At 46.8% G+C, this 57671-nt stretch carries 57 protein-coding genes (2 of these 57 running past the window's edge); 35 read left to right on the top strand and 22 right to left on the bottom strand.

Features of this window, described 5'->3' with window-relative positions:
* Nucleotides 1-126, bottom strand: the 5' portion of a protein-coding gene (gene folP, locus QZT80_RS15755; RefSeq protein ID WP_295123905.1) for a dihydropteroate synthase. It extends 735 nt beyond the left edge of the window; the window shows 126 of its 861 coding nt (coding positions 1-126); it begins with the start codon at nt 124-126; its stop codon lies beyond the left edge, outside the window.
* 181 nt (nt 127-307) lie between these two features.
* On the opposite strand from folP, the gene QZT80_RS15750 reads away from it, so the two are divergent.
* From QZT80_RS15750 to QZT80_RS15725, 6 genes are all read left to right on the top strand, one after another.
* Nucleotides 308-874 carry a DUF1599 domain-containing protein gene (locus QZT80_RS15750; protein ID WP_295123902.1) on the top strand — a complete coding sequence of 189 codons (567 nt, stop codon included), beginning with the start codon at nt 308-310 and terminating at the stop codon, nt 872-874.
* Between the two features lie 27 nt (nt 875-901).
* Nucleotides 902-1981, top strand: a complete 1080-nt coding sequence (locus tag QZT80_RS15745; RefSeq protein WP_295123899.1) for a BT_3928 family protein — start codon at nt 902-904, stop codon at nt 1979-1981.
* Between the two features lie 7 nt (nt 1982-1988).
* Nucleotides 1989-3044 (top strand): ABC transporter permease, encoded by a 1056-nt coding sequence (locus QZT80_RS15740; protein WP_295123896.1) that lies wholly within the window; start codon nt 1989-1991, stop codon nt 3042-3044.
* A 3-nt stretch (nt 3045-3047) separates the two neighbouring features.
* Nucleotides 3048-3716: an FAD-binding oxidoreductase gene (locus QZT80_RS15735; RefSeq protein WP_295123893.1), complete on the top strand. Its 669-nt coding sequence runs from the start codon at nt 3048-3050 to the stop codon at nt 3714-3716.
* A 181-nt stretch (nt 3717-3897) separates the two neighbouring features.
* Nucleotides 3898-4803 carry an AraC family transcriptional regulator gene (locus QZT80_RS15730; RefSeq protein WP_295123890.1) on the top strand — a complete coding sequence of 302 codons (906 nt, stop codon included), beginning with the start codon at nt 3898-3900 and terminating at the stop codon, nt 4801-4803.
* Nucleotides 4804-4873: 70 nt separating this feature from the next.
* Nucleotides 4874-5653 (top strand): SDR family NAD(P)-dependent oxidoreductase, encoded by a 780-nt coding sequence (locus tag QZT80_RS15725; protein WP_295123887.1) that lies wholly within the window; start codon nt 4874-4876, stop codon nt 5651-5653.
* A 56-nt stretch (nt 5654-5709) separates the two neighbouring features.
* Here QZT80_RS15725 and QZT80_RS15720 read toward each other — a convergent pair whose 3' ends face one another.
* The gene (locus QZT80_RS15720) at nt 5710-6402 is read right to left on the bottom strand and encodes a type 1 glutamine amidotransferase domain-containing protein (protein WP_295123884.1); all 693 of its coding nucleotides are present in this window, start codon (nt 6400-6402) and stop codon (nt 5710-5712) included.
* A gap of 175 nt (nt 6403-6577) precedes the next feature.
* Here QZT80_RS15720 and QZT80_RS15715 point away from each other — a divergent pair, with 175 nt between their 5' ends.
* The 5 genes from QZT80_RS15715 to QZT80_RS15695 all read left to right on the top strand — a co-directional run bounded on the left by QZT80_RS15715 (nt 6578) and on the right by QZT80_RS15695 (nt 9496).
* Nucleotides 6578-7141 (top strand): Crp/Fnr family transcriptional regulator, encoded by a 564-nt coding sequence (locus tag QZT80_RS15715; RefSeq protein WP_295123881.1) that lies wholly within the window; start codon nt 6578-6580, stop codon nt 7139-7141.
* 203 nt (nt 7142-7344) lie between these two features.
* Nucleotides 7345-7830, top strand: coding sequence for a sigma-70 family RNA polymerase sigma factor (locus QZT80_RS15710; protein WP_295123878.1), 486 nt, complete (start codon nt 7345-7347; stop codon nt 7828-7830).
* Nucleotides 7817-8323 (top strand): hypothetical protein, encoded by a 507-nt coding sequence (locus QZT80_RS15705; protein WP_295123875.1) that lies wholly within the window; start codon nt 7817-7819, stop codon nt 8321-8323. Before QZT80_RS15710 ends, QZT80_RS15705 begins: the two co-directional genes overlap by 14 nt.
* A gap of 60 nt (nt 8324-8383) precedes the next feature.
* Nucleotides 8384-8911: a DUF4252 domain-containing protein gene (locus QZT80_RS15700; RefSeq protein WP_295123872.1), complete on the top strand. Its 528-nt coding sequence runs from the start codon at nt 8384-8386 to the stop codon at nt 8909-8911.
* Nucleotides 8912-8983: 72 nt separating this feature from the next.
* Complete coding sequence (locus QZT80_RS15695) at nt 8984-9496, top strand: DUF4252 domain-containing protein (RefSeq protein WP_295123870.1); 513 nt, start codon at nt 8984-8986, stop codon at nt 9494-9496.
* Nucleotides 9497-9554: 58 nt separating this feature from the next.
* Here the strand turns inward: QZT80_RS15695 and QZT80_RS15690 are convergent, their stop codons facing one another.
* Nucleotides 9555-9842, bottom strand: coding sequence for a DUF721 domain-containing protein (locus QZT80_RS15690; RefSeq protein ID WP_295123868.1), 288 nt, complete (start codon nt 9840-9842; stop codon nt 9555-9557).
* A gap of 19 nt (nt 9843-9861) precedes the next feature.
* Complete coding sequence (locus tag QZT80_RS15685) at nt 9862-10950, bottom strand: DNA replication/repair protein RecF (protein WP_295123866.1); 1089 nt, start codon at nt 10948-10950, stop codon at nt 9862-9864.
* 148 nt (nt 10951-11098) lie between these two features.
* Between QZT80_RS15685 and pdhA the strand changes: the two genes are divergently transcribed.
* From pdhA to QZT80_RS15655, 6 genes are all read left to right on the top strand, one after another.
* The gene (pdhA, locus tag QZT80_RS15680; protein ID WP_295123863.1) at nt 11099-12091 is read left to right on the top strand and encodes a pyruvate dehydrogenase (acetyl-transferring) E1 component subunit alpha; all 993 of its coding nucleotides are present in this window, start codon (nt 11099-11101) and stop codon (nt 12089-12091) included.
* Nucleotides 12092-12192: 101 nt separating this feature from the next.
* Nucleotides 12193-12909, top strand: a complete 717-nt coding sequence (locus tag QZT80_RS15675) for a tetratricopeptide repeat protein (RefSeq protein WP_295123860.1) — start codon at nt 12193-12195, stop codon at nt 12907-12909.
* A 33-nt stretch (nt 12910-12942) separates the two neighbouring features.
* Nucleotides 12943-13446, top strand: a complete 504-nt coding sequence (ribH, locus tag QZT80_RS15670) for a 6,7-dimethyl-8-ribityllumazine synthase (RefSeq protein WP_295123857.1) — start codon at nt 12943-12945, stop codon at nt 13444-13446.
* 75 nt (nt 13447-13521) lie between these two features.
* Complete coding sequence (locus QZT80_RS15665) at nt 13522-14241, top strand: (Fe-S)-binding protein (protein ID WP_295123854.1); 720 nt, start codon at nt 13522-13524, stop codon at nt 14239-14241.
* A gap of 27 nt (nt 14242-14268) precedes the next feature.
* A complete protein-coding gene (locus QZT80_RS15660; RefSeq protein ID WP_295123852.1) occupies nt 14269-14679 on the top strand; it encodes an EVE domain-containing protein in 411 nt (136 codons plus the stop codon).
* Nucleotides 14680-14997: 318 nt separating this feature from the next.
* Nucleotides 14998-15684 (top strand): NAD-dependent deacylase, encoded by a 687-nt coding sequence (locus tag QZT80_RS15655; protein ID WP_295123850.1) that lies wholly within the window; start codon nt 14998-15000, stop codon nt 15682-15684.
* A gap of 83 nt (nt 15685-15767) precedes the next feature.
* On the opposite strand, the gene QZT80_RS15650 is transcribed toward QZT80_RS15655, so the two are convergent.
* Nucleotides 15768-17093 carry a saccharopine dehydrogenase C-terminal domain-containing protein gene (locus QZT80_RS15650; protein ID WP_295123848.1) on the bottom strand — a complete coding sequence of 442 codons (1326 nt, stop codon included), beginning with the start codon at nt 17091-17093 and terminating at the stop codon, nt 15768-15770.
* A gap of 381 nt (nt 17094-17474) precedes the next feature.
* Between QZT80_RS15650 and gyrA the strand changes: the two genes are divergently transcribed.
* From gyrA to QZT80_RS15630, 4 genes are all read left to right on the top strand, one after another.
* A complete protein-coding gene (gene gyrA / locus QZT80_RS15645; RefSeq protein WP_295123845.1) occupies nt 17475-20075 on the top strand; it encodes a DNA gyrase subunit A in 2601 nt (866 codons plus the stop codon).
* Nucleotides 20076-20131: 56 nt separating this feature from the next.
* Nucleotides 20132-21382: a hypothetical protein gene (locus QZT80_RS15640; protein ID WP_295123842.1), complete on the top strand. Its 1251-nt coding sequence runs from the start codon at nt 20132-20134 to the stop codon at nt 21380-21382.
* 328 nt (nt 21383-21710) lie between these two features.
* Nucleotides 21711-22187, top strand: coding sequence for a hypothetical protein (locus tag QZT80_RS15635; protein WP_295123839.1), 477 nt, complete (start codon nt 21711-21713; stop codon nt 22185-22187).
* 128 nt (nt 22188-22315) lie between these two features.
* Nucleotides 22316-23266 carry an NADP-dependent oxidoreductase gene (locus QZT80_RS15630; protein WP_295123836.1) on the top strand — a complete coding sequence of 317 codons (951 nt, stop codon included), beginning with the start codon at nt 22316-22318 and terminating at the stop codon, nt 23264-23266.
* 40 nt (nt 23267-23306) lie between these two features.
* Here QZT80_RS15630 and QZT80_RS15625 read toward each other — a convergent pair whose 3' ends face one another.
* Nucleotides 23307-24266 carry an aldo/keto reductase gene (locus QZT80_RS15625; protein WP_295123833.1) on the bottom strand — a complete coding sequence of 320 codons (960 nt, stop codon included), beginning with the start codon at nt 24264-24266 and terminating at the stop codon, nt 23307-23309.
* A gap of 144 nt (nt 24267-24410) precedes the next feature.
* On the opposite strand from QZT80_RS15625, the gene QZT80_RS15620 reads away from it, so the two are divergent.
* The 7 genes from QZT80_RS15620 to QZT80_RS15590 all read left to right on the top strand — a co-directional run bounded on the left by QZT80_RS15620 (nt 24411) and on the right by QZT80_RS15590 (nt 31283).
* Entirely contained in the window at nt 24411-24824 is a 414-nt protein-coding gene (locus tag QZT80_RS15620; RefSeq protein ID WP_295123830.1) for an Rrf2 family transcriptional regulator, read from the top strand.
* 73 nt (nt 24825-24897) lie between these two features.
* Nucleotides 24898-25545: an NAD(P)-dependent oxidoreductase gene (locus QZT80_RS15615; protein ID WP_295123827.1), complete on the top strand. Its 648-nt coding sequence runs from the start codon at nt 24898-24900 to the stop codon at nt 25543-25545.
* A gap of 71 nt (nt 25546-25616) precedes the next feature.
* On the top strand, nt 25617-26450 hold the full coding sequence (gene ygiD / locus QZT80_RS15610) for a 4,5-DOPA dioxygenase extradiol (protein ID WP_295123823.1): 834 nt from the start codon (nt 25617-25619) through the stop codon (nt 26448-26450).
* 10 nt (nt 26451-26460) lie between these two features.
* The gene (locus tag QZT80_RS15605) at nt 26461-27042 is read left to right on the top strand and encodes a DUF1543 domain-containing protein (protein WP_295123821.1); all 582 of its coding nucleotides are present in this window, start codon (nt 26461-26463) and stop codon (nt 27040-27042) included.
* A gap of 93 nt (nt 27043-27135) precedes the next feature.
* The gene (locus QZT80_RS15600) at nt 27136-27657 is read left to right on the top strand and encodes a sigma-70 family RNA polymerase sigma factor (protein WP_295123818.1); all 522 of its coding nucleotides are present in this window, start codon (nt 27136-27138) and stop codon (nt 27655-27657) included.
* 103 nt (nt 27658-27760) lie between these two features.
* On the top strand, nt 27761-28702 hold the full coding sequence (locus QZT80_RS15595) for a FecR family protein (protein WP_295123815.1): 942 nt from the start codon (nt 27761-27763) through the stop codon (nt 28700-28702).
* 85 nt (nt 28703-28787) lie between these two features.
* On the top strand, nt 28788-31283 hold the full coding sequence (locus tag QZT80_RS15590; RefSeq protein ID WP_295123812.1) for a TonB-dependent receptor: 2496 nt from the start codon (nt 28788-28790) through the stop codon (nt 31281-31283).
* 228 nt (nt 31284-31511) lie between these two features.
* Here QZT80_RS15590 and QZT80_RS15585 read toward each other — a convergent pair whose 3' ends face one another.
* From QZT80_RS15585 to QZT80_RS15545, 9 genes are all read right to left on the bottom strand, one after another.
* On the bottom strand, nt 31512-31898 hold the full coding sequence (locus tag QZT80_RS15585; RefSeq protein ID WP_295123809.1) for a VOC family protein: 387 nt from the start codon (nt 31896-31898) through the stop codon (nt 31512-31514).
* Nucleotides 31899-31969: 71 nt separating this feature from the next.
* On the bottom strand, nt 31970-32743 hold the full coding sequence (locus QZT80_RS15580) for a zinc-dependent peptidase (RefSeq protein ID WP_295123806.1): 774 nt from the start codon (nt 32741-32743) through the stop codon (nt 31970-31972).
* Between the two features lie 5 nt (nt 32744-32748).
* Entirely contained in the window at nt 32749-33342 is a 594-nt protein-coding gene (locus tag QZT80_RS15575) for a hypothetical protein (protein WP_295123804.1), read from the bottom strand.
* Between the two features lie 4 nt (nt 33343-33346).
* The gene (locus QZT80_RS15570; protein ID WP_295123802.1) at nt 33347-33634 is read right to left on the bottom strand and encodes a SelT/SelW/SelH family protein; all 288 of its coding nucleotides are present in this window, start codon (nt 33632-33634) and stop codon (nt 33347-33349) included.
* Between the two features lie 111 nt (nt 33635-33745).
* Nucleotides 33746-33907, bottom strand: a complete 162-nt coding sequence (locus tag QZT80_RS15565; RefSeq protein ID WP_295123773.1) for a DUF1328 domain-containing protein — start codon at nt 33905-33907, stop codon at nt 33746-33748.
* A 307-nt stretch (nt 33908-34214) separates the two neighbouring features.
* Complete coding sequence (locus QZT80_RS15560; RefSeq protein WP_295123771.1) at nt 34215-40055, bottom strand: PKD domain-containing protein; 5841 nt, start codon at nt 40053-40055, stop codon at nt 34215-34217.
* Nucleotides 40056-40355: 300 nt separating this feature from the next.
* Nucleotides 40356-41387 carry a polysaccharide deacetylase family protein gene (locus QZT80_RS15555; protein WP_295123768.1) on the bottom strand — a complete coding sequence of 344 codons (1032 nt, stop codon included), beginning with the start codon at nt 41385-41387 and terminating at the stop codon, nt 40356-40358.
* A gap of 105 nt (nt 41388-41492) precedes the next feature.
* Nucleotides 41493-42152 (bottom strand): fatty acid desaturase, encoded by a 660-nt coding sequence (locus tag QZT80_RS15550; protein WP_295123765.1) that lies wholly within the window; start codon nt 42150-42152, stop codon nt 41493-41495.
* Between the two features lie 223 nt (nt 42153-42375).
* A complete protein-coding gene (locus tag QZT80_RS15545) occupies nt 42376-44004 on the bottom strand; it encodes an ABC transporter substrate-binding protein (RefSeq protein ID WP_295123761.1) in 1629 nt (542 codons plus the stop codon).
* Nucleotides 44005-44047: 43 nt separating this feature from the next.
* On the opposite strand from QZT80_RS15545, the gene QZT80_RS15540 reads away from it, so the two are divergent.
* Complete coding sequence (locus QZT80_RS15540) at nt 44048-45685, top strand: M1 family metallopeptidase (RefSeq protein WP_295123758.1); 1638 nt, start codon at nt 44048-44050, stop codon at nt 45683-45685.
* A 27-nt stretch (nt 45686-45712) separates the two neighbouring features.
* Here the strand turns inward: QZT80_RS15540 and QZT80_RS15535 are convergent, their stop codons facing one another.
* Together QZT80_RS15535 and QZT80_RS15530 are read right to left on the bottom strand one after the other, a co-directional pair.
* A complete protein-coding gene (locus QZT80_RS15535) occupies nt 45713-46369 on the bottom strand; it encodes an NAD(P)-binding domain-containing protein (RefSeq protein WP_295123755.1) in 657 nt (218 codons plus the stop codon).
* 87 nt (nt 46370-46456) lie between these two features.
* Nucleotides 46457-47194, bottom strand: a complete 738-nt coding sequence (locus QZT80_RS15530; RefSeq protein WP_295123751.1) for a menaquinone biosynthetic enzyme MqnA/MqnD family protein — start codon at nt 47192-47194, stop codon at nt 46457-46459.
* Nucleotides 47195-47300: 106 nt separating this feature from the next.
* On the opposite strand from QZT80_RS15530, the gene purB reads away from it, so the two are divergent.
* Complete coding sequence (purB, locus tag QZT80_RS15525) at nt 47301-48638, top strand: adenylosuccinate lyase (protein WP_295123748.1); 1338 nt, start codon at nt 47301-47303, stop codon at nt 48636-48638.
* Between the two features lie 823 nt (nt 48639-49461).
* On the opposite strand, the gene QZT80_RS15520 is transcribed toward purB, so the two are convergent.
* Together QZT80_RS15520 and QZT80_RS15515 are read right to left on the bottom strand one after the other, a co-directional pair.
* Nucleotides 49462-49803: a hypothetical protein gene (locus tag QZT80_RS15520; RefSeq protein ID WP_295123746.1), complete on the bottom strand. Its 342-nt coding sequence runs from the start codon at nt 49801-49803 to the stop codon at nt 49462-49464.
* Nucleotides 49804-49988: 185 nt separating this feature from the next.
* Nucleotides 49989-50348: a YraN family protein gene (locus tag QZT80_RS15515; protein WP_295123743.1), complete on the bottom strand. Its 360-nt coding sequence runs from the start codon at nt 50346-50348 to the stop codon at nt 49989-49991.
* 50 nt (nt 50349-50398) lie between these two features.
* On the opposite strand from QZT80_RS15515, the gene manA reads away from it, so the two are divergent.
* Entirely contained in the window at nt 50399-51610 is a 1212-nt protein-coding gene (manA, locus tag QZT80_RS15510) for a mannose-6-phosphate isomerase, class I (RefSeq protein WP_295123739.1), read from the top strand.
* Between the two features lie 40 nt (nt 51611-51650).
* Nucleotides 51651-52241 carry a DUF6580 family putative transport protein gene (locus tag QZT80_RS15505; RefSeq protein ID WP_295123736.1) on the top strand — a complete coding sequence of 197 codons (591 nt, stop codon included), beginning with the start codon at nt 51651-51653 and terminating at the stop codon, nt 52239-52241.
* A 550-nt stretch (nt 52242-52791) separates the two neighbouring features.
* Here QZT80_RS15505 and QZT80_RS15500 read toward each other — a convergent pair.
* Nucleotides 52792-53439: a diphthine--ammonia ligase gene (locus QZT80_RS15500; protein ID WP_295123733.1), complete on the bottom strand. Its 648-nt coding sequence runs from the start codon at nt 53437-53439 to the stop codon at nt 52792-52794.
* A 26-nt stretch (nt 53440-53465) separates the two neighbouring features.
* Nucleotides 53466-55253, bottom strand: a complete 1788-nt coding sequence (gene lepA, locus QZT80_RS15495) for a translation elongation factor 4 (protein WP_295123730.1) — start codon at nt 55251-55253, stop codon at nt 53466-53468.
* A 156-nt stretch (nt 55254-55409) separates the two neighbouring features.
* Here lepA and QZT80_RS15490 point away from each other — a divergent pair, with 156 nt between their 5' ends.
* Genes QZT80_RS15490 through QZT80_RS15480 form a run of 3 tightly spaced genes read left to right on the top strand, consistent with a single transcriptional unit; the run spans nt 55410 to nt 57595 of the window.
* Complete coding sequence (locus QZT80_RS15490; protein ID WP_295123727.1) at nt 55410-55673, top strand: acyl-CoA-binding protein; 264 nt, start codon at nt 55410-55412, stop codon at nt 55671-55673.
* A gap of 31 nt (nt 55674-55704) precedes the next feature.
* The gene (rocD, locus tag QZT80_RS15485; RefSeq protein ID WP_295123724.1) at nt 55705-56940 is read left to right on the top strand and encodes an ornithine--oxo-acid transaminase; all 1236 of its coding nucleotides are present in this window, start codon (nt 55705-55707) and stop codon (nt 56938-56940) included.
* A 4-nt stretch (nt 56941-56944) separates the two neighbouring features.
* A complete protein-coding gene (locus QZT80_RS15480) occupies nt 56945-57595 on the top strand; it encodes a VIT1/CCC1 transporter family protein (protein ID WP_295123721.1) in 651 nt (216 codons plus the stop codon).
* Here the strand turns inward: QZT80_RS15480 and QZT80_RS15475 are convergent.
* Nucleotides 57592-57671, bottom strand: partial view of a hypothetical protein gene (locus tag QZT80_RS15475; RefSeq protein WP_295123719.1) — the final stretch only. 310 nt of this gene lie beyond the right edge of the window; the window shows 80 of its 390 coding nt (coding positions 311-390); the start codon falls outside the window, past its right edge; the stop codon is at nt 57592-57594. The two genes, QZT80_RS15480 and QZT80_RS15475, sit on opposite strands and share 4 nt — an antisense overlap.

The following is a 57671-nucleotide window of genomic DNA, read 5'->3' as shown; positions in this document are numbered from 1 at the left end:
GTGACTACGGCTGCCCGCGTAAAAAGAGTCTTCGTTGATATTAATAATGCCCATGACCACCGGGGAAGACAAATCCAGCAGTTTACCACGGCAGTTGATGGTGTATTTACTTTCCACCTGTTCCATATAAGGTTTTCTTTGTACGCTTATCACAATAATACAGAGAACAGTCAATATTTGTCATCTAATGACGTATTTTTGAAACTCGTTCCCCTGAAAGGCTGTTTAAACTGCATCAAAAATAATTGATTCACAATAAATTCAGCCATATTAACGGCACGAATACTTAATTAAACTAAAGAAAGCATTGACGACGACGATCCGTAACACAGCAGCCCAATATACACAGGTGATAACTGCCTGTAAAGATACTTTCGTAAAAAAGGCCCGCGACTATGGCACTTCCTGGCGTGTATTACGCCCCATTTCCATCGTGGACCAGATCTTCATTAAAGCCCAGCGCATCCGCACCATCCAGGAACTGGGCGGCAAACAAAAGGTGGAAGACCGTATAGACGGTGAATTTGCCGCTATTGTGAATTATGGCGTAATTGCCCTGCTGCAGATGGAGTTGCCCAACGACCCGTACACGGACATTCCTGCGGACGAAGTGGCGGTACTGTACGACAACAAGATCAACTTTATAAGAGGGGTGATGGAAGATAAGAACCACGACTACGGAGAGGCCTGGAGAGATATGAGCCAGGAATCGTTCGTAGACCTGATACTTACCAAACTGCTGCGCATTAAACAAATACTGCGCAACGACGGTAAAACGATCATCTCCGAAGGTATGGACGCCAACTTCGTAGACATCGTCAACTACGCCATCTTCGCCCTTATCAAGATAGACGAGGCAAACAGCAAATCTTAACGTTATCTAAAACACATATATCCAACCATGAAGCTTATCCTAAACCTGTTCAGAATCATTGTAGGCGTACTATTCATCTTTTCGGGCCTTATTAAGGCTAACGACCCGCTGGGACTCAGTTACAAGATGGATGAATTTTTTGAGGTACTGCATATGTACTGGATGGTACCCTTTTCGCTCGGCCTTTCCATCGCGATGAACGCCTTTGAGATCGTTGCCGGTGTAGCCGTATTGCTCGGTTACCGCATGCGCATCTTCTCTCTTTTATTATTGATACTGATCATCTTCTTCACCTTCCTGACTGCCTTTGCGAACTTCAGCGGCCTTATTAAAGAATGCGGCTGTTTCGGCGACTGTATTAAACTGGAAGCCAACGAGAGCTTCTGGAAGGATGTGATATTACTGGTGATGATCGTTGTAATATTCATTTACCGCAACCGCATACAACCACTGTTTGCCGGTAAAGCTGCGCACATTGTAATGGCGCTGGCCGTGGTGTTCTCTGTCTGCATACAGTGGTACACGCTGAACCACCTGCCTATCGTGGATTGCCTGCCTTACAAAGTGGGCAACAACATCCCCGAAAAAATGAAACTGCCGCCCGGCGCTAAACCAGACGTATACAAAACCGTGCTGATTTACGAGAAAGACGGCAAGCAGGAAGAGTTCAACGAAGAAAACTATCCATGGCAGGACACTACCTGGAAGTATGTAGACCGTACCGATAAACTGATCTCCAAAGGCAACGCCGAACCCGCTATCAAAGACTTCTCCCTGAAAGATTTCGACGGTGCAGATCTTACCTCCGGCATCCTGAGCGAGCCATCTACCATTTACCTGTTTTTGGTAAAGAGTACAGACGAAGCAGGATCAGGCTGGGAAGCGAAAATGCAGGCGCTGGAGAAACAGCAGGGCATTTATATTTACGGCGTTACTTCCTCCAACAAAGAGCAGGTAGAAGCCTTTAAGAAAGCCCGTGGTATTAACTTCCCGTTTGTACAGATGGACGGCACCGCGATTAAAACCGCCGGCCGCGCTAATGTTTGTTTAATCAAACTGGAAAAAGGCACCATCACTGGCAAATGGCATTATAACGATATTCCTTAAACGTAATATGGCTCGTTTCATACTCAGGAAATTATGGTATGGGATACTGGTGTTGTTGGGTGTGGTGATGGTAGTATTCTTCCTTTTCAATGTATTGCCCGGCGACCCGGCCCGCCTGACCCTTGGTCAGCGTGCAGACGTGGCCTCGCTGGAAAACGTGCGCCGGGAGCTGCATTTAGACAAGCCGCTCCCGGTGCAGTTCCTGATGTATGTAAATGACCTGTCGCCACTGGCCGTACACAACAAGCCGGAGGCCGACGCAAATATGAACTACGTACAACTGCTGCCGCTTGGCGGCGATCGGATGTTCGTATTAAAAACCCCGTACCTGCGCCGTTCTTATCAGGGCAAAAAAGATGTTTGGGAGATACTGACCGAAGCCTTACCCGGCACCCTCGTACTGGCCCTCGCCGCTATGGCCTTCGCCACCGTTATCGGTATCGTACTCGGCATCATATCGGCCGTAAAACAAAACACCTGGATGGATACCAGCGCGGTATTCGCCAGTGTAATCGGCATTTCCGCCCCGTCATTCTTCACCGGTATTGTACTGGCTTATGTTTTCGGTTTCGTATTTACCGAATATACCGGCCTGCATATGACTGGCAGCCTGTACGACATCGATCCCTTTGCGGGCAGGGTGCTTAACCTCCGCAACCTCATATTACCCGCTGTCACATTAGGTATCAGGCCACTGGCCATCATCGTGCAACTGACCCGTAGCGCCATGCTCGATGTATTAAGCCAGGACTACATCCGCACTGCCCGGGCCAAAGGCCTGCGCACCAATGTGATCCTGTACAAACACGCATTACGTAACGCCCTCAACCCGGTAATAACCGCCATCACCGGCTGGTTCGCCGAACTGCTGGCAGGCGCTTTCTTCGTAGAGTACATCTTCGGATGGAAAGGCATCGGTAAGGTTACTGTAGATGCGCTGGAGAAGTTCGACTTCCCCGTGGTAATGGGCGCAGTACTGTTTACGGCAGGCATTTTCGTGATCATCAACCTGCTGGCAGATATATTGTATAGTATCGTAGATCCCCGCATCAAAATGGCTTAAAATATGGAACAACACATCGTTAAACTCCAATCTGTTACGCCCGTTACCCACGACGTAAAACGCTTCCGTTTTGATAAGCCCGAAGGCTACAGGTTTTCACCCGGTCAGGCCACAGAGATCGCCATCAATTTACCCGGCTGGGAAAACGAAAGGCGCCCTTTCACCTTTACCAGTCTTAACGACGACCCGTTCCTTGAGTTTACCATTAAAGGTTACCACGCCCATAACGGTGTAACGCACCAGCTACACCAGTTAAAAGAAGGAGATGAGCTGATCATCCATGACGTATGGGGTGCTATCGAATATAAAGGCCCCGGTTACTTCATCGCCGGTGGAGCAGGCATAACCCCGTTCCTCGCCATCTTAAGGCAGTTGAAAAAGGACGGCATCATCGCCGGCAGTGCGTTGTTCTTTTCCAATAAAAAAGCAGAAGATATTATTTACGAGGATGAGCTCCGCGACATCTTAGGTCAGGACGCCCATTTCATCCTCACCCGGGAAGAGAAACCCGGCTACGGTTATGCGCGTATCGATGAAACCTTCCTGAAGCAGCATGTTTCCGACTTTGATCAGTACTTCTATGTATGCGGCCCCGACCCGATGATTGCGGAGGTGAATGGGGTGCTGGAGAAGTTGGGAGCGAAGGCGGAGGTGTTGGTGTTTGAGAAGTAAGTCCCCCCACGATATATTAGTCAATAATTACTTGCTATCTGCATTGAATACGCACGGCCGCCCGGTGTGCAATCTTCTAGTCCCCATTCCTTCACACTTCTTTAACTTTTTACCCTGAACAAGATGCTCAGGCAGGCGTTTTATTGTACGGAAATCTATTTGAATTTCATAACTTCATACTATGAAATCAAAAGAAACAGTGGCCGAATTCTTCGACTTTCATGGGCAACAACAACCCATGGGGCAGTTTAATGTGTACAGCATCGAGGAGTTTGGCTGCCGCAATGTATTTCTGCCAGCCACCCGTCGTGATTTTTATAAGATTTCACTAATGACGAAAGGAGAAGGCACGATCGCTTATGCAGATAAACAGATCACCGCTCCTGCGCCCGCCTTATCTTTCCTGAACCCCATGGTCCCTTACTCATGGGAGTCGCGGCCCGAAGTGCCGCAGGCCGGTTACTTCTGCCTGTTTACCGAAGATTTTATAGACGCGCACCTGCGTAGTGGCGGTCTGTCGCAATCACCTTTGTTTAAAATCGGCGGCAACCATATATTTTTCCCGGACGAACAACAAACCGCCTTCCTGGCTAACATATTTGGCAACATGCTTTGCGAGGTGAGCGGGGGCTATGCGCATAAGTACGACCTACTGAAAAGCTATGTGCAAATCGTGATGCACGAGGCCATGAAAATGCAGCCTGCAGACAATTACGTACAAACCGGTAATGCATCAAAACGCATCAGCGACCTGTTTATCGAACTGCTCGAACGGCAATTCCCCATCAATCCGCCTAACCAGGTAATTAAGCTGAAAAACGCCAATGAATTTGCCGAACAACTCTCTATTCACACCAACCATTTGAATCGTGCGTTGAAAGAAACAACGGGCAAAACCACCTCAGAATGGATTGCAGGAGAAATGGTCCGCGAGGCGAAAGCACTCTTGCGCCACAGCAGTGCCGACGTTGCCGAAATCGGTTACTGCCTGGGCTTCGAGCATCCATCCAACTTCAACATCTTCTTTAAAAAACAAACCGGGCAAACACCGAAACAGTTCCGGAACTCCGTTCTTTCCATTTCATAACTTGCTGTTTGATTCGCATAATTCCTCTTGTTACAGGTGCACCTACCTTTGACTCACAAACAATAACAATATGAGCCAGTTTAAAGGAAAAGTAGCATTGGTAACCGGGGGCGCCACCGGTATAGGTTTAGCAGCAGCCAGGTTGTTCCTGCAGCGCGGGGCCAAAGTTGTAATTGCCGGTCGCCGCGAAAGCGAGGGACAGAAAGCGGTACAGCAGTTAAAGGAAGTAAGTGCGGACGTAGTGTTCGTACAAGCAGACGTATCTAAAAATGAAGAGGTGGTCAAACTCATCTCCGAAACCGTGAAACACTTCGGTCAGCTGGACATTGCCTTTAACAATGCAGGCATCGAAGGAAAGTTCGGCCCCATTACAAACGCCACGGAAGATGACTTCGACAGCGTGATCGACATTAACCTGAAAGGGGTGTGGTTATGCTGCCAACATGAAATTGCACAGTTCAGGAAACAGGGTACAGGCGGAGCGATCGTTAACACCTCATCATGGCTGGCCAGGGGAGCAGCGGCCGGTTCCGCTATCTACTCCGCCAGCAAAGCAGGTGTGGACGGCATGGTACGCGCACTGGCACTGGAAATAGCGGCAGACAACATTCGTATTAACAACGTACAACCCGGCTATATATACACCCCTATGTTCGAACGTTTCTTCCCTGAAGAAGGGCTGGAGCAGGCACTCGAAGTATTCCGCAAACATGCACCGGTGGGCCGTTTTGCCAAACCTGAAGAGGTAGCGGAACTGGCGGTGTGGCTGGGCAGCCCCGAAGCATCGTTCGTTACGGGCGAAAGCATCCTGGTAGACGGAGGGATGGCGATAGGCGGGCAACGTATGTAGATACAAAGGGGCTACCGTAATACGATAGCCCCTTTATGTATTTTATATAACCCGGATTATTTAGCCTCCAAAGCCGCCACGATCTTCTCAACCACCACCTTAGCCGAAGCCGGGTTCTGCCCGGTAATCAGGTGTCCATCCGCTACTGCGAACGGCGCCCAGTCGTTACCGCGCACATATTCCGCGCCCTTCTCTTTCAACATATCCTCCAGCATAAAAGGCACTTCCGCCGTACTTTGACCAGCTATTTCTTCACTATTGGTAAAGCCGGATATCTTTTTGCCTTTGATCAACGGTTCGCCATTCTTCCCTTTCACGTTCTGCAAAGCAGCAGGAGCGTGGCATACGAGTGCTACCGGCTTACCGGCATCGTAAAATGCATTAATAAGACCGATGGAAGTTTCGTTCTGTGGCAAATCCCACATAGGGCCATGGCCGCCGGGATAAAAGATGGCCACATAGTCAGCCGCCTTTACATCTGTGATTTTTACGGTGTTTGCCAATAGCTGCTGAGCAGTGACATCGTCAGCAAAACGTTTCACATCGGCAGTGGCGAAGTCGCCTTTCTCACTTTTTGGGTCGATAGGGGATTTGCCGCCTTCCGGAGAAGCAAGTACCACCTCATAACCTTTACTGGTAAGGTAATAATACGGGGTAGCCAGTTCCTCCGCCCATATACCTGTTTTATGACCGGTAGACTTAATTTCGCCATAAGAGGTAACTACGAATAATACTTTTTTGGGTGCCATGATTGTTGATTTTTTTGTTTGGCTGTAAGCCCCCAGGGCCAGCAGCACCAATAAAACTGAAAATAAAGATTTCATATCGTTCCTAACTTTTCACAAAGCTACGGCGCGGACCAGCTGTCTTGTAAGGAGCTAAATCACTATTTTTGTGTGAGCCACATCACATCCATCAATAATCATGCAGCAACAGTTACGGCAACACATAGAAGAAATAGTCAGTTTAACAGATGAAGAGTTCGAACAGATCTTTGCCTATTTTTCCTCCTATCAACTTAAAAAACACCAGTTTTTAGTCCAGGAAGGCCAGGACGTACACCATGAATACTTTGTCGTAAACGGTTTGCTTAAGTCCGTTTTCACGAACGAGGAAGGGAAGGAACACATCGTGCAGTTTGCTATGGAAAACTGGTGGATCACCGACTACCAGGCTTATTTCAAACGCGGCAAAGCTACGTTGAACATAGATTGTATAGAGCCGGTGCAGTTGCTGGGACTGTCACACGAAAACAAACAGAAGCTTTGCGCGAGTTCACATAAAATGGAGCATTTTTTTATGGTAAAAGTTACGTCCGGCTTTGTGGCATTGCAACAGCGGGTGCTGACGCTGTTGAACAGTAATGCACAGGCGCGGTACGAGCAGTTGATCAACCAATACCCGTTGCTCGCACAGCGTGTGCCCAAGGCAGTGATGGCGGCATATCTTGGCGTTTCGAGGGAAACGTTGAGCAGGCTGAATAGTTAGTGAATGAGGGCGGTGTTAGAAAAGAGAAAGTATACCAAATTGCCATCCCCCCGTTAAAAAACCATCTCCCGTCTCCTCCTTATCTCCTTCATTATCAATCAAAATAAAAAAATCTTCAAAAAAACTTACTACTTTTTGTAACAAACGATTTAAGCAGTCGTCTTCCTAATACTATGTCACACGATCTATTTATTTCTCAGGTAATGCCAGTAAAGCCAAAGCTGCTCCGCTTTGCTTACCGACTGCTGGGCAATGAGGAAGACGCGAAGGACATCATCCAGGATGCGTTACTGAAAGTGTGGCACCATAAAGAAAGGATGAATGATCTGCAGAACCTCGAAGCCTGGTGCATGCGCATCACCCGAAACCTGGCATTGGACCGGTTAAAATCCAAGAAATTCCGCCAGGCCGACGAACTGGATAACGTTCGCGAACTGCCTTCGGCCACCAGGAACCCGCACGCCACGATGGAGCAGAGCGATACGATGAAGAAAGTTCATCAGGTAATACAGGCGCTGCCGGAAAAATACCGCACCATTATCCAGCTTCGCGATATGGACGGTTATACTTACCAGGAAATAGCAGACATACTGGAAGTGGAGATGAGCGAAGTAAAAGTGAATTTGCACCGGGCACGGAAGACGGTGCGGGAACAGTTACAAAATATGCATGTGTATGGATTACAATAAAGTTAGAGCCCTCGTAGCTAAATACTGGGCCTGCGAAACAACGGAAGAAGAAGAAGCGGAATTACGCCAGTTCTTTGCATCTCACACTGAGGTGCTACCTGAAGACCTGCGCGAAGCCGCCCCTATGTTCCAGTACTTTCATGCCGCTGCATCTTTAGAACTGGACTTCCCCGAACTGGACGTAAACATTTTCGCCCAACAGGAGATCGTTAAACCTGCCGCCAAAATCATCAGGCCGTTCTGGCACGACTGGATGAAAGTAGCCGCCATATTAGTAATGGCCTTCGGGGTAGGGTATTCTATCCACCAGTTCGAAGAAAAAAGAAATATGCCCATCGCGATGAGTAAGGACACATTCGACGATCCTGAAAAGGCTTTTGAGGAAACACAAAGAGCCCTCGCCATTATCGCCAAAAACATGGACAAGGGTACCAAACAAATGGAAAAGCTATCGTACTTCAATGATGCGGTAAACAAAGTAAGTTCAAATTAACACGGCCGTTCTAGAACCAATTATATCACCAATTAAAGCACTCTTTCTAAAATCAATAACATGAAAAAGATAATATTCCTGCTTGCATTTACCCTCTCCTCAGCATCGCTGTGGGCGCAAGGCAGCTTCGATAAGTTTTTTGCAAAATACGCCGATGCCGATGGCTTCACTGTCATCAATATCACACCCAAGATGTTCAGTATGTTCTCTAAGGTAGATGTAAATGATCCGGAAGGGCAAAAGGTAATGCAGGTGGCCAAGAAGTTAACCGGCCTGCGCATCATTACCGCAGAAGATGCTGATGCCGCCGCCAGTAAGAAGTTATACCGCGAGGCCGCCAGTTATCTTACCAAAGATTTCCAGGAACTGATGAGCATCAAAAACGAGGATACCGATCTGAAGTTCATGGTGCGCGAAAACGCTAAGGGCAATATCGCCGAACTGGTAATGCTTGTGGGAGGCGACGAATTCGTAGCCATCACCGTAAATGGCGACTTCAGCCTGGCCGACCTCTCAGGCATTTCTGATAACGTAAAAATTACCGGATTCGATAAACTCGGTAACCTGGGAAACAAAAAGAAACCTTAACCCTACGCGCCGCAGCCCTTTGTTTTACCGCCATTCTTCAGAGGGCTGCGGCGCTTACCAAATCTACCTTATATGCTTAAACAATTATCATCTTTCGCCATCATCCTCTTTGCAGGATTATTACTCTCTTCTTCCGCCAACGCTCAGAAAAAAACGCTCCGCGACTTCCGTAAATCTTATTGGGGCAAAGGCGAAACCTTCACTATCGGACTGGGTTTTGTTCCGTTGAGGCTCGCCGGTATGTTCATTACTAAAAATTCGTTTGATGGCGAAGGCCGCGAAGCCAAACGCCTGTTACGAAAAATCAAAAAGATAAGAATTCACACCATCGAAGATGCGCAGATAGAAAATGCTGAGGTAAGCAAACTGAAATCTGATCTTCAGAAAGCACGTTTCGAACCATTAATGGAAGTAAAATCTGACGGTAGCCGGATTGAGATCATGAGCCGTGGAACGGAAAAGAAACTGGGAAGGGTAGTGATGTTAGTGCAGGATGACTCAGAGATGGTGATGGTGGCGCTGAACACGAAAATCAGCATGAACGACCTCGCTAAAGCGGCGAAGTACTTCAAAGACATGGATTAGCACTGTTTTTCAATCATGATAATCTATACAGGCCTGGTGTTTACACATCAGGCTCTTTTTATTTGATGATCACCTCGCGAATGGCTGGTTCGCCCAGCATTTCATTCACCAGTTTAACGATCTTGTCTTTAGAGTAGGAAAGTTCCTGTTTGAGGGGACCTACGGCTGTAGTGATAATCAGTTTGCCGTCGATCAATGCGATGCTTTCGGTGTAACGGGAGATGGTTTTGCCCATCAGCATTTCCCAGTTCTCCTGCACTTTAATCTCCAGCAACCTTGGTTTAAGGCGGCTTTTGTTGAGATATTCCTGGAGGGCGTCGCCCATACTTGTAATACCGTATCGCATAATACGAAGGTACGCAAATTTACATGTGGATAAGCTGTATAATATCCCCATCCCCGTCGAACGCCTGTAACAGCCGGTCAGCATGGGTATCAGTAATAAATACCTGCCCGTAATCATCGCTCCGTACCAATTTAATTAACCGGGCCACCCTTTCCTGGTCGAGTTTTTCAAACACATCGTCCAGTAAAAGCAGGGGAGGGAACTGTTTGTGCAGGCTGATCACCTCGTACTGCGCCAGTTTAAGGGCGAACAGGAAGCTTTTCCGTTGCCCCTGAGAGGCGCTCGACTTCATCGGGTGATCGTCGAGCAGGAACTGCAGATCGTCGCGGTGGATGCCCGCCGACGTACGTTGTAATGTTTTATCTTTTAACTGATTGGTGATGAGCAGTTTACTAAAATCCATTTCCAGCAGGGGGCTTTGGTACTTAATGTCCACCACCTCGTGTTTACCCGCCAGGTAATCGTATAAAGCCTGCACCCGGGGAATAAATGGCTCCAGGAAGTTGCGGCGGGCTTCGAACACCGGGATACCGTGCGCTACCAACTGATCGTCGAATATCTCCAGCAGCGCGTCCTGGTTCTGCCCGGTTTCAGCAATCGTTTTAAGCAACCCGTTACGCTGTAGCAGGATTTTCTGGTAAGCGATCAGGTGGTCCAGATAGCCGGCAGACAACTGGGACAGGAGCGCGTCGAGCCAGCGGCGACGTTCCTCGCTGCCTCCCAGGATGATCTCGGCATCGTCCGGCGCGATCATAACAGCCGGAAAGTGCCCGATATGGCGGGAGAACTTGTCGTAGCTGTCATCGTTAAGGGCCACGTCTTTTTTGCCCTCCTTGAGCGTGCAAACCACCTTATCCGCCTTTCCCGACCGCTCCATAATACCCTCCAGGCGAAAGCCGGAAGTATTATAATGAACGTTTTGGGCTTCGGTGCTGGTAAAGTAGCTTTTGGTAAAGCAGAGGTAGTAAATGGCGTCGAGCAGGTTGGTTTTTCCCGAACCGTTGCGCCCGGTAATGCCCACAATACGCTTCTCGAACCCGAAAACGCGTTGCGGGTAATTCTTAAACTGAACGAGTGATATTTTCTTAACCAGGAGCAAAATCTGCACTACAATTATGAACGATATGCAAAAGTGCTTGAATTTGACGAATTTGCATAATTTGACATGAATAGTAATTCGTATTACGTTTTTACGATTTTCCTGTTATATTTGCGGACAAATTTAGAAACTAGTGCAAACTAAAAAGGTTAAGGACGTGAAGACGAAATTCACCAAGGAAACATACCTCTACTGGTACGAACTGATGCTGTTGCTGCGCAAGTTCGAGGAAAAAGCAGGCCAATTATATGGAATGCAGAAGATACGCGGTTTCTGTCACCTTTACATAGGTCAGGAAGCCATTGCAGCAGGTGCGATGACAGCTACACGCCCGGAAGATAAATATATCACTGCTTACCGCGACCACGCGCTGGCGATCGCAAAGGGTATATCTGCCAAGGCATGTATGGCTGAACTGTACGGTAAAGCGACAGGTTGTTCGAAAGGTAAAGGTGGTAGTATGCACTTCTTCTCCCTGGAGCACAACTTCTTCGGCGGCCACGGTATCGTAGGAGCTCAAATTGGTACAGGTGCAGGTCTGGCCTTTGCTGAGCAGTACAAAGGCACCGACAACGTTGCCCTTTGTTTCTTCGGCGATGGCGCTGCCCGTCAGGGTATGCTGCACGAGACCTTCAACATGGCTATGACCTGGAAGCTCCCGGTGATCTTTATTTGCGAAAACAACATGTACGCCATGGGTACTTCAGTAGAACGTACCTCTAACGTACTGGACATCTATAAACTGGCCGACGCTTACGAAATGCCTGCCGATTCTATCGACGGTATGAGCTGCGAAGCCGTTCACGAAGGTGTTGACAGGGCCGTTAAACGTGCCCGTGAAGGCGGCGGACCAACCCTGCTGGAAATCAAAACTTACCGTTACCGCGGCCACTCTATGAGTGACCCTGCTAAATACCGTACCAAGGAAGAAGTAGAAGAGTATCGTGAGAAAGATCCTATCAACCAGGTGTTGAAAGTAATTACCGACAACAAATGGGCGACAGACCAGGAAATCGAAGCGATCAACGAACGCGTGAAAACGGAAGTGGAAGACTCCGTAACTTTTGCGGAAGAATCACCTTGGCCTTCTGATGATGAGTTGCTGAAAGACGTGTATACACAGGAAGATTATCCTTTTATTGTTGATTAATACCATAAAAGCGGGGTTAACGGTTGATCTGTGAGGATCAGGTCGTTAACCTTCTTTTTATTTATAACAAATCCTAACGGACATAATAACACATCTACACAATGGTAGAGAACAAAACAGATATTCAACAACAAGGTGCCGGCCACAGTCCTAAAAAATCTCAGGACTTTGACCTGGAAAATTCCATGCACAAAGCTGAAGACTTCTATCAAAAGAACAAGAACATCATCAATTATGGCCTGATTGCCGTAGTGGTGGTGGTAGGCGGTTTCTTCGCCTATAACCGTTTCGTAAAAGCTCCCAACGAACAGAAAGCGCAGGAAGCAGCGTTCACAGCGCAGCATTACTTTGCGGTAGATTCTTTCAAACTGGCGCTGAACGGCGACGGCAACAACTATGGTTTCCTGGAAGTGATCAACAAATATGGTGGCACTAAAGCAGGTAACCTGGCAAAATACCAGGCTGGCGTTTCCTATGTAAAAATGGGCGATTTCCAGAAAGGTATCGACTTACTGAAAGATTTCAGTGCCAACGACCTGGTAGTACAGGCAATGGCTTATGGCATTACCGCCGACGCTTACATGGAGCTGGGTAAAGATGCCGAAGCGATTGAGTTCTACAAAAAAGCAGGCGCTTACAACGAGAACGATCTTACTTCTCCGCTGTACCTGATGCGCGCTGGTTTAGCACTTGAAAAAAACAGCAAAAACGACGAAGCCATCCAGATCTATAAATCGATCAAGGAGAAATACCCAACCTCTCCGGAAGGAAGAGATATCGACAAATACCTGGCTCGCCTGGGTGTTGTGAAGGATTAAGAGATTAGGTTTTAGTGAAAAGAAATTTCGGGTATGTCTATACATAATCAAAGCGTACTGAATGATGCTGGCATTCTCCAACTGGAGAGTGCCAGTGTTGTTATGATCTATACGGAATGGAACGATTTCGTAACGAACGAACTGGTTGCAGGCTGCGAGCGCACGCTGGCCCAGTACAACATTAAGAACACTTCCAAATACCTGGTGCCTGGCGCTTTCGAGCTGCCATTTGCCTGCAGGCAACTCTGGGAAAACACAAAAGGCACCGGCGAACAGCCTTCTGCCATTATCGCTTTCGGTTGCGTGATCCGCGGAGCAACACCCCATTTCGATTATGTTTGCAAAGCAGTAACCGATGGCATACTTCAACTGAACCTTGAACTGCCCGTGCCCGTTATTTTCGGTGTACTTACCGTAGATAATGTAGAACAGGCGCAGGAAAGACTGGGTGGAGCGCACGGCCACAAAGGCGATGAAGCCGCCCTTACAGCCTTAAAAATGATCAGCTTCCAACGACAGTTAGCGACCAAACGTTAGTTTTTTTTACACCAGGACAGTAAACCAACTCGACCCGGCCCCAAAGCCGGTACAAGTTAATTGAACATATCACCCATGAACGTACAGCTATTCATACCATGCTTCGTGGACCAGCTTTTCCCCGAAACCGCCTTTAATATGGTGAAGGTGCTGGAGAAACTGGGATGTAACGTAAACTACAACCCCGAGCAAACCTGCTGTGGCCAGCCTGCTTATAATGCAGGTTACCGCGACGAATGCCGTTCGGTGGCTACCAAATTTGTAAAAGATTTTCGCACATACGACTACATTGTGGCGCCCAGCGGTTCCTGCACCGGTTTTGTACGCAATTACTATAGTAAATTGTTCGACAACTCCGCCACACACAACGATGTAAAACTGCTGAAAAAGAACCTATTCGAATTCACCGAGTTCCTGACCGAAAAGTTAGGTGTTACCAACCTGGGCGCTACGCTTAACGGTGTGGGCACTTACCACGACGCCTGCGGTGCCCTGCGCGAATGCGGCATCAAAGAAGCCCCGCGTAAACTGCTCGAAAACGTAAAAGGACTGGAACTCAGGGAAATGACTGACTGCGAAACCTGCTGCGGTTTTGGCGGCACCTTCTCCGTTAAATTCGAACCTATTTCGGTTGGAATGGGTGAACAAAAAGTGCTGAACGCGATAGACGCCGGCGCCGATTACCTGATCAGCACCGACCTTTCGTGCCTGATGCACCTCGACGGTTATATCCGTAAGCACGGCCATTCGATTAAAACTATGCACATTGCAGATGTGCTGGCCAGCGGATGGTAAAATCTAAAAAAAGAAATTAAAACTGATATGAACTACTGGCTTGTTAAATCAGAACCTTTTAAATATTCCTGGGACCAGTTTGTAAAAGATGGTGTTACCTTTTGGGACGGCGTACGCAACTACCAGGCCCGCAACAACCTGAAGGGCATGAAAAAGGGCGACGAAGTATTGTTTTATCACAGCAACGAAGGGCTGGCCGTAGTGGGCATTGCCAAAGTAGCGAAAGAACATTACCAGGACCCCACCACCGATGATGCTAACTGGGTAGTGGTAGACCTGAAACCTGTAAAGGCTTTTAAAACACCGGTTACCCTGGCACAAATGAAGATCGAAAAGCGACTGGCAAACCTGTCGCTGATCAGGCAGGGCAGGCTGTCGGTGTGTAATGTTACGGAAGATGAATTTAAAACGATACTGGAAATGGGAGGGATGAAGTAACCCTTTCTTCCACAATGAATATGTACCCGGAGCCTGATGGCTTCGGGTATTTTTTTGCCACCTTCTCCAACACGCATAAACAGTCGCCCGGAGCTTTTTCCGTTTAGTCATTGCATTGACCGTTGGACGAAACAGCGTTTTGTCGTTTACGTTAGACAAGGCTTCGGTACGACTGGTTTTATCATTGACCGTTGTCTTCCCTTCCTGCTGCGGCATGTTTACGCAGAAGACTGCACCAACCGGTAAGCCAGCCGCAGGCATCCTGACTTCTTGCATATTGTGTGTGCTTGTTTCATGTTTTCCATTTAAATTACAGCTATGAAACCCGTACTCGTTGTTTTAACAGGCGCTGGTATTAGCGCAGAAAGCGGCCTTCGCACCTTCCGCGACAGCGATGGCCTGTGGGAAGGATATGATATTTACGAAGTGGCGTCGCCAATAGGCTGGAACAAAAATCCGCAACTGGTGCTTGACTTTTACAATATGCGCCGCAAAGATGTGTGCAATGCCGAGCCGAATGCCGCCCATTTCGGTTTGGCGAAACTGGAGGAAAAGTTCGACGTACGCATTATTACCCAGAACATCGACGACCTGCACGAGCGTGCCGGATCTACTTCAGTATTACACCTGCATGGCGAGATCTGTAAAATGCGTAGTATACATGACGAAGAAACCGTTTTTCCTTACACTGACGATATTAAACTTGGCGACCTGGCACCCGATGGTGGCCAGTACCGCCCGCATATCGTGTGGTTCGGAGAAGCCGTGCCGATGATAGAAATAGCCGCACAGGTGGTAGCCACAGCCGATGTGTTCGTGGTGATAGGCACTTCGCTGAACGTGTACCCGGCCGCCGGACTCGTAGATTTCGTGGGCGATCAAACGCCCAAGATCGTGATCGATAAGCGCATTCCGGAGGTGAGCCATCTGCCTAATCTTCATACGATTGAGAAACCGGCTACAGAAGGGGTGGAGGAACTGATAAAGTTATTGAACGAACAATAGAAAAGGCCGTCCATGTGGACGGCCTTTTTCCTGAATCACAGTTAATTATAAACGACGGAGTTTGTCATAGGAAAAATATCTTTCTACTCAAAACTCTCCTCAAATCGGATATCGTAGTCTTCCAGTTCGCGGAGTACCGGGTTGTAGATTTCCGGTAACACTGGTATATGTAGTCCTTTCAATTCGATTTTGTCCTGCAATATCAACTTAGCAAGAATCCCCATGGGCAGGCCAACCGTTTTCGCCATAGCGGTACGAAGATTATCTTCTCCCTGGGCGATCATGTAACTATGCAAACGGGTGGCCATATTCCTGCGCTCGAACTCAATTTCATGTAACATCACGATCATGTCCTTATCATCCGGCTCCATTTTCAGTTTCACCTCCAGGATGTTCTGAAGCAGGCTTGCATTGCTCTGTTGTCCTAAGTTAATCAATTCCCCATTCATTATTCCTAAAAATTTGAGCTGGCGGATGAGTTTAGACTTACTGCTCACCCCCAGGAACTGGGCTATGTTTTCCTCGTTACTCAGGTGTTTGTCCAGCGTTACGTTCTGTGCCGCCCACTTGAAGTAAGTCATATTGTCGGTGTTAAACGACTGCCCCTCCTTAGTTAACCCGAGTTTCACCAGCGCGTTCCAACCTTCCAGGAAGTCGGGGTAACGCAGGGTGGCACGCATAAACGTGGGTATATTTTCGAGATTGTACACCTCTACATAGTTCAGTGAATCGCGGTTGGGATAGAAGGCCAGTTTACCCACACCCGGCACGATCACCGTTTTGGACTGGTCGAACAACGTTTCGTATGGCAGTTCTTTTATCTTCCCTTTTTCCCTGTACACGGCACCCGAACTACCGGCCAGCACGATATTGCGCGAGTTCCAGGAAATCTTATACTGCCAGGGATTATCATTACTTTCCGGTGAAATAAGGCCGCCGCAGTAAGACTTGAAGGAATATATCTGCCCGCCTTTCTTCTCAATAGAATGAATGAGTTTCATGGCCGACATATGATCGATACCCGGGTCCAGTCCCATTTCATACATAAATAGCAGGCCTGCTTTCTCGATTTCTTTCTCCAGCTTCCGCACTTCCGGATCGATGTAGGAGGCGGTTACCAGGTTTTTGCCTGCTTTCAGGCAGTCCTTAGCGATGATGATGTGTAGAGCAGGCGGAAGCAGGGAGATGACCAGGTCAGTTTCACTGATCAGCTGGCGACGTGCTGCCTCGTTTTGAATGTCGATTGCTGCCGGTGTTGCGTAGTAAGATTTCCCAATTTTGGATTTGATCAACATTAAGTCATGGTCTGCTACTGTTACATGCCACTTATGACGTGGTGCGTTTTGGAGCAGGTAATCAATGAGGCACGTGGCTGATTTTCCGGCACCAAACAATAGAATTTGCTTCATAATTCTTGGAAGATGGTTAAAAAAACTATCGAAGTAACAATGTCACCCCTATAATGTTCGAAACTGGAACCCGTTTCGTTTTACAATGTTAAAATATTTTTTGCCGAATTTAAGCCTGATTTTCACGCGGTTACAAACTTTTCTTTTATTTGCTTTGTGAAACCGACGCATTAATGATAATGCGCATATTGAAATTTAACTGGAGATGAGACGAATTTATCATTAAAATTTTAGATAATTGCATCCCGGGGTTAAAAAACAGGGTAAAATAGTATCCAGATTTTATTAACATTGGGTCCCAACGCGCTCCGAATACGGCCTGAATAAGTTATATTTGCCCATCTTAATTTACAGCTGAAAAACCTGTAAACCAATAAAATAATGATAGAAAATACGGAAAATCCACAGGAAGGTAGAATTGTTCGGATTAATATCGAGGAACAAATGAAAACGGCCTACATCGACTACTCTATGTCGGTGATCGTAGGTCGCGCATTGCCCGACGTACGGGATGGCCTGAAACCCGTTCACCGCCGCGTATTGTTCGGCATGAACGAACTGGGTAACAACAGCAATAAAGCCTACAAAAAATCCGCGCGTATCGTGGGTGAGGTTATGGGTAAATTCCATCCTCACGGCGATGCGTCTATCTATGATACTATTGTGCGCCTTGCGCAACCCTGGAGCATGCGCTACATGATGGTGGACGGTCAGGGTAACTTCGGTTCCGTGGATGGCGATATGCCGGCGGCCATGCGTTATACGGAGATCCGTTTACGCAAGATCGCAGAAGCGATGCTGGAAGATATCGATAAAGAAACGGTTGATTTCAGTCTCAACTTCGATGATACACTCGAAGAACCGACCGTACTTCCTACGCGCGTTCCCAACCTGCTTATCAATGGAGCGTCGGGTATTGCGGTAGGTATGGCCACCAACATCATGCCTCACAACCTTTCCGAGGTTGTAGACGGATGTATAGCCTACATCGAAAATCGCGACATCACTATCGAGGAGCTTATCAAACACGTTAAAGCACCGGATTTTCCGACAGGTGGTATTATCTATGGTTTCGACGGTGTTAAGCAAGGCTTTGAAACTGGCCGTGGCAGGGTAGTGGTACGTGGTAAAATCACGTCTGAAACTACGAAGGCCGGTCGCGAAAAGCTGGTTATATACGAACTGCCTTACCAGATCAACAAGGCGGTATTGCATCAGAAAATAGCTCAACTGGTAAATGATAAGGTTATTGAAGGAATTTCCGATGTTCGTGACGAGTCTGATCGCGAAGGCATGCGCCTCGTTATCGACCTGAAACGTGACGCGATCCCTAACGTGATCATCAACCAGCTGTATAAATACTCTGAACTCCAGACTTCTTACGGTATCAATAACGTAGCCCTTTCAAAAGGCCGTCCGCGTATCTTCAATCTGAAAGATATGATCTCGGAATTTATTGAGTTCCGTCATGAAGTAGTAGTAAGAAGAACACAGTATGAACTGCGTGAGGCAGAGAAAAAAGCGCACATCTTACAGGGTTACCTGATCGCGCTGGACCACCTCGACGAAGTAATCGCACTGATCCGTAATTCAGCTACACCAGACGTTGCGAAAGAAGGTTTGGTAAGCAACTTCGGTCTCTCTGAAATACAGGCCAAAGCCATCCTGGAATTACGTCTTCAGCGTTTAACAGGCATGGAGCGCGATAAGATCCGTGAAGAATATGATGAGATCATGAAACTGATTACGCATCTGAAAGATATCCTGGGTGATGAAGGTCTTCGTTTCCAGATCATCAAAGATGAACTGGAAGACGTGAAAAAGAAATTCGGTGACGAACGTAAAACCGAAATTCAGTACCTCGCCAGCGAAATGCGTATTGAAGATATCATTGCGGAAGAAGATGTGGTAATTACCATTTCTCACCTTGGTTATATCAAACGTACTTCTGCATACGACTACAGGCAACAGAAACGCGGTGGCCGTGGTGCCATCGGCGGCAAAACCAGGGACGAGGATTATATCGAACACCTGTTCGTGGCCTCTACCCACCATACGATGCTGTTCTTTACCGAAAAAGGCCGTTGTTACTGGCTGAAAGTGTACGAAATCCCGGACGGTGAAAAATCCGGTAAAGGTCGTGCCATCCAGAACCTGATCACACTGCCTTCTGACGATAAGATCCGTACCATTATCGATATTAAAGATCTTCAGGATAAAGAGTTCATTAATAACCACTACATCGTACTCTGTACGAAGAGAGGTACTATTAAGAAAACGCTCGTGGAAGAGTTCTCCCGTCCGCGCCAGAACGGTGTGAACGCGATTACGATCAACGAGGGCGATCAGTTGCTCGAAGCCAAACTCACTAATGGCAATAGCGAGATGATGATGGCCATTAAGAGCGGCCGTGCGATCCGCTTCCCGGAAAATACAGTGCGTGAAACCGGCCGTGGTGCTATCGGTGTAAGGGGTATAGAGGTTGATAATGAGACAGATGAGGTAGTTGGTATGATTTGTGTTAATAAGGAGGACGAAACACGAACTGTTCTTGTGGTATCTGAAAAGGGCTTCGGTAAACGTACCAATATCGAAGAATACCGTATCACCAACCGCGGTGGTAAAGGTGTTAAAACGATCAGTGTTACAGAAAAAACCGGTAGCCTTATCGCGATACTCGATGTTACGGAGAAAGATGACCTGATGATCACTTGTAAATCAGGTATCACTATTCGTATGGCAGTTGCAGACATCCGCGAAGCAGGCCGCGCCACTCAGGGTGTACGCCTGATCCGCCTTGATGAAACTGACGAAATTGCAGCAGTAGCAAGGATCGACGAACAGGAAGAACAGCCTGAAGAATTACCGGAAGGCGAAGAAGGTGCAGAAGATGCTGGAACTGCGGAAGGTGCGGAAAATGAAACACCAGCCGAAAACACAGCGGAAGCAGCTGGCGAAGAAACCGCTCCTGTTGAAGAATAATATAAACCACGGTAACTATCAACATTGTTAATCATAATTAAAAAAACCTGAGCCACATGAAAAAACTTATGTTGTCTTTTCTCTTTTGCTCGGCAGTTGTGTCGGTAATGGCACAAAAAGCAAAAGTGAGCAGCGCAGAAGAAAATTTAGGAAAGAAGGATTACGATAAGGCTAAAGCGGATATCGACGCGGCCCTTCAGCACGATAAAACCAAAGACGATGCAAAAACCTTTTATGTAAAAGGTAAGATCTACGAGGCTATCGCTACTGACAAAAAGAGCCTGGCCGATGCGCTGACAGCTTACGAAGCTTATAAAACAGCTATCGAAAAGAATCCTAAACTGACGGATATGATGCTGGAAATCAACCAGCGTATGTTCAATGTTTACGCCACTGTAGGTAATGCAGGATACCAGGGTCTTAACTCACAGCAGTGGGACTCATCCTTCACCAACTTCCAGAAAGCAATGGAAATTTCCGAGTTCTATAATTCAAAGAACCTCACAGGAAACATTCCTACAGATACCGCTATGGTGTTCTATACCGGTTACGCTGCCCAGCAGGCTGGTAAAAAAGACGACGCGTTCACTTACCTGAAAAAAGCCGTTGACCTGAAGTTCAAAAACGAACCAGCACTTTACGTATTGCTCGCACAGCAGTACGAAGAAAGACAGGATAACGCTAACTGGCTGAAAACAATCAGCGACGCGAAAGCTGCATTTCCTGCTGACAAACGTTTTAACGATATGGAGATGATTTACTACTCCAAAACCGGTAAAACTGCTGAACTGCTTGACATACTGGAGAAAAAAGTTGCCGCTAATCCGTCTGATTTTGCTGCCACCCTCGACTATGCCATTCGTGTTGACAACGTTGCCAATCCTCGCAGCGAAACGGGTTCTGATCTGCCTAAACCAGCCAACTATGATGAGTTGATGACTAAAGCAGAAACTGCCTACAAAAAAGCACTGGAACTGAATGCTGAAGACGCTACCGCTAACTTCCAGCTGGGTGCGCTGTACTTCAACCGTGCTGTTGTATTCAATAAAGAACTCAACAACCTTGATAGCAAATCGCAGACTGGCCCTAAAGCGAAAGAACTGCAGGCTAAAGTAGAAGCCCTGATGGGACAGTCACTGCCTTTCTTTGAGAAAGCCGATGCAGGTTTCTCAGCTAAAGGTGAACTGGAGCCAGCTGATAAGGATACTTATTACAACTGCCTCACCGCCTTGTCTAAGATCTACGCTATCAAAAACCAAAGCGATAAAGTAGAGTCTACTAAGAAGAAACTGGAAGCATTGAAATAATTCGGTGCCAAAAGATATAGATAAAAAAAGGTGGTGCTAACGCATCACCTTTTTTGTTTGTCTGTGGAATTTAAGAACACCCGCGTCCGCATTGCATCTGCATCAACCCCAATTCCCCAATTTTAACAATATACTACAGGAGTCCAAAGCCGGGCTGTAAAACGCTGTGACGCAAGTCATTTAAACATTCCCATAAATCACGATAGAGAATTTTAAAGCCTGCTTTACTTCTTTTAGCACAGCGCTTTGGCATGAATTTGCGAAGTAGTTACATACTGCCATTCACCAAAACAATCTGACTATTTCATAACTATTTAAAACGCTTTTTATGGCAACAAGATCCACTGGAAATCCAAGGAACCCGGCGCCGCAAAGCGCCCATGCACAACCATACACCACCAACAGGTGGACGCCCGAAGAAAATGCGAGACAGCATGCCGAACAAAGTAACCGGCATAAAAATCGCTTCGAAAATTACGAAGGATATGAAGAAACCGAAGAAGATGATCTCGGTCGGCATTCGGACGAAGATGCAGAAGAGGAAGACCAGCAAGGCGAAAAATTTGATGATAAGTTCGTAAGCGGCTACGATGAAGATTATGAGGAAGATGAAGACCTGGATGCTGACACTATGCACAATCGCCGGGAAACTGTAAAAAGTATGGGCGGCAGATCACGCGTGAATAAAGTGACGGATAGGAAAGAGCATTCCGGTTCAGGCGAAAAAAACCGTGAGCAGGGTTACCGCCAGCGCGCCGGTGCAGCTACCTCCAAAGCCCGTAAAGGCGCTACTGAAAAGAAATAATGACGAAGTTTTTTAGTGTGTAGTTATAGTGTAAAATGGTTAATCATAGTTACTTGCTATGGTTAACCATTCTTTTTGTGAGGCATTTTAGTTAAATTGATGTTTCATTTCCCAAAACAACAAAAACGATGAAAGCCATAGCCGTAGCACATTTCGGAGACACCCCAATTCTAATGGACCTGCCGGCCCCAACCGCAAAACCGGGCTGGATACTGATACGCATAGCTGCCGCAGCGGTTAATCCATACGACTGGAAACTGGTGGATGGCATTATGAAAGATTCTATGCCACATGTATTTCCGCTGATTTTGGGCAATGATGGTGCCGGCACCGTGGAAGCAACAGGAGAGGGTGTTACCCGATTCAAACAAGGCGATAAAATATATGGCCAGTTCCTCCACAAGCCAGTAGGAGAGGGCGCTTACGCCGAATTCGTAGCAGTGCCGGAAAAAGCGGTAATTACTAAAGCTCCTGGTAGTATTCCTTTGGAAGATGCAGCTGCAGCACCAACTGCAGGCATGACGGCCATACAACTGACCGATGCCGCAGAATTGCAGCCGGGCCAAACCTTACTGATCGTTGGCGGCACCGGTGGTGTAGGTTCGTTTGCTATACAGGTGGCCGCCAGCAGGGGCGTGCATGTAATCGCCACCGTATCTTCTGAAGAGGGCGCGCAGCGAGCGAAGACTTTAGGCGCAAATGAAACGGTTAATTACACGGTCGCGCCTATTGCAGAACAGTTGAAAAAATTACATCCCGGCGGTATTGATGCATTAATAGATACCGTAAATGATAAGGCAGGATTTGAAGAACTGTGCGAACAGGTAAAAAAAGGAAAAGTAGCGCTCACCACGAAGTTCGTAACAAATGATTTTTTCCTGAAAGACATGAAATTGCATGGAGGAAACTTCGAAACCCAAAGCACCGTAAAAGCGATGGAAGAGCTGACAGGCCTGATAGAAAAAGGTGCCTTAAAGGTGCCGGTCGAAAGTCGTATACCGCTCGAAGAAGCTCCGGTAGCAGTAGCGCAGAGCAGGATGGGAAAGGGGAAAGGGAAAACAGTTATACTGATTAAATAGATAAAAAAAGCGTCAACCAGGTGTTGACGCTTTTTTAGTATCAGTTTTTTGAATAGTCGCTGGCTTCGTCGAGTTGCCGGACCGATTGCTCATCGAGGATTAACTCCGCGGCTTTGAATAACTCCTGCAATTGCTTTACGGTAGTTGCGCTCGCAATTGGAGCCACCACGCCTGGTTTCATGTTAAGCCAGGCAAGCGCGATCTGCGCAGGAGTAGCATTGTATTGTGCCGCCACGGAATCTAAAGCGTCCAGAATACGAAGTCCCCGGGCATCGAGGTATTTCTTCAATCCCTCACCACGCACGCTTTTACCAAGATCCGCTTCTGAACGATATTTACCGGTGAGGAAACCGCTCGCTAAAGAATAGTAATTAATAACCCCCAGGTTGTATTGCAGGCAAATGGGCTGGAAAGCTTTTTCAAAGCCCTCGCGCTCGTAGAGGTTATATAAGGGCTGGAGGCTTTCATAGCGCGGATATCCATATTGTTCGCTCGCCTGCAAAGATTGCAGCAGTCGCTCGGGTGTAATATTGGAAGCGCCAATAAATCTCACCTTTCCTTCTTTCACCAATTGCGCATACGCCTCCAGTGTTTCTTCCACCGGCGTACTTACATCATCGTAGTGCGATTGGTACAGATCGATATAATCTGTTTTAAGGCGGATTAACGACTCTTCTACCTTTTCAAGAATATACTTCTTCGACAGGTCTTTTGCGCCCGGACCAGGCTTTGAACCCACCTTGGTGGCAATAATCACCGTATCCCTGTTGCCGCGCTGCTTTAACCAGTTACCAATAATCGTTTCAGATTCTCCACCCTGCGCACCCGGTGCCCAGTAGGAGTATACATCGGCCGTATCGATAAAAGTAAAGCCATTCGCCACAAATGCATCTAACAGTTCGAATGATCTTGACTCGTCTGCCGTCCACCCAAACACGTTGCCGCCGAATGCTAACGGGGCAAAGGAGAGGCTGGTGTTCCCCAATTTTCTCTTTTCCATAGACTCTTTTACTGTTTTATGATGGATAATACCGGTCATGTTCCGGCACGCTTAGGGCACAAAATTAATACCACGATCGCGGAAATATTTGGTGGATAAATTAAAATAGGCTTATCTTTGTACTGTAATAAATAATATTACAGTATGAATAACGGCAGATTCGCCATATCAGTTCACATTTTAACTTTACTGGCAGACGCGCCGGACGGGGAGCCCATCTCGTCTGAATACATGGCGGGCAGCATGAACATCAATGCGGTGTTGGTAAGGAAAGAACTGGCGAACCTGCGTAGTTATGGTTTAGTGGATAGCAAGGAAGGGAAAGGGGGCGGCAGCTTTTTAGCCAAACCAGCGAGCAGCATCAGGATGTCGGACATTTATGAAGCTGTTAAGCCAGGTTCCCTGCTGGGTAAAAATAAGAATGAGCCTAATCCCGCGTGCCCGGTGGGCCGGCAAATAAACGAACAGCTTGATCAGCTTTATGCAGATGCGGAAGCATCGCTGCTAAAGAGCCTGGGGAAGAAAACCCTTGCCGAATTTCTAAGGCAGTTTCACTAGCTATTTTTTTGCTTATAACTGTAACCTTTTTTAATACAGATTGTTATTTTCTAAAAACACTAAAAGATAAATCATGAAAGTTGCACTAATTGGAGCCACCGGCTTTGTAGGATCGAAATTACTGGCAGAATTGCTGAACAGGGGACATGAAGTAACCGCTATTGCGCGTGATACTACGAAGCTGGAAGCGAAACCGGGCCTTACCATCAGTAAGGGTGACGTGTTTAACGTTGATGCCACCGCGGCCACATTGAGCGGGCACGATGCAGTATTAAGCGCTTATAATCCCGGGTGGACCAATCCGAATATTGAAGCGGACTTTATTAAAGGAGCTGAAGCCATCCAGGAGGCCGTGAAAAAATCAGGCGTGAAACGATTGATCACGATTGGCGGAGCCGGTAGTTTATATATAGGCGACCAGCAATTGATTGACACGCCATCTTTCCCAAAAGAGTATTACAATGGAGCCAATGGCGCCCGCAAGTACCTCGATACACTGCGTAAAGAAACAGAACTGGACTGGACTTTCTTTAGCCCGGCTATTGAAATGCACCAGGGCATTACCACCGGCCGCACCGGGCAGTACCGCACCCAAACAGAAAATCCTGTGTTCGACGAAAATGGCCGCAGTATTTTATCTGCTGAAGATCTTTCGGTTGCGCTCGTAGATGAACTGGAAAATCCTAAATTTATTAAAGCGCGTTTTACCGCGGCTTACTAAATTGTTAGCAGGCTATGCACAGGAAAGCATTTTTAAAGGCAATATCTTTGTTGCCAATAGGAGTTGGAAGTATGAAACTGAATGAGTTTAAAAATATAACAGACACCTTTAACAGCACGGCGCAAATGCCCGTGCTGTTTATTGGTCATGGTTCGCCGATGAACGGTATTGAAGACAACCAGTTTTCGCAAAGCTGGCGGAAAATGGGAGCGGAGATAGCGCAACCGGCAGCGGTACTGGTTATTTCGGCGCATTGGCTAACCAATGGTACGAAAATAACCGCCATGACGGCTCCCAAAACCATCCATGATTTTGGTGGGTTTCCGCAGGAATTGTTTGACGTGCAATATCCGGCGCCAGGCAACCCGGAACTGGCACGCGAAACATCGGCATTGGTGAAAAGCACGCATGTGGGGCTCGATCACGAATGGGGACTTGACCATGGTACCTGGACGGTAGTACGGCATATGTACCCTGATGCAAAAATCCCTGTATTGCAGCTGAGCATCGATTATAGTAAACCTGCAGAGTATCACTATAAACTAGCACAGGAACTGGCGGAATTGCGCAAAAAGGGAGTGCTGATTATCGGTAGCGGTAACATGGTACACAACCTGCGCATGATTGCATGGGATAAAATGGACAAGCCGGAATATGCGTTTGACTGGGCCGTGGAAATGAATACGAAGTTCAAACAGTATATCACAGAAGGCAATCACCAACCACTGATCAATTATGAGCAGATGGGCACTGCTGCTAAATATGCTATCCCCACTCCGGATCACTACTACCCATTGATGTACGCACTGGGCTTGCAGGGAACTAAGGACCAGGCAACTATTTTTAATGATAAGGCGGTAATGGGCTCACTAACCATGACCTCCGTAAAAATTGATAACGCTTAAAATATACCATTTGCAAAAGCTTAAACTATATATGCTGTTACTCGGATGCAAGCCTGAAAGCAGGCACACGGAGCAGCATGATGTATTTTTTGGCATCGCAGATTCTTTACAGTCTTTACTGCCTGACATCATCAACTTCTGGCCGGAAGCAAATGGTAAAATTCATATCGATGGATGGCGGGAAGTGACGATGGTGAATGGATGGAGCGTAGAAGTAGTCGCCCGCGAGGAAACGCATCTAACTAACACTAGCCATTTGTTTTTTATAAACCTGGGCGGCTACAAAGAACACGAAATGGAAGAGTTTCATTATAAGATGCTGGTTGCCGGCGTAGATAAAAATGAAGCTATCAAAAAAGCAAAAGCCACCGCGTTCTTTAAACATACCGGCTTCGAAGGCGCTACGTCTCATATAGATGATAAATACGGTGTAGATGTAGACGATCTTGCTTTGGTGCAGGACATTCTGCCATCATCCGTCAAAGATCATTACGCATTATCGTTAAACCCGGCAAGTCCCGGAACGGCGGAAGATCCATTACACCTCGGCTACTTCAAGCTGGAAGACATCCGCCTGGGCAAATACCCATAAATTTCCCTTCTTCGTAAATAAAATTCCCAATTGGATTAACGGCAATGTGCCCAGTTTGCTATTATTGCCCTTTGAACAAACGCGGCAACCCGAATGGATGTGTTAAACAGGTTGAAAAATGGCGATGAACAAGCCTTTAAGACCATCTTCGACACTTACTGGCAAAGCGTTTATGCAGTACTGCTGAAATACACTTCCTCGGAAGAGGATGCAGAAGAGCTGACGCAGGATATTTTTTACTCGTTGTGGCAACGACGGGAAGACTTATGCCTGCAATCTGAACTGTCACATTACCTCCACGGATCTGCTAAACTTAAAGCCTTTCAACACCTTCGTAACAGTTACCGGCAGCAGCAACGCTTTAGTACGTTGCCTATGTTACAGGATAGTAATGTAACAGGCCAACCGCTTACTTACAAAGAACTGGAACTTGAATTCAAACAGGCAATAGACGGACTTCCGGAGCCGGGAAGAGAAATTTTCCTGCTCACTCATTCCAACCTATACTCCCAAAAAGAAATCGCGGAGAAGACAGGCAGATCCATCCAGATGGTGAAATACTATATCGGCACCGCCCGTCATCAACTTAAGAAGAAGCTTAAGAACCACCTGTAGATAGTAGTTTGTCAGCCCATAGTCAAACTCAAAAAAAATTCCCCCTCTCTTTTAACCCACCGCTCATTTTGGGAACTTATAGGTAAAAGCTACATCAGCACCTATGAACAAGGAGCTTCTTGATAAATATTTTGCGGGCGATTGTACATCGGAGGAAATCCGCCAGATCGAACAATGGTTAGGCACGCACGAGGCCTTGCCAGATGCTTCAATGCCCGTTGGGAATACAGTGAAACGAAATATCTGGAAGCCGTTGATCCGGCGCATTGATGACGAACAGGGACGAACTGCCGGCCTTTCCTCTATCTTTAGAAAAATAGCAGTAGCTGCTACCGTGCTTGGTGTGATCGTAGTAACGGGTTATACAATTTTCGCCTCCCTGCAGCAGCATCCGGCACCAGTTGCCTGGAAAACAGTGAGTAATCCCGGCGGCAAAATGGTAAAAATTACATTAGCAGATAATAGTACGGTACAACTGAACGGCGGCACCACCCTGGAATACCCGACGGCTTTTGAAGGTCCGAACAGACAGGTCAAACTCTTATCGGGCGAAGCTTTTTTCAACGTAAACAAAGGGCAACAGCCATTTTTAGTAAAAACAGAGGGAGAGGGGGATATCCTGGTACTGGGCACCAGCTTCAATATCAAACACACGCCTCATAAAGCAGAACTGGTCATCACACTAACCAGCGGAAAAATACTTTTCAAAGCGCCGGATATTAAAAGTCAATACCTGCTACCAGGCCAGCAGTTACTGTACAACCTGGAAACCAAACGGGCACAAGCTCCTGTAGTAGTAGATACCGTGACCGTACTTAACTGGGCAAACAACATTATCGAGTTTAACGACACGCCAATAGAAGATGTGTTTGCAACGCTGGAAAGCAGGTTTGGCGTGGTGTTCACGATTGACCAACAACCGGCACCGCAGACCATCAACGGAAAGTTTACTGGTAATACTTTACAGGAAATTTTACTCCTGATAGAAAAAACAACAGACATTAAGTTTAAACAACTGGAAAAAGAAGTAATCGTAATGAGGTAAAATAAAAGCCGAATGTGCTCGCAACACATCCGGCCGACGTTTCTAAACAAATGCATTGATTCACCATTTAAAAACAATCAAAAATATGAAAATTAGTGGCTTTAATATAGCCAAACGAAGCCTCGCATCCCTATGGCTTTTATTTGCTCTATCATTTTGCGCTTTAAAAACCAGCGCACAGTCAAACACCACCATCAACATCAGCCGCAAAACCATTACCGTAAAGGAATTACTACAGGAAGCTGAAAAGCAATCGGGCTACAGCTTCGTTTACAGCAGCCGGTTTTCGGGTGTAGATAAATCAATTACACTGGATGTTACCAGCGGCAATCTGAAAGACATTTTAACCGATGTAAGCAATAAAGCACAGCTTCGTTTTGAATTCATTGGCAACCAGGTAAGTGTACGGGAGATAACCAAAAAAGAACAGGCAAAACAACAACCGGCCATCGTAGAACCTTCTATGAGCACTCGCCAGTTGGAAGAGTTTGAAGTGGCCAGTTACAAAGCCAGGTTTGCGAAGAAAGAGAGTAATAATATCGCCAAACTGCCTATAAAAAACCTGGAGAACCCACAGGTGTACAGCACCATTTCACAGGAGTTGCTTCGTGAGCAAATGACAACCGACCTTACCTACGCCATACGTAACACCGTCGGCGTTTATAAAATCCAGGGCAACAGGGGTATTAACAGCGACGGCGCCACATTTTATACCTTACGTGGATTCCGTACAGAAGCTTCGATGATCGATGGCGTACCCGGGCAAACAAATGGCGAGCTGGACCCCGCGAACGTGGAAAGGATAGAAGTGCTGAGAGGGCCTTCAGCAACGCTCTATGGCGGCGCGCTTACATCTTTTGGCGGCCTTATCAATATTGTATCTAAAAAGCCGATAGAAAGATTTGGCGGCGAGGTTTCGTATATCACCGGCAGCTATAACATGAACCGTATTACGGCAGATGTATATGGTCCATTGAGCGCCGACAGCAGCCTGCTGTTCCGTGTAAATGCGGCTTACCTGAACACACAGAACTTCCAGGACGTAGGTTTTAAAAAATCTGCTTTCGTAGCGCCATCCCTTCAGTACCGCAGCGCTAACGGCCGGCTGAACGTGTTCCTGAACGCAGAATTCTACCAATCAGAAGCCACCAATCCATCCACCATATTCCTTAACAGAACACGACAGTTCATTGCCAAAACGCCGGATGAAACCAATTTCGACTGGGAGCGTGGCTACACCAGTAGCGACATCACGATGAAAAATCCAACGATGAACGTTCGCGCGCAGATACTGTATAAACTATCCGAAAAATGGAGTTCACAAACAATTATCTCCAGCAATACCCGCAAATCTAACGGCTATTATCAATACCAGTTTATCCGTAAAATAAACTCCGACGATTCGCTGGAGCGCAACGTGAGCCTGCAGAACACCACCAACACCGCTATCGACGTGCAGCAAAACTTTACAGGAGATTTCCGCATTGCCGGTCTGAGAAACAGGCTGGTGGTTGGATTGGATTACGTAAACATGCGCGTAAACAATGACAACTCGCCCTATATCGTGTTTGACTTTGTGGACGGATCGCTGAATGATGATAAAAACTATACAAAGATTTCCCGCTATGCGCTGGATGCTCGCCTGGCCGCATCAACCGCAGATGCTACGAGGAATCATGGCACCACGGAAATCTACAGCGTATATGCATCTGATGTGCTGAATATAACCGATCGTTTGCTGGCTATGTTAAGCGTTCGCCTCGACAAATTCGACAGTAAAGGAACGATCAATCACGCTACCAATCAGGCTGTAGCCAATACTAAGTTCGATAAAACAGCCGTATCACCGAAGTTCGGCATTGTGTACGAGCTGGTGAAAGATCAGGTTTCATTATTTACCAATTATATGAACGGCTTTAGCTACATTCCACCAGTAACACAGCCGTTACCAGAAATTTCCGGTGCCATGAAACCACAGCAGGCTAACCAGATAGAGGGCGGTGTTAAGATGGACCTTTTCCGTAACCGGCTTGCTATTACCGCCAGCTATTACGACATTAAGGTGGACAATATGACCAGAACAGAGAACTACGAGAAAGATGGCTCGAACTACAACATTACCGTGCAGAATGGTACACAGGTAAGCCGTGGCTTTGAGCTGGAAATTATTTCCACGCCGTTACCCGGTCTTAACCTGGTGGCCGGTTACGCCCATAACGACAGCAAACTTGTAAAAGCAGCTGCAGCAGTAGAAGGCCGCCGTCCGCCCAATGCCGGTCCGGCCGACCTGGTGAACTCCTGGATAGGCTACACACAGCCAAATGGCAAATTTAAGGGCCTGGGCATAGGATTTGGCGCCAACTATATAGGCGATCACATGACAGCCAATTCATCTGCAACAGGCGTATTCACATTGCCGTCATACACCATTTTGAACGCGACAGCTTTCTATGAAGCAAAGAAATTCCGTTTGGGTCTGAAATTCGATAACATTACCAACGAAAGATATTTCACCGGGCAGGGAACTTTAACGCCGCAAATGCCGTTAAACGTTACCGCAAATGTGGCCGTGAAATTCTAATGCTTAAAATGATTTAAAAAAAGGCTTGCCGGTTTATACTGGCAAGCCTTTTTTTTGTGCGGCGGAAGAGAAGCAATTTCGCCCGGAGGCTGATCATTGAATTGTAGACTTATCCGTTTCTGTAGAAGATTAAAGAACCGGTTAAGAAGGGAAGCGTTATTTTATCCTATTTAACATAATATAAATTATAAGACAGAACAAAGAATCAAAACAATGATACTCAGATTGTTACTGCGGCATTGTAATCCACCAGGTATTGCCGGTCGGATCTTTCACGCCGCAGGTACGGCCGTATGGCTGATCAGAAAGCTCCATCACTGTGGTGGCTCCAGCCGCCAGCGCTTTCTTGTAAGATTCATCGGCATTGTCCACATAAACGTACAAGCCCGCCGTTTGCGACGACCATTTATCAGTACTGTCTGCGAACATAATTGTTGCCGTTCCGATGCGCACTTCGCCGTGCATAATTTTGCCGGGATCATCCTCGCGCTTGTGCAGGTGTTTTTCTTCAGCGTCTAATGCGCTTTTAACGAAATCGAGGAATTTTGCAGCGCCATCCAGGATCAAATACGGGATCACTGTTTGGTGACCTTGGGGAATCTTGTTGTTGTCCATACAAATATTGTTTTTGATAGGATAAAATTAGGACGCCTGCAACGCACAGAATTGTATAAAAACGACAACTTTTATGCCAGCTGCTGATTAAAGATTAACGACAACATCCGGTAAAGTTCTGGATGCTCTTCCTTTAACCTGGCGGGCTGCTGGAAGAAATATTCCGCTGAAACCGCCAGAAATTCTCCATGATTAACAGCTCCGTAAGAGTTAATGTCGGATTCTCCGCGTTCGATGAGGCCGATCTCATGCTGCACGATTTGTTCCCATTCTTCAGTAGCGGCATGACGCAGGAATTTCTCGGGGACGCCATCTACAATACCATCTGCTTTGTCCAGCAGGTGCACAAATTCATGTACAGCGGTATTGTGCTTGCCGTGAATATCGAAAAAACCAGCGCGGACGGATGGTCTGGAAAGTAGCATCTGGCCGTTCAGTGCGCCGCTGCCAACCATGCCGGCTATGGGCCTGCGCTCGCCATCAAGGCGATATTCTTCGTCGAACGCGCCGGGATAAAGAATAATATTCGTGAGGTTAAAGTATTTCCAGTTTTCGAACCCGAAGGATGGAATTACTGCTGCCGCGGCAATCAGTACACAGTCCATAGGTTCTGCACTTGTCTTCACGCCTTCTATATGCACTGTTTCCAGAAATTCCTTTACGGATGCGGCGAAGCGCGATTTTTCCGGTGTACTGAGGCGTTGGTAGTACGGTACAGTTTGCGCCAGTAACTCCACGTAATTCTGCGGCACTGCCAATTTTTTTTTGTTGCTTTTTTTCCTGCTTCTACGAACGACTAGCAAAACAATTATTATAAAAGCACCTAAAATATATACAGCTTCCATATCTACTAACGATAAATTATTAACCAATATGCACAAGCTCCTGCCAGGCATCCTAAAGCCGTTCCCAGTATCACTTCCGCCTGTGTGTGCCTTTTAAGTACCAGTCGCGACGCCGAAATTAATACGGACAGTATGATCATTATCCACCCGAACGATATGTGTAAGGTGAACATGCAGATGGAAAGGTAAAACGAAACAGCCGAATGTAACGATGCTTTAATCCAAAAGTTCAACAGAAAAGCGAATATCAGCATCAAAAAACAACAGAGTACGCCGTAGCGGAAAGATGTGGGTTGATGGGTAATGAACAAAGCAATGGTGGCGACGGCCATCAGGCCAAGGATGTAAATGTACATCGAACGCCGCTGCCTGCGGTCGGACACATCAAAATTTGTGTAGTCGCCACGCCTGGCCCTGATGAAGTTGACGAGTGAAATAGGGATGATCACACCACCAACAATCAGCCCGGATATAAGCCATGAGCGTTCGGCCGCCGGCTGCTGGAGTGTGGCAAAAATGATAAACAGCGCCGTGATCAGCAAGGGATGGCCCAATCCTGAAAATATGCCTGCGATCATTAACAGCCACTTCCTTCCCATATGCCTACTCATTGGTTTTGCGGTCGGAATGCCCCAGGGCTTTACCAGGATTTACTTTATCACGCACCAGTTGTTTCAGTTCTTTAATTTCCGGAAAATGCCCTTCCCTCTTACGATCGAAAAGCAGATTATCATTCACGAAAATCTGGTAACTGCCGGCTACTTCCGCGGGCTTAAGGGTTACACCGCCAAGGTCCTCTTCAAAAGTAGTAAGCAGTTCCTGCGCCATATAAGCCGCCCGTAACAGCCAGCCGCATTTCGGGCAATAAGAGATCGTTATTACAGGTTTCATAGTTGTAAATGTAAGCCGAAACAACTGCATTTACAAAGCAGACGGCTGCCTGCTAAGCAATATGAATTTGCTTGCGAGACAGCCGTCTTTTTAATACAATCGTCTATATACTTATCTTCTAACCAGTCCTGAGATCAGCGAGATAAGGAAAAGTACTACGAAAATGAAAAACAGGATCCTGGCAATGGATACCGCACCTGCGGCTATTCCGCCAAATCCGAAAACCGCTGCTATAATAGCTACGATAAAAAATATAACTGCCCAACGTAACATAACTAATAGGTTTAAGTGTGAAATAATGTGTAACGATTAATAGTATACCTATCTTTTGACAATTATCATTCCACAACCGCTTCTCCCCTTTTAACAATCACTATTTCAATACGTTACAACGCTTTCGCACTAATTCCACAGTGTAGAAATGAACTGATTTTTCCCTTCATTATGATGCGTTCTACAACGATTTAATGCCATAAAATCCCCACAAAATGCGATGGCCTCTGCCGCAGCACCATATGGTTTTGCGACAAAGGCCATGCATCTTGGGAGTAATTAGCGATGCTAAGCTGCTACTGGTAAATTAGTGCGCTGCTTTTATAAATATCTTCGAGTAATTGTAATTCTCTCCAGTAACTTTCAGGATATAAGATCCGCAAGGATACATATCGAGCGGAATGTTCTGCTGCCAGATGGAGCCTGGATTTCCCACTCTGATAGTTTTCAGAAGCTGACCCTGTGAGCTGTAAATAGCCACATCAATATCCTTCAGTTCCTTACTCCTCAGTACCACCCTGATGAAATGTGTTGCAGGATTAGGATATATCTGCATCCTTACCTTTTCTTCATCCGGGCTTTTCACAGTGATTTTCACTACATCAGTAGCTGTCTGGAATTTATCGTCGGTTACAGTAAGCTCGAATTCATAAACACCTTCCACAAGACCAACAAGGTTTGGCTTGGCGGCATTGTTGTTTACGATAGTGCCTTCTGCGGGACCAGCGATTTTCCTCCAGCTATATTGAGTGATAGTGCCATCTGCATCGTAAGAACCGCTACCGTCAAGTTCCACTGTTGTTACTGGGAGCGTGAAGTTTCTGTCCTCGCCGGCATTAGCTACAGGACCATCGTTCGGCTGAGCGGTTACCGTCACCGTTACGCGATCGGAGTGTGTAGCACCATTGTTATCAGTTACGGTGAGTTCGAATACATAAGTACCCTCTGCCAGACCACTAACAGCGGTGTTAGACGAGCTGCCACTTACGATAGTGGCTGTAGCACCGTAAATCTGCGTCCATTTGTAGTCTGTGATAGATCCGTCGGCATCAATAGAGCCAGAACCGTTAAGTGACGCTTCGGTTGCTGGCAGCACGATATTAATATCAGTACCTGCATTTGCAATTGGCGCTGCGTTAATAATCGACTGGACCGTTACCGTAATATCATCAAAATTGGTAAGCCCTTTATTGTCTGTTGCTACAACCTGGAATGTGTAAGTACCAGCTACCAGGTTTGTCAACAGTGTTTTAGCACTGTTAGCGTTAGCGAAAGCAAACGTGCTCGGACCGCTCGTTTTTCTCCATGCATAACTTACGATAGAGCCATCAGGATCATAAGACAAGCTGGCATCCAGTGTGGTCTGGTTAACCGGCAATGTGATCGTGATATCCGGACCTGCATATACCACCGGAGGTTTGTTTGGTACTGGATTTACTACTACTGTTACGGTGGTGCTGTTAGTCAGGCCGCCGTTATCGGTAACAGTCAGTGCAAATACATAGGTACCTTCTACCAGGCCGGTTACGTTTGTTTTAGAAGATGCAGAATTTGCGATGCTGCCGCTGGCCGGGCCAGTTTGTTTCCTCCACTGGTATGTGCTGATCGTTCCGTCGGTATCATAAGACAAAGAACCGTCAAGCGATACAGCGGAAGTCGGCAGTGTGATAGTGATATCGCCTCCTGCATCTGCAATCGGTGCAATGTTAACCGTAGCCGCTTTCACGTTCACAGTTACCTGGTCGGCGTGTGTAGCGTTACTATTATCAGTTACTGTAAGTGTAAACACATATGTGCCTTCCACCAAACCCGTAACCGTTGTTTTTGCTGAAGATGCGCTGGTAATTGCACCACCTGCAGGACCAGAAGTTTTCACCCAGGCATACTTGGTAATGGTACCATCATTGTCGGCAGAAAGGCTACCATCAAGTGCGGCAGAAGAAGCTGGTATAGTAATCGTGATATCTGTACCCGCGTTAGCCACTGGTACAACATTCGCTGCCGCAGGCTTAACGGTAATGGTTACATCATCATAGTGCGTAAGACCTTTATCATCCTTCACAGTGAGGCGGTACACATAAGTACCTTCCACCAGACCGGTGATATTTGTTTTAGCGGCTGCAGGTGTTGCAATTGCGCCACCGGTTGGGCCACTTTGTTTAGTCCATGTATAAGTAGCAATCGTGCCATCGCTGTCGGTGGAATTATTACCGTCCAGCGCTACAGTATTAGTAGGCAGAACGATCGTAACATCAGCACCCGCTTTTGCCACCGGGGCTACGTTAGCAGCCGGCTTAACAGTTACAATCACGTCATCGAAGTGTGTTGCACCTTTATCGTCGGTAACGGTAAGGCGGAAAGTATAAGTACCTGCCACCAGTCCTGTAACAGTTGTTTTAGATGCAGCAGCAGTAGTAATAGTACCACTGGTTGGGCCGTTTTGGTTTACCCAGGCGTATTTCGCAATTGTACCATCGCTGTCTGTAGAAGTACTGCCATCAAGCGATACAGTACTTACAGGAAGTGTGATCGTTACATCTGCACCAGCTTTTGCCACCGGGGCTACGTTGTTAGGGATAGCCGCATTTACAATTACGTTTACATCGTCGCTGTGAGTGGCTCCTTTGTCGTCCGTTACGGTGAGGGTGAACACATAAGTTCCCTGCACCAGGGCAGTTACCGTGGTTTTAGAAACTGCCGGAGTGGTGATAGTACCGCCACCAGTTGCCGGGCCGCTTTTCTTGGTCCAGGCGTACTTTGTGATTGTACCATCACTGTCTGTAGAAGTGCTGCCGTCCAGGGAAACACTGCTTAAAGGAAGTGTGATCGTAACATCTGCACCAGCTTTTGCTACCGGAGCAATGTTTGCTGCGGCAGGTTTAACCGTTACAATGATATCATCACTATGTGTGGCACCTTTATCGTCGGTTACAGTAAGTGTGAATGTATAAGCCCCTTCAACTAAAGCGGTAACCGTAGTTTTAGCGGCACCAGCTGTGGTAATAGTGCCCCCGCCAGCTGCCGGGCCTGTTTTTTTCACCCAAGCGTAACTAACGATAGTACCATCAGTGTCCGTTGAACCGCTGCCGTCCAGAGACGCAGTGTTGGTAGGCAGAGTGATGGTGATATCGGTACCTGCATTGGCTGTAGGGAGTTTATTAGTGGGCGTTGCGCCGGTAAATTCATCCGCACCTGCGTCGAAAGCGGCACCGTAAGGGCGGGCTTCGCCGTCAAAGTCGCGGTTAACACCGTAACCACTAACATCCTGACCTTTATCGATAGCCGGTGAACCAGCCAGTATGTGGAAGTCGTTATTGGCAGGGTCCACAAATTTTACATTGTTGATGTCTGCTTCAAAAACGTTATTCGCTGCTTTGTAATCGATCGTGTTATCTACTTCCAGGTAAGCCTTTTGCCCTTTTGAGGCCAGTGCGCCTGGTTGTACGATCAGGTTATTGTAGAAGAGGTTACCTGCTGCTACTGTACCCTGCGAGTTGTAAAACATAATACCATCACGTGCTGCTTTAACAATTGTGTTGTTAAATACATACACCTGGATGGGTTTGTACAACTGGAGCGTTGGTTTATCATCGATGAAGATAGCGTCCTGGCCAGCAGAAGTTCCATCGTAACCAGCCTCGTTCACCACGTTGTTGTATACATCAATATGGGTACTGCCGAACACCTGGATACCGTTACCAGTACCTTTGCTCACCAGGTTACCATGTATGCTGCCCACACCTTCGCCACCGAAAATAATACCTGCCTGCTGGCTGCCTTTATTTTCCAGGCCGTAGTTCAACACTTTATTATTATAGATCTCCAGTCCTTCAGGCGCACCAGAAACCTGGATGCCGTCCCAACCGGTACCGTCCGTAATCATATTGTATACCTTACAATTATATATCCTTGGAGGAGGCTGACTGGAGGTAGTCCCGTTACAGGTAACAGAAACACCGCTCTGAGAAGTGTGACCGATATACATACCTTCACCCAGTACATCATGAATATAACAATCGTGGAACTTCAGGTTGCGGATCGCGAAATTGGGATACCATGTTTCAGGATCACAATCCGGGTTAATCTTACACAGGAAGCCCGCTTCGGTTTTGGTGATCTCAAGCCGTTCCACCTCGTAGTCGGTACAACCTTTACCTGCGGAGAAGCCGCTCGGAATGTACTTGCTACCGCCATTTGATTTAAAGCCGTATTTATCGCTGCTACCAGAACCGGTAAACTTGAAGTATTTAACGTTGCGGAAGGTAAATCCACGGTCGCCGCCATCGCCTGATTCTACAACACCGCCACAGTTCATGAATATCAATGGTTTATCCGCAGTACCAGATGCGTTGAAGAATTCGATCTGCTTGTATTTACCTGCTTTGATACATATCACGTCGCCAGGCTGCAGGCCTTTAGAACTCAGGTCCATATAAACACCGCCGTCTGCACTTGGAGTAACCGTCAGTTTACAACCACAATCTCCGGGTTCTGCTGCCGCGGTTACCGTTACAGTCACTGTAGTTTCTGCTGTTACGCCTGCCGCATTGGCAACTACCAGCTTATAGGTATAAGTACCTGCCACTAAGGCGCTGACAGTTGTTCTGGCTGCAGTAGCCGAAGCGATAGTACCGCCTGCTGGCCCGGCTGTTTTAGTCCAGGTATAAGTAGTGCCGGTCGATGAACTACCATCCAGTGTAGCGGTAGTAGTCGGTAAAGCAATACTGATAGCGCTGGGCGCTACCCTGGCCACTGGTGCCGGGTTTGCAACCGCATTTACAGTCACGTTAACTGTCGCTGTAGCGGTTAGGCCACCAGCGTCAGTAACAGTAAGGCGGAACTGGTAAGTGCCTTGCAACAGGCCCGTCACGGTAGTTGTTGCAGCACTGGCCGTGGTAATTGCACCACCACCTGCTGCCGGACCGCTTACTTTCGTCCAGGCATAAGTAAGGGCGCCTTCCGCATCCGAAGATGCGGAGCCGTCCAATGATACGGTATTCGTAGGAAGTGTAATCGTTTGAGCTGCACCCGCATTAGCCACCGGCGCGTTGTTTGCGCTGCCTGCAACCGTTACGCTAACATCATCGCTGTGAACGCCGCCGCTGTTATCGGTAACGGTAAGGCTAAAAACATAAATACCGGCTGTTGTAAGGCCGGTAACAGTTGTTTTTGCAGCATTGGAAGTTGTAATTGAGCCTACGCCCGGACCGGACTTTTTAGTCCAGGAATATGTAGTTATCGTACCATCGCTGTCTTTTGAAGCCGAACCATCCAGACTGGCCGTAGAGGTTGGCAGTGTGATACTAACATCGCTGCCAGCATTGGCAACCGGGAAAATATTTGTTGGTGTACCAGCATCATTGCGTGAATACTGCAACATCCACTGGTAAATATTTGGACTGTTATAAACGTTATCCACGGCATAGGCCTGGTTCCAGTAAGAACCAGTATGACCAGCACCTTTGGTGATGGTCGATATTGCTTTTACCGTCGGATTACAGCTATTGATCTTCGTTACATACCTGTCTACAAGATAATAGAACTGGTCGCCATCGCCGCAAAGCGTCCAAAGCCTTACGTTCTGGCTGGCTATGTTACAAAGTTGACTTTCATCGTAATCTATACCGGCAGCAGAAACCGGCACAATGGCCGCTACTTTCCTGGCATATTCCGGTTTAGCCGACGGGTAGTTCCAGGTGGCATAACCACCCGCACTTAAACCTGTCAGGTAAATACGGCTTTCATCCACACGATAGGCTTTCTTTGCCGCCTCAATGATGTTGTCCACCATGTCAGCATTAAACCAGCCACCCGTCGCCTGAGGCGATATCGTGATGAATTTGAACAGTTTACCGCCAACGGTATACTGCATCTTTGCCCCGTTAGCGACCATTTTAGGTACACCATGATTCAATACCGCATTCAACGTTGGCCCCTGCTCTCCCACACCATGGAAGAAGATAATTAGTGGATAACGCTCAGTGGTTGAATTGTAATCATCGGGAAGATGAAGCCAGGCCCCAAAATTGGCCAGTTTAATCTGGGTTTGATCACCCTGTGCCATGACACGAGGCTGCAGCAAGTGCAGCAAGATCATGCAAAAGATACCGGCACGTACCTTAGGCATTAATTGCAGTAGGTTCTTCACAAAAGGTCAAAATTTAAAGATGGTTAAACGTTCACTCTTCTTCTTCCATTCCTAACTCGATACAATCCGGTCTAATTTGAACTTATGCAAAGTTAGCATTCAATGGCTAATTTCGACATAAAAACAAATATAAATTTTTATATAATTTATGTTTTATTTGAATCTATATTGAATTTAAGTTAAGCAATTTAATTCTATTTTTTATTAAAAATATTTTTAAACTGTCTTTTCTGTGTCGCAACACACATCTGGTTTTTTAAATATTAAAGGGATTTTTATTGTGATGAGGTTGGTCTGGGATTAAATTCTTACAACCTTGTTTTTACCCGCCCATGAATGTAATACACCGTACATCAGAATGCCTTTTATAGCTTCTTCTATACCCACTGACGGACGCTCACAGTTAAAGCGATGAAGTATACGCGGAGAAATGTCCTGCTTATGGTTCGCGGTGCCGAAAATCAGGTCTACCTGCGGTTTGGGGCCACTTAACAGAGTGTCGAAGAACGCCTTGCTTACACCTGAATCGTAATGGGGGAAAGCAAAAACTTTATAATCGAGATTAAAACGGTTGGCTACATAATTTACCGACCCGGTGGTTTGTCTTAACTGCTCCTCCAGGGTTAATGGCGGATAAAAAGGATGATCTATACTGTGGCCACCAATGCTAAAACCTTGATTTACGAGCGATTGTATTTCATCACTATTCATAAAAGGCCGCACGTTTTGCAGGTAATCCTGGAAAGAAACGTTCATTGCTTTGGCCAACTGGTCGCAAATACCACGTTCAGCATACTTTATCTGCCTGATGTGTCGAATGAGCGCATCTATCGGACTGCCAGCCGGTTCCTGGATGATACGCCTGATCTCTCCCAACACTGCCTGGCTGTAAGTGTTTTTCTCCAACGCATCAATTAACAGGCTGATCTTAAACTGGTAAAACAATTCCTTATTGTCGATGAACGCGGAGTTGAGGAAAAATACGCCGGGTAGCCCTTTCCGTTGGAGCATGGGCGCTATTACTTCTTTCACTTCTCTTAAACCATCATCAAAGGTGAGCAGAAAGGTGTTATCGGGTATGGGACGTTGTTCGTTTATGCATTTCAGTATTTCGGGTAGCGAAACAGGCTTGAAGTTACTCGCCAGGAAGTCGAGGTCCTGCTCAAAGGCTTTGGTGCCTTTCCAGGGATATAAATGCTTGATATGAGGCACTTCCCCATCGTTTACCAGGTGATGATAAGGCAGGATAATATGCCCACGGTACAACTTTTTAAGCACGGCGAGGTTCATCATCTTAATGCCCTGGTAGTAAACTTTCTTAACGGGGTTCATATCCTGGAAAATATTTTAATGCAAAATAATACCGTGGTATCCAAAAAGCAAACGCTGCATAATATTTTCACAAACATTATGCAGCGCTGCTAAAATTTTATATGTCTAGTGACTTCTAACCGGTACTGGCTTAAGCTTGATGATGCCTACAGCATTCATCGCTCTCATCACCAGGAAAGATGGATCAAACTCATACCATTTTTTGGCGAAGTTCGGGCTGTCTTTAAATTTATGGTGATTGTTCTGGAACAACTCGCCCATCAGCAAAATACCCCAGGGTGATGTGTTTTTAGACTTATCGTTATTATCAAAGTTACTGTAGCCGTACTTGTGACCACACCAGTTTACTACTGCACCCTGTATAGGCCCGATCAGGAAGTGGATCGGCAGCAACAGGAAAAACAGCCAGTGTGGTGCAAATACAATGTAAAATGCGATGTAACTCAGCGCAAAGGTCAAACGTGTGATGTTGTGATCGCCAAATGCGTCCAGTGCCTTCCATTCGGGCATTGGGTCTTTGGTGAATTTGTCGTCTACTACAGTTTCGCGTGTTACGAAACCATTGTAAATTTTACGGGTAGTCACCATCATCGACCAAACATCTTTAAAGAAGTGTGGAGAATGTGGATCGTGCTCGGTATCGCTATATTCATGGTGCATGCGGTGCATAGTACCGTACGCTCTTGGAATCAGGTAAGATGAACCCTGGAAAAACCAGGTGCATAAGTAGAAAAAACGCTCCCAACCTTTACTGGTTGTGTACATCTGGTGAGATGCATACCTATGGAGGAAAAATGTGTGGAAGAAAAGTGAGAAGAACCAATGAACTCCCAGAAAAATAAGAATCGCAATCATTGTCCGCTATTCAGTTGTTTAAATTAGAATTGAGGGCCAAAGGTAGGCTAAAACTTTCTTAATGAAGGCGTTTTAAGAATGTCTGCCACCGGTCATTTGCCTTTCATCACCCTAAATCCTTTACCAGTACGGATTACTCGATTCGCAACGTACGCAACTCAAGCATATTCAATCCATTATTTATCATTCCTTTAACATTTGGCTGTAAGAAATGTGCGGTTTGGTCGTAGAAGATCGGTACCACTGGCGCATCGGCCACCACCAGGCGATCCATGGCCTGGTAAAGTGTGTAACGCAGGCTGTCGTTGTTCTCCCGGATGGCCTGTTCGTACAGCTTATCGAACGTGGGATTGTTATAGCGCGTATAATTAGGCGGGGCCGGATTTTTACTGTAAAACACGGCCAGGTAACTCTCTGCATCGGGATAGTCGGCTATCCAGCTGCCCCGGAAAAATGGCACCTGCGATTTGGAGACCTGGTCTATCAGCGTGCCTTTTTGAATCACTTCTACCTGAACGGGAATGCCGATCGCCTGCAATTGGTTGGCCGCAAAATTGGCCATGTCGGAATAGTTGGGGATAGATATGAGTTTGATGGCGGGCAACCCTTTGCCGTTCGGATAACCGGCTTCGCTCAACAACTTCAAAGCGTACGCAGGATCATACCTGTAACCTTTTACTTTTTCCGGATCAAAAGATGGCAGCCCACCAGGCACGAAACCTGAATTTGCAGGTGTGCCAATGCTGTTGCGCAGGTAGGTCATCATCTTCACCCGGTCGAAGCCATAGTTGATGGCCAGCCTTATTTGCCTGATCTTCAGCGGAGAGCCTTTCATCTGCGCGTTTTCGGGATCCATCAGCATCCCGAAATATTCGGTATTCAGATAGGGACTTTTGGATAAGATAATCTTGCCCTCCCACTCTTTTTTTAACTGCCCTGTTTTGGTAAGCACCTCGTCCTTAAACGATGTTTCGATATCGTTCACAAAGTCGAGCTGCCCCTGCCGGAATAACAGAAACTCCGTGCCCTTACTATCTACAAATGTCACCTTTACTGCATCTACATATGGCAACCGCTCTCCTGCCGCATCACGCTCAAAATAGTGCGGATTCTTATGTAATATCAGCGCCTGCCCTTCATCCCAGAAATGGAACTGAAAAGGACCGGTACCGCATGGATGCTTACGAAAATCTTTACCCCACTTCTCTACCACTTCTTTCGGCACTATCGAGCAGTACTGGGTACTTAAAATACCCATAATCGGGTGGAACGGATGCAATAGGGTAAGTTGAAAGGTGGTATCGTCTACTGCTTTAAATCCTCTCTCCTTATCTACCTTGCCGTTAAATATCCAGGCGCCGGACGATGCCACGGCCGGGTCCATTACACGCTGAAAGGTGTACACAACGTCAGTTGCGTTCATCTTACGCCCCTTGCCACCGGCAAAGGCCTCGTTATCGTGGAAAAACACATCGTTGCGGAGGTGAAAAGTATACGTAAGCCGGTCGTCTGAAACGTCCCAGCTTTTAGCCAGCGATGGCACGATGTTAAGCAGGCTATCGGGCTCCACCAATGTATTGTACAACTGGTGTACGCCCCACATAATGGCTTGTGTTTTGGAAAATGCGGGGTCAAGGGTGGGTATGCCCTCGGGCTGGTTATAGCGGAATACTTTTTTGGTCTCCTGCCTGTTTAACCCGCAACCGGCCAGCAAAAACAAGGTTAATATCTGTATATAACTAACTAATCCCTGACGTTTCATTTGCCGGTAAATTAATATCTTTCCGCGAAATAACTAATAGAACATGCGAAGTGCAGTTTTGATCATGGTTGGTTTAGTGGCAATGCTGTCCGTATACGGGCAAACGCAAAAATTTACAAGGCAGGACACTTTACGCGGAACGCTTAATGCCGAGCGCAACTGGTGGGATGTAACGCATTACGACCTGAACGTACAGGTAAATCCATCCGACAGCTCTATCTCAGGAAAAAATACGATTCACTACCGGGTGTTAAAAGCTAATACAATACTGCAGATCGATCTGCAGGAACCTATGGTTATCGACAGTATAGTCCAGTTGGGCAAAAGCCTTTCTTATACCCGCGAAGGCAACGCTTTTCATGTAAACATACGGGCCTTGCAACAGCCGGGCAAGGTGCAGCAGCTTACGGTTTACTTTCACGGCAAACCGCGCGCAGCGGTAAGAGCGCCCTGGGACGGCGGTTTTCAGTGGAGCAAAGACTCTCTCGGCCGTGCCTGGATAGCCACAGCCTGCCAGGGGCTTGGCGCCAGTGTATGGTGGCCGAATAAAGATCATCAGAGCGAGGAGGCTGACAGTACGAGCATTACGGTCACTGTTCCCACCGGACTTACCAACGTATCTAACGGCCGTTTGCGCAGCAAAAAGAATAATGGTAACGGCACTACCACTTTCAACTGGTTCGTCAATAACCCTATCAATAATTATGATGTGGCGCTGAACATCGGCCATTACACGGAATTTAAAGATGTATTTAATGGTGAAAAAGGCAAGCTGGATATGAGCTTCTGGGTGCTGGACTACAACGTAGAAAAAGCAAAGAAACACTTCGAAGTAGTAAAACCAATGATGAAATGCTTCGAACACTGGTTTGGCCCCTACCCTTTTTACGAGGACAGTTACAAGCTGGTAGAAACACCGCACCTGGGCATGGAACATCAGAGCGCAGTAGCCTACGGGAACAAATATCAGATGGGCTACATGGGCCGCGACCTGTCTGGCAGTGGCTGGGGTATGAAGTGGGACTTTCTCATCATCCATGAAACGGGGCACGAATGGTTCGGCAATAACATCACTGCGAAAGATATTGCGGATATGTGGGTACACGAGGGTTTTACAAACTACTCGGAAACTATTTTCACGCAGTGTATAGATGGCGTACAGGCTGGTAACGAATATAGCCAGGGCATCCGCAGGAATGTGGCGAACGATATTCCTGTTATCGGCCACTATGGTGTAAATAGCGAGGGTAGCGGCGATATGTATTACAAGGCGTCTAACATGATACACACTATTCGCCAGATCATGAATAACGACGAAGCTTTCCGCCAGTTACTGCGGGGGCTTAATAAAACTTTTTATCACAGCACGGTTACCACTGCACAGATAGAGAAATACATCAATCTTAAAGTGGGGCGTAACCTGTCTAAAGTATACGATCAATACCTGCGTACGATTACCATCCCGGTATTTGAATATAAGGTTGTAAATGGTGTGCTTAGCTATCGATGGGTATCAGAAGTAAAAGGCTTTGATATGCCGCTGAAAGTAACGCTGAGCGAGGGTAGGTATAGTTTCATTTATCCTACACAACAATGGAAAACCCTGAAGCTTGGGTTTAAAGATGCTGCGAAGTTTGAAGTAGATAAGAACTTTTACATCAACATAAAAAAAGTAAATTAACACAGAAGCCTCCACACGGAGGCTTTTTTATTTCTTCAACAGCTTAAAGGCATGTGTCCAGCTGCCCGTACGGAACCCGTAAGCATACCACAATATACACAAGGCTTCTATATCCCGCGAAATTTCTATGCCTCCCATATCCAACACGTCTTTCCAGCCGAGTTTTATTAAAATTTCATTTACCGCTTTTTTGGCTAAATCATCGTTACCTGCAATAAACATTGTAGGCTGGCCTTCTTCCAGCTGCGGTTGTACCATGTGGATATTACCCACACAGTTTAATGCTTTCACCACATGCGAGTCGGGCAGCCAGGCCTGCACCTGTTCGCCCGCAGAACCATTATTGGTCAGCGCGAAGTGAAGTCGCCCGTTTTCATCGGGACCTTTGCCATCCATCGGATTGGTAACATCTACCACCACCTTGTTTTTGAAATTCCAGATGCCCGCCTGCTCAATCACGTTTTTAGTGCCGGTCCATTGTGTACAAAGCACAATGAGGTCGCCGAATATCGTGGCTTCCTTAAAAGAACCCAGTTTGTGGTACTCCCTGTTTGTTTCCAGCCAAACCTGCAGTTCCTCTTTCTGAATGTCGCGGGTGCCTATCATAACGTGGTAACCTATACGGGAAAGTCCGTCTGCCAGCGTACGACCAACAACGCCGGAGCCTAAAATGCCAACTTTCATATTCACAGGATTTAACTGGAATTTACGAAATTTTACACTCGCAACTTAAAGGCATAAAAAATCCCGGCGCGGGGCCGGGACCATTATTTAGTGCAGATAACTTAAAAACCGTTGCATGCCCTGCCTTTTCGAAGGCGTAAAGGGATAACTGATGTTCTTTGTATAGTACAATGTAAGATCGTAAGTAGGATACCTGTTTTCGGCCACCACTGCGGGTAAATTGTTAAGCCCGATGCTGTTGGCATGGTTAAACTGCTGGATGTACTCTACCGGCAAAGGTTTGTTACTGATCCAGGTGGCGAATACGAACGGCAGGCTCGTAAAATGCGTCCATGCTTGCGCCAGGTCGTAAATGTACGGTGATATCAGGCGTTGTTCCAAAGCCCTGTCGCCTATCACAAGCCCTGCATCGGTACCTTTTATCTGGTCCTGGTAGTCGCCCGTGGTTTCCACGAACTCCACATTCAGTTTCCAGTGATGTAATACCAGCACTTTCAGTAATGCCACAGAGGTGCGGCTTTGGTAGTCGAGGTATATACGTTTTATATCATGTAAGGGCACTTCGCTGAATAAACATACCGAAGCCACCTCTCCATCGGCGCCAATACAATAATCAGAAATAAGATGATATTCCTTCATCTTAGGAATAATTGCCACGGGTACCAAAGCCATATCAACCTCACCATCTATAAGCTGGCGGGCAATCTTAGCCGGATAGTCGAGCGTCAACTCCGTCGATTTCATCACTTCATGATCCCTGAAGCCAAATAATAATGGCTTCGTATTCAGATAACTTACTGCCGCAACTTTTACTTTCCGTTCCAATTTCTGTAATTTTGAGGCCGCAAAAATAACTAAATTACCGTTCCCGGCTTTCAAATACCTTTGTTTATTGAAAACGGGCATCGGACCAAACCGGAATAAATCTATTATGCAATTACAAGCCTTAACAGCTATTTCCCCTATAGACGGGCGTTACAGGGGACAATTGGAAGAACTGGCCCCTTATTTTTCTGAATTTGCACTGATCCGGTACCGTGTACTGGTGGAAGTGGAATACTTCATTGCCCTGGCCGGCCAGAAATTGTTTACGCTCCCGAAAGGAAAAGCTACCGCTTTGCGTAATATTTACCAGTCGTTTACGGTAGAAAACGCCCAACTCATTAAGGATACAGAGAAAATTACTAACCACGACGTGAAAGCGGTGGAGTATTTCCTGAAAAATGAGTTCAAAAACCTCGGCCTCGAAGACAAACTGGAGTGGGTACACTTTGGCCTTACTTCGCAGGACGTGAATAATACCGCTACTCCCCTGCTCTGGAAAGAGGCGGTGGAGCACGTATACCTGCCTGCTTTGTCTAATCTGATCCTGCATCTTAAAAAGATAGCCGGCGACTGGAAAAACATTCCCATGCTGGCCCGTACACACGGTCAACCCGCCTCTCCCACAAAACTGGGTAAAGAAATCCAGGTGTTCGTGGAAAGATTGGAAGGCCAGGTGAAACTACTGGGTGAAATTCCTTTTGCTGCTAAATTTGGCGGTGCTACCGGGAACTTTAACGCGCATCACATTGCTTTCCCAAAAATTAACTGGGAAAAATTCAGCAATAAGTTCGTGAACGAAACACTGGGACTGCAACGTATGCAGGTAACCACGCAAATCGAACACTACGACAATATCGCTGCACAATTTGATACGTTAAAACGCATCAACAATATTCTGATCGACTTTGCACGCGATGTGTGGACGTACATTTCGATGGATTACTTTAAGCAGAAGATCAAGAAAAACGAAGTGGGTTCATCGGCTATGCCGCATAAAGTAAACCCCATCGATTTCGAAAATGCAGAAGGAAACTTCGGTATGGCCAACGCGATATTCGAACACCTGAGCGCGAAATTACCTATTTCACGTTTGCAGCGCGACCTTACCGATTCTACCGTGTTACGCAATATTGGCGTGCCTTTCGGGCATACCGTACTGGCGTTTAAATCGTTGGAAAAAGGTTTGGGCAAACTGATATTGAACGAAGCTAAACTGAAGGCCGACCTGGACGCTAACTGGGCGGTGGTAGCGGAAGCTATTCAAACCGTACTGCGTCGCGAAAACTATCCTTCTCCATACGAAGCACTGAAGGAACTGACCCGCGGCGGCGAAGCGATCGATCAAAAGCTCATCGCCAAATTCATCGACGGACTTAAGATCAGCGCAGCGTTAAAGAAAGAGCTGAAGGCCATTACTCCATATAACTATACTGGTATTTTTTAAACCAGCTTCATAACATCAATCAGCCGCCGTTGTGTCACTCCCTTCGGCGGCTTTTTCTTTATTGGGCAAGCCCCACTCTGTCACTTTAACGGCAATGATGTTCCATAAAAAAATCCGGCAATCTCACGATTGCCGGATCATCTTTCTAAATATATAGCCTTGTATTTAAAAAATCTTTTGGGGAGGATGCAGAAGAAAAAAACATTCACATGATTTTCATGAACGCTGGCGTATAAGCGTGCCGGCCATACACCAGCGTTACATGAATATAAATAATACTTTGACCTAGTGGAAAATTCACACTACTGCTTAGACGGTGAACTTTCGGTTCTTACTACAACGATTCAAACTATATACCAAAAATGAAAAGACAGGCCTTTGCTGGTGAGTCAACCTAGCCCGATACGCTTACCGGGAGAAGCTTTCAGCACTACTGTGGCGTTCGTTAAAAAAGTATTAGTAACGCTTTACTTTATAACTTTTAGACGTCTTCGTTGTGTCGTTTCCGTAGAAATAGGACAACAATCTGTATATCCAAATAGCACCAACAATCAAGAAAAAATAAGTAACAAATGTGTTCATAAATTTAATTTTTAAAGGGGTCACGGCCCGACGGTTATTCGATTTTATCTTTTTAAAACCCGGCCGGTGATTAATGCGAGAAAAAAAAGCCCGCATCAATCCAATTGATGAATAAATAGTTAAACAATCTAAACGGCTAAATTCCAACAAAAACGTAAAATGACTCTCGAAAGCTCCGTACATGCGGCCTCTGGGGCGTTGTACTGTATTAACGTAAATTCTAACGCAGCGTAAGTGTATTCTATTTAATTTCAGTTATTGCTGACGTTTGGTTTCCTGAAGTTACCTGGAAATAACACGCGGTCTTTTTATCAAGGGTCTGCAATACGATCGTGTGCAAACTTTCCTGTCCATCAAGCGCCACGGGTATCATTCTCAGTGGTGTATACGACTCATCGAAAACTGTTACCTGTGCTAAACCTTCCTGCCGATCAATATTCCTCAACTGCAACCTGATAGCGCCTTTCGGTGCTTCCAGTTGCTGCACTGCGATAACCTCCGGTACTACTCCTTCACCAACAGGTAAAGTTTCAGAAGCACCTATGGCGTGCATTGCGATGATGAATATATTCCAGATTGTCATAAGAACCTTTTTTGGGTTATGATACTGAATTCGATCAGTTCGAAGGTTCTTGCAGAGGATTGATTAACGATAACAGCACAAATGTATGGCGGTATTTTATAATTACAATTTTTTCACATGGCATTCCTTGTTAAACGGATGTTAAGGAGTGTTAAAAGATTGTAAATCAAATTATAACAGCCCCATCAAGAAAATACGTCTTTGAGGTGTTTCAGTTCATACTGCCCTGATATATGAAAATTTATAGCTATGATATCGAAGCGAATATCTTGCATTTCCGGCGAAACCTGCTCCAGGTAATAAGATGCTGCATCTTCCAATAATGCCTGCTTCTTCGCATGCACTGCCTCTTCCGGCCAGCCGAAGGCACTGCTGCTACGTGTTTTAACTTCGGTAAAGATGATAATGTTGTGCTCCCGGGAGATTATATCTATCTCCTTTTTTCCATAACGCCAGTTCATATGCAACACGATGTGGCCCTGCCCGCGCAGGAACTCAGCTGCTATCTGTTCGCCTTTTTTACCAAGTTCATGATGAGAACCCATGCTATTTTTCTATTTTTACAGCCTTAATAACCCGGAAAAATTTGACAGGCGTGAATAACAAAAAGCTGTTTTTATTAAAAGGAAAGGTACAAAATTATGCCTGGGGCGGATACGACTATATCCCTCAATTACTGAACATTACGCCTAACGGGCAGCCCAGCGCGGAATACTGGATGGGCGCACACGTTAGTGCCCCCTCTGCTATTGTTACCGGCGAAGGCGATGTAACGCTCGACAAACTCGTGGCTGCTGATCCGGCTTCGGTATTAGGGGAAAAGGCGCAGGCGCGTTTTGGCGAACTGCCTTACCTGTTTAAAATACTGGATGTAAAAGATATGTTGTCTATCCAGGTACACCCAACAAAAGTGGAAGCGGAAAAAGGTTTTGCGCGTGAGAACGAAGCGGGTATTCCTTTAAATGCCGCTAACCGCAATTATAAAGACGCTAATCACAAGCCGGAAATCATGGTGGCGCTGGGTGAGTTCTGGCTGCTGCATGGCTTTTTACCGGAAGATAAACTGAAAGCGGTGTTGACAAACATACCTGCCTTCTCGTCACTTGGCCCCATCTTCGAAAAAGAAGGTTATTTCGGTCTTTATAAAAAGGTGATGGAATTACCGCAGGACGAAGTGAACGCCATGTTACGTCCACTGGCTGAAAAAGCACTGGAAGGTTACAATGCAGGCACCCTTGCCAAATCAGATCCCGCCTTCTGGACGGGCCGCGCTGTGGCCAATGATCCTGCCGGCTTCGATCGCCTCGACCGCGGCATTTTCTCTATCTACTTCTTTAATATAGTACAAACACAGGAAGGCGATGCCGTTTTCCAGGACGCCGGTATTCCCCACGCTTACCTCGAAGGACAAAACGTGGAACTGATGGCAAACTCGGATAATGTATTGCGTGGCGGCCTGACACCTAAACACATAGATGTACCCGAACTGTTGAAACACACGCGTTTTGAAGCGGTACATCCCAAAATCATCAATGGTGTACCCGCAGCCGATAAGGCAGAGGTTATTTACCCCTCGCCCGCCCCGGATTTCCAGGTGAGCCGTATTCTACTGGCCGCTGGCGAAACTTATAAGCACGTTAGCCAAGCGCCGGAAATACTGATCATTATGAACGGAGCAGCCACTGTAAAGGGTTCTGATACACTGGCGTTGGCTAAAGGCCAGTGCGCGTTCGTAAGTTTCGGTGAATCCTATAGTATAACGGCTTCTGCATCAAGCCTTATCTTTAAAGCAGCGATTCCAGCTTAACTTTTTTACCTAAATTTGTGGCGTAGCATTAATCTTTTACATGAAGAAAGAAAACATTTCACACTTATTACTGATCGCAGGCCTGATCTTTATAAGCGCACTTGGCCGCCTGTTAACCAACCAGATGGCAATTTATAACTTTACCGCGATTGGCGCCAGCGCCCTGTTCGCCGGTATTGTTATTAAAGACAAGCGCCTTGCTTATATCGTGCCCCTGGCCTCCCTGCTGCTCAGCGACCTCTTTTTTGAGTTGTTTACCAACATCCAGGGCTTCTACGGTATCAGTATGGCGGTTAACTACGGCGCATTTATCCTGATTACCTGGTTAGGCACCCAAATCAAAAAGCCCAACGCTGTCACCATCTTCCTGGCGGCTATAGGCACTGGTCTCCTGTACTTCGCCATTTCCAACTTTGGAACATGGGCTTTCCAGGACCTGTACCCTAAGAGCTTCGCAGGATTAGTACAATGTTATGCTGCAGCCATTCCGTTTTACCGCAATGACGTGTTCGGCAACTTTTTCCTCAATGGTATCATGAGTAATGTGTTTTACAGCGCATTCCTGTTTGCAGCTTATCACCTGCTGAAACCGGTGTTTGCCCGTACGGAGGAACAAAAACAACTCGCTTAACAAGGTTTGTTTTAAATAGTACATCCCCCGCAGTACCGCACTGCGGGGGATGTTTTTTTATAGGTGGCGGTGTATACACCTGTCCTGGCTTAATCGATGCCCCTACCCGACTACCACTAAACCATCCACGCTCTACATATTCCATAATAGAATGACAGTCAATAATTTACTTCATTAACGACGTGAAAAATGCAGCCAAAGCTGCCTGAACTGCACGCATTTTGCCTTCTGCTGGAAGACCCTGCCTTCGGCATCTAACTAAGATCGTTTGTACATCCTCCGTAAAAGCCCTTAAGTTGCTCATATTTCAGCGTGTTTTTACGAAGGGTCTAAGAAGGAGGTGTAAAGCCTTAATCGGATTATCTCAACCGGGTGTAAACCGATTTTAGCACATGAAAGTCAATTAAATCCCAGTACCCAACCATCACTGAACCATCACCGAACCATCACTGAACCATCCAGCCCCTGGTTACTCCATAACCCAATGGCTGCGATCGCCTTTTCTCATCAGGACATAAAAAAAGCGGCCAGAGCCGCTTAAAGAACATCGTTAAACCTGCTCCCACTTTAAAAAGTGGTACTGCTCATGTTGCACCTTCGTATATGCTGGTAAGTCCAGCGGTTTATTGAACAAGGGGCAATTCACAACCACGGTATGGAACTCACCATTCTCCCCACACACATCGACTCCCATGTCTTCCAGCTCATTTACCAACTGTATGTTCATAACACGCCCCAGGAAATCGGGGCCCATAGCGGTATTACAGGAAACGATCATAGTAGAAATGCCGCAGCCGAGCATTTGAAGTACCAGTTGCCTGCGGTCCTGCAACCATAGCGGAAGTATAGCCTGCAAACCGGCCTTACCGCACACCATTTCTTCCCAATCGCGGTGCGCCTGCAGGTCGATATCGCCGAAAACGGCACCTGATACGCCATAATCACTTTTTACCTGGTGCAGGGCATTTACGAAGTGCTTTTCGTACTCCTGCCACGACGAAGGAATATTGACCATGGGCAAACCGAGAGCGGCCGCCTGCTGGTGAAGGATGCTGCGGGGCAAAGCGTGCGAACGGGAGATCTCCCCGTTTTCGTTCATGATATTAAGCAGCACAGCAGGCTTTAGGCCTGCTGCGATACTTTGCATCATTGCAAAACAACTGTCTTTACCCCCGCTCCATGAAACCACTGTTTTCATGATGGGAGAGATAATATATTAATGTATTAATCGTCTAGTTTAAGTACGGCGAGGAACGCTTCCTGCGGCACCTCTACGCTACCGATCTGGCGCATCCTCTTTTTACCTTCTTTCTGTTTCTCCAGCAATTTACGTTTACGGGAGATGTCACCACCATAACACTTGGCTGTCACGTCTTTACGCATCGCACTGATGGTTTCCCTGGCTACGATTTTGGCGCCAATAGCAGCCTGTATCGCGATCATGAACTGCTGACGGGGCAGCAATTCTTTCAGTTTAGATACCAGTTTGCGGCCAAAGTCGTTAGCACGGCTGCGGTGGATAAGAGCGCTAAGTGCATCCACCTTCTCTGCGTTAAGCAGGATGTCCATCTTAGCAATATCCGATTCGCGGTAGTCGATCGGCTGATAATCGAAGGAGGCATAACCGCGGGTATTAGACTTCAGCTTGTCGTAGAAGTCGAACACGATTTCTGCCAGCGGTAATTCGAATATCAATTCCACACGGGTGGTGGTAAGGTAGCTTTGGTTGATGAGTAACCCACGTTTACCAAGGCAAAGGGTCATAATGTTGCCGATGTACTCAGGCAAACTAATGATCTGTGCCCGGATAAAAGGTTCCTCGATTTTGGCCAGCTTGGTAGGGTCGGGCATCTCGGAAGGGTTGTTCACGATCGACTTGTTCCCTTTTGAGTCGTAAGCAATGAAGCTTACGTTCGGCACGGTTGTGATCACTGTTTGGTTGAACTCCCTTTCCAGCCTCTCCTGTATAATTTCCATATGCAGCATACCAAGGAAGCCGCAACGGAAACCAAAGCCAAGTGCCTGGGAAGTTTCAGTTTCGAAGGTGAGGGAAGCATCGTTGAGCTGCAGTTTCTCCATACATTCGCGCAGCTCCTCAAAATCGTCGGTCACTACAGGGAAAATACCCGCAAATACCATTGGTTTCACCTCTTCGAAGCCATTAATACCGATACCTGGGTTCGCCACGTGGGTAATGGTATCACCCACTTTTACCTCTTTGGCGTTTTTGATACCGGTAATAATGTAACCTACGTCGCCGGTAGATACTTCAGACCTTTGCTCCAAACCGAGTTTCAGAATGCCCACTTCGTCGGCTTCATACTCCTGGTCGGTGTTTACGAACTTAATTTTATCTCCCTTCTTAATTACCCCGTTAAATACACGGAAGTATGCGATAATACCGCGGAAGGAGTTGAATACGCTATCGAACAGCAATGCCTGCAGCGGAGCCTCAGGGTCTCCTTTAGGTGCAGGTATACGTGCTACGATCGCTTCTAATATTTCTTCGATGCCGATACCGGTTTTGCCGGATGCCAGCAGGATGTCTTCTTCTTTACAACCGATCAGTTCCATGATCTGGTCCTTTACTTCGGGGATCATAGCACCTTCCATATCAATTTTGTTGATAACAGGTATGATCTCCAGGTCGTTATCGAGTGCGAGGTAAAGGTTAGAGATGGTTTGTGCCTGGATGCCCTGGGCGGCATCTACCAGTAACAATGCGCCTTCACAGGCTGCCAGTGCGCGGGATACTTCATAGCTGAAGTCTACGTGGCCGGGAGTATCGATCAGGTTAAAAACATATTTTTCGTTGCCCATCACATAGTTCATCTGGATAGCGTGGCTCTTGATAGTGATGCCTTTTTCGCGTTCCAGGTCCATATCGTCCAGTACCTGCGCCTGCATGTCACGTTTAGAAATGGTCTTTGTGTGCTCCAGTAAACGGTCGGCCAGGGTGCTTTTTCCATGGTCGATATGTGCAATAATGCAAAAATTACGGATATTCTTCATAAAGTTTTGTCAGTGAGGCGGCCCAGATTACGCATCCTTACATCTTCTATAAACAGCCTCGTTCAAAGCGCAAAGGTATTCAAATTTTGTTATTATTAAATGCAGGCCATCTTGCTATTTGCCCCCATTTGGCTACTTTTATCATAAAAAAACGATATGGAACTCACCGAACAATTCGAAGCAGCAGTGGCCGCCAGCAAAACGCTCACCGAAAAGCCCGACAATGATACGCTGCTGCAAATCTATTCTCTCTACAAACAAGCTACAGAAGGTGATGTTAACATCGATCCCCCTGCCAACCCCTTCGATTTCGTGGCCCGTGCTAAATATGAGGCCTGGGAAGGACTGAAAGGAAAAGATAAAACCGCCGCCATGCAGGATTACATCGCAGTTGTAAACAGGTTGCTGGGCAAATCGTAGCTTTTCTGTTTACAATCGTTAATTTTGAAGCATGGTACCTGGATTTACGATCAGCGAAAGAACACAACGCTATTTAAAGTTAGAAGAACAGTACGGCGCGCACAATTATCATCCTTTACCGGTGGTGCTGGAGCGCGGCGAGGGCGTTTTTTTATGGGATGTGGATGGAAAGCGTTACTACGACTTCCTCTCCGGTTATTCGGCTGTAAACCAGGGCCATTGCCATCCTAAGATTATAAACGCACTGGTGGAACAGGCGCAAAAGCTTACGCTCACCTCCCGCGCTTTTCACAGCGATTTGTTGGGTGAGTATGCCCAATACATTACTACTTATTTCGGGTACGATAAAGTATTGCCAATGAATACGGGCGTAGAGGCTGTGGAAACCGCGATCAAACTCTGCCGCCGCTGGGGTTATATGGTGAAGGGCATTCCCGAAAACCAGGCGAAGATCATTATCTGCGCTAATAATTTCCATGGCCGTACCTTAAATGTTATTTCTTTTAGCACCGACCCTACTGCCCGTAATAGTTTCGGACCATTTATGCCGGGCTACGAGATCATTCCGTACAACGACCTGCCCGCGCTCGAAAGGGCCCTGCAGGATAAAAACGTATGTGGTTTCCTGGTAGAGCCTATCCAGGGCGAAGCCGGTGTGGTGGTGCCGGATGAAGGTTACCTCGGCAAAGTGCGCCAATATTGCACGGATGCTCATATTTTGCTGTTGGCGGATGAAATCCAGACTGGCTTGGCCCGTACGGGTGCAATGCTGGCCTGCGACCACGAACAGGTTCGCCCCGATGTACTCATTCTCGGCAAAGCACTGTCGGGCGGTACCCTGCCTATTGCAGCTGTCCTTGCGGATGATGAAGTGATGCTAACCATTAAACCAGGCGAACATGGCTCTACCTATGGTGGCAACCCGCTTGCCTGCAAAGTGGCTATGGTGGCATTACAGGTTTTAAAAGATGAAAAGATGGCGGAGAATTCTGCGCTAATGGGCGATATGCTTCGCCATGGCCTGCAGGACCTCATGTCTCCACATATCTCCCTGGTACGCGGAAAAGGGTTACTGAACGCCATCGTTATCAAACACGCTAATCCGGATGCTGCCTGGGAACTTTGCCTCTCGCTACAGGAAAACGGCCTGCTGGCTAAACCTACGCATGGCGATAAGATCCGCTTTGCGCCGCCGCTTATTATCAATGCTTCACAAGTGCAGGATTGCGTGAAAATCATTGCACGCAGCCTCGAAATATTAGACTAACCGAATGACGAAACAAGAAAAAGCTATCCGCAGCACAGGCTGGAGAACCGACTTCCTGATGGGATTCCCCGACGGCTTACTGGTGATCCTTTTCAGCACTCAACTGCTGTGCGATAAGGGCCTGAGTGTTCAGGACTTCTACTACATCCACTTTATTATTATTGCTGCAGTTACGGTGTTACTGATGACAACTGCCTTTTTCGCCAACCGGGGCAATGCCGATCACGATGGTGGTTTGCTGTCACCCGAGGAAGCGCAAAAGCTCAAAAAGCTGAACATTGCCGACCACATGATCACTCAAATCGGTGAAGAAATGGCCAGCGACCAGAAGAAATGGGAAGAAATGTTGGAAAAAGAAGCCGTGAAAGAAGTGCATTACCACGCCCCGAGCGCGTTTCGCAGTGCGCTGTTTACGGGCATCTTCTTTATACTGGGCTCAGCGTTACCCCTGCTCCCCTTCTTCATGAACGAAAACTTCGAAGAAGCGGCAAAGGCCTCGTTAACCATCAGCATGCTGTCTTTATTGGTATTTGCTTACCTGAAAGCACGTATGACAAAGCAACGCCCCATCCCGATGGCCATCCGCTACGTATTGGTAGGCGGTGCGATCATACTCGGCGTTTACATTATGTCTGTAGCCTGGGCTTTACGTTAGGCCTTCTTCGCAGGCTGCTTCTGCAACACTACACAAAGAAATACTACAATAGCCCCTGCCAGCGAAAGGAATAAAC

Origin of the sequence: uncultured Chitinophaga sp. (genome assembly GCF_902168175.1) — a bacterium.
Classification (GTDB): domain Bacteria; phylum Bacteroidota; class Bacteroidia; order Chitinophagales; family Chitinophagaceae; genus Chitinophaga.
The sequence above is the reverse complement of the archived record's forward strand: the minus strand, read 5'-3'. Positions and strand labels throughout refer to the sequence as shown.

Excerpts from the sequence above, each read along its gene's own strand:
- rocD (WP_295123724.1), top strand. The coding sequence starts at position 55,705 with ATGGTACCTGGATTTACGATCAGCGAAAGAACACAACGCTATTTAAAG.
- QZT80_RS15630 (WP_295123836.1), top strand. The coding sequence starts at position 22,316 with ATGAAAGCCATAGCCGTAGCACATTTCGGAGACACCCCAATTCTAATG.
- QZT80_RS15520 (WP_295123746.1), bottom strand. The coding sequence starts at position 49,803 with ATGACAATCTGGAATATATTCATCATCGCAATGCACGCCATAGGTGCT.
- QZT80_RS15740 (WP_295123896.1), top strand. The coding sequence starts at position 1,989 with ATGGCTCGTTTCATACTCAGGAAATTATGGTATGGGATACTGGTGTTG.
- QZT80_RS15505 (WP_295123736.1), top strand. The coding sequence starts at position 51,651 with ATGAAGAAAGAAAACATTTCACACTTATTACTGATCGCAGGCCTGATC.
- QZT80_RS15575 (WP_295123804.1), bottom strand. The coding sequence starts at position 33,342 with ATGGGAAGGAAGTGGCTGTTAATGATCGCAGGCATATTTTCAGGATTG.
- QZT80_RS15590 (WP_295123812.1), top strand. The coding sequence starts at position 28,788 with ATGAAAATTAGTGGCTTTAATATAGCCAAACGAAGCCTCGCATCCCTA.
- QZT80_RS15565 (WP_295123773.1), bottom strand. The coding sequence starts at position 33,907 with ATGTTACGTTGGGCAGTTATATTTTTTATCGTAGCTATTATAGCAGCG.
- QZT80_RS15500 (WP_295123733.1), bottom strand. The coding sequence starts at position 53,439 with ATGAAAACAGTGGTTTCATGGAGCGGGGGTAAAGACAGTTGTTTTGCA.
- QZT80_RS15615 (WP_295123827.1), top strand. The coding sequence starts at position 24,898 with ATGAAAGTTGCACTAATTGGAGCCACCGGCTTTGTAGGATCGAAATTA.
- QZT80_RS15710 (WP_295123878.1), top strand. The coding sequence starts at position 7,345 with ATGCCAGTAAAGCCAAAGCTGCTCCGCTTTGCTTACCGACTGCTGGGC.
- QZT80_RS15490 (WP_295123727.1), top strand. The coding sequence starts at position 55,410 with ATGGAACTCACCGAACAATTCGAAGCAGCAGTGGCCGCCAGCAAAACG.
- QZT80_RS15725 (WP_295123887.1), top strand. The coding sequence starts at position 4,874 with ATGAGCCAGTTTAAAGGAAAAGTAGCATTGGTAACCGGGGGCGCCACC.
- QZT80_RS15715 (WP_295123881.1), top strand. The coding sequence starts at position 6,578 with ATGCAGCAACAGTTACGGCAACACATAGAAGAAATAGTCAGTTTAACA.
- lepA (WP_295123730.1), bottom strand. The coding sequence starts at position 55,253 with ATGAAGAATATCCGTAATTTTTGCATTATTGCACATATCGACCATGGA.
- gyrA (WP_295123845.1), top strand. The coding sequence starts at position 17,475 with ATGATAGAAAATACGGAAAATCCACAGGAAGGTAGAATTGTTCGGATT.
- QZT80_RS15655 (WP_295123850.1), top strand. The coding sequence starts at position 14,998 with ATGAAACCCGTACTCGTTGTTTTAACAGGCGCTGGTATTAGCGCAGAA.
- QZT80_RS15480 (WP_295123721.1), top strand. The coding sequence starts at position 56,945 with ATGACGAAACAAGAAAAAGCTATCCGCAGCACAGGCTGGAGAACCGAC.
- QZT80_RS15730 (WP_295123890.1), top strand. The coding sequence starts at position 3,898 with ATGAAATCAAAAGAAACAGTGGCCGAATTCTTCGACTTTCATGGGCAA.
- QZT80_RS15735 (WP_295123893.1), top strand. The coding sequence starts at position 3,048 with ATGGAACAACACATCGTTAAACTCCAATCTGTTACGCCCGTTACCCAC.
- QZT80_RS15550 (WP_295123765.1), bottom strand. The coding sequence starts at position 42,152 with ATGTACACAACCAGTAAAGGTTGGGAGCGTTTTTTCTACTTATGCACC.
- QZT80_RS15620 (WP_295123830.1), top strand. The coding sequence starts at position 24,411 with ATGAATAACGGCAGATTCGCCATATCAGTTCACATTTTAACTTTACTG.
- QZT80_RS15695 (WP_295123870.1), top strand. The coding sequence starts at position 8,984 with ATGCTTAAACAATTATCATCTTTCGCCATCATCCTCTTTGCAGGATTA.
- QZT80_RS15555 (WP_295123768.1), bottom strand. The coding sequence starts at position 41,387 with ATGAACCCCGTTAAGAAAGTTTACTACCAGGGCATTAAGATGATGAAC.
- QZT80_RS15690 (WP_295123868.1), bottom strand. The coding sequence starts at position 9,842 with ATGCGATACGGTATTACAAGTATGGGCGACGCCCTCCAGGAATATCTC.
- ribH (WP_295123857.1), top strand. The coding sequence starts at position 12,943 with ATGTCTATACATAATCAAAGCGTACTGAATGATGCTGGCATTCTCCAA.
- QZT80_RS15660 (WP_295123852.1), top strand. The coding sequence starts at position 14,269 with ATGAACTACTGGCTTGTTAAATCAGAACCTTTTAAATATTCCTGGGAC.
- QZT80_RS15635 (WP_295123839.1), top strand. The coding sequence starts at position 21,711 with ATGGCAACAAGATCCACTGGAAATCCAAGGAACCCGGCGCCGCAAAGC.
- QZT80_RS15580 (WP_295123806.1), bottom strand. The coding sequence starts at position 32,743 with ATGGAAGCTGTATATATTTTAGGTGCTTTTATAATAATTGTTTTGCTA.
- QZT80_RS15720 (WP_295123884.1), bottom strand. The coding sequence starts at position 6,402 with ATGGCACCCAAAAAAGTATTATTCGTAGTTACCTCTTATGGCGAAATT.
- QZT80_RS15600 (WP_295123818.1), top strand. The coding sequence starts at position 27,136 with ATGGATGTGTTAAACAGGTTGAAAAATGGCGATGAACAAGCCTTTAAG.
- QZT80_RS15625 (WP_295123833.1), bottom strand. The coding sequence starts at position 24,266 with ATGGAAAAGAGAAAATTGGGGAACACCAGCCTCTCCTTTGCCCCGTTA.
- QZT80_RS15745 (WP_295123899.1), top strand. The coding sequence starts at position 902 with ATGAAGCTTATCCTAAACCTGTTCAGAATCATTGTAGGCGTACTATTC.
- QZT80_RS15585 (WP_295123809.1), bottom strand. The coding sequence starts at position 31,898 with ATGGACAACAACAAGATTCCCCAAGGTCACCAAACAGTGATCCCGTAT.
- QZT80_RS15545 (WP_295123761.1), bottom strand. The coding sequence starts at position 44,004 with ATGAAACGTCAGGGATTAGTTAGTTATATACAGATATTAACCTTGTTT.
- QZT80_RS15675 (WP_295123860.1), top strand. The coding sequence starts at position 12,193 with ATGGTAGAGAACAAAACAGATATTCAACAACAAGGTGCCGGCCACAGT.
- QZT80_RS15595 (WP_295123815.1), top strand. The coding sequence starts at position 27,761 with ATGAACAAGGAGCTTCTTGATAAATATTTTGCGGGCGATTGTACATCG.
- QZT80_RS15540 (WP_295123758.1), top strand. The coding sequence starts at position 44,048 with ATGCGAAGTGCAGTTTTGATCATGGTTGGTTTAGTGGCAATGCTGTCC.
- QZT80_RS15665 (WP_295123854.1), top strand. The coding sequence starts at position 13,522 with ATGAACGTACAGCTATTCATACCATGCTTCGTGGACCAGCTTTTCCCC.
- QZT80_RS15535 (WP_295123755.1), bottom strand. The coding sequence starts at position 46,369 with ATGAAAGTTGGCATTTTAGGCTCCGGCGTTGTTGGTCGTACGCTGGCA.
- QZT80_RS15515 (WP_295123743.1), bottom strand. The coding sequence starts at position 50,348 with ATGGGTTCTCATCATGAACTTGGTAAAAAAGGCGAACAGATAGCAGCT.
- purB (WP_295123748.1), top strand. The coding sequence starts at position 47,301 with ATGCAATTACAAGCCTTAACAGCTATTTCCCCTATAGACGGGCGTTAC.
- QZT80_RS15705 (WP_295123875.1), top strand. The coding sequence starts at position 7,817 with ATGGATTACAATAAAGTTAGAGCCCTCGTAGCTAAATACTGGGCCTGC.
- QZT80_RS15640 (WP_295123842.1), top strand. The coding sequence starts at position 20,132 with ATGAAAAAACTTATGTTGTCTTTTCTCTTTTGCTCGGCAGTTGTGTCG.
- ygiD (WP_295123823.1), top strand. The coding sequence starts at position 25,617 with ATGAAACTGAATGAGTTTAAAAATATAACAGACACCTTTAACAGCACG.
- QZT80_RS15700 (WP_295123872.1), top strand. The coding sequence starts at position 8,384 with ATGAAAAAGATAATATTCCTGCTTGCATTTACCCTCTCCTCAGCATCG.
- QZT80_RS15650 (WP_295123848.1), bottom strand. The coding sequence starts at position 17,093 with ATGAAGCAAATTCTATTGTTTGGTGCCGGAAAATCAGCCACGTGCCTC.
- QZT80_RS15570 (WP_295123802.1), bottom strand. The coding sequence starts at position 33,634 with ATGAAACCTGTAATAACGATCTCTTATTGCCCGAAATGCGGCTGGCTG.